Here is a 50960-nt window from a genome sequence, read left to right as displayed (position 1 = left end):
GAGAGCTTCGTGGCCCTGGCCCTGCCTCGCTCCCTGGAGCTGGTGGTCAGCCTCCTGGCCATCCTGAAGGCCGGCGCCGCCTACGTCCCCCTGGACGTGGACTACCCCAAGGACCGCCTGGCGTTCATGCTGGAGGACGCTGCGCCGGCCTGCATGATCAGCAACCGCGCCACCGCAGCGATCCTGCCTCCGGGCGTGCCCACGCTCAGCCTGGACGATACGTCGCTCACAGCCTCGCTGGCCGCCGCGCCCCTTGCCAACCCCACCGACCACGACCGCGTTCGGCCACTGCGTCCCGCCAACCCCGCGTACGTCATCTACACCTCGGGGTCTACCGGCAAGCCAAAGGGCGTGGTGATTTCACAGCAGAACGTCGTGCGGCTCCTCGGTGCGACGGAGCAATGGTTTGGATTCGGTCCGCAGGACGTATGGACCCTGTTCCATTCGCACGCCTTCGACTTCTCGGTCTGGGAGCTCTGGGGCGCTCTGCTTCGCGGCGGGCAGTTGATCGTCGTTCCGAGTTTGATCAGCCGTTCCCCCGCAGAGTTCTTGAGCCTGCTCGTGCGCAAGCAGGTGACCGTCCTCAATCAGACACCATCGGCATTCCATCAACTGGCGCAGGCCGAGCGGGAGCACCCGGAGCTGCAGGCCGGCCTGGCTTTGCGCTGCGTGATTTTCGGCGGCGAAGCGCTTGAACTCCGGCTCCTGAAGGACTGGTATGAGAGACACGGCGATGAAGCGCCGTCACTCATCAACATGTACGGCATCACAGAAACGACCGTTCATGTCACCTACGCCGCGTTGAGCAAGGCGCTCATGGGCAGCGACGCCAACAGTCTCATCGGCCGCGGCATTCCGGACCTGCGGACCTACGTTCTGGACGCGGCACTGCAGCCGGTGCCTGTAGGCGTGACGGGTGAGCTGTACATCGCGGGCGCGGGCCTGGCGCGCGGCTATCTGAACAGGCCCGCCCTGAGCGCCGAGCGCTTCGTGGCCAGCCCCTTCGGCCCACCGGGCAGCCGCATGTACCGCTCCGGCGACCTGGCGCGCTGGCGAACCGATGGCGTGCTCGACTTCCTCGGGCGCGCCGACCAGCAGGTCAAGATCCGGGGATTCCGCATCGAGCTCGGTGAAATCGAGGCCGCACTGTCTTGGCAGCCCGGCGTCGCTCAGACCGCCGTCATCGCGCGCGAGGACGCACCAGGAAACAAGCAACTGGTGGGCTACGTCGTGGCTGCCACCGGACAGAGCGTCGACACCGCAGCCCTGCGTCGTGCGCTGACCACCGATCTGCCCGACCACATGGTTCCCGCAGCCATCGTCGTGCTCGATGCCCTGCCCCTGACGCCCAACGGCAAGCTCGACCGCAAGGCCCTGCCCGCGCCCGACTTCACGCTCCGCAGCATTCGCGCCCCGCGCACTCCGCAGGAAGAAATCCTGGCCAACCTCTTCGCCGAGGTCCTGCGCCTGCCCCAGGTGGGCATCGACGACAACTTCTTCGACCTGGGCGGCCACTCGCTGCTGGTCACCAGGCTCGTGAGCCGCATCCGCTCCGCATTGGGCGTGGAGCTACCCATCCGCGTGCTGTTTGAAGCGCCCACGGTCGCACAGCTGGGCCACAGGCTCGTCGGTGCGCAGTCTGCCCGTGCGGTCCTGCAGCCGATGGCGAGGCCCGAACTTATTCCGGTGTCGCTTTCCCAACGACGGCTCTGGCTCCTGTACCAGATCGACGGCCCCACGCCCACCTACAACGTGGCCATGGCCTTGCGGCTGAAGGGGCGGGTTGACGATTCAGCGCTGGAACTGGCCTTGGGCGACCTGGTCGGCCGTCACGAAAGCCTGCGCACTGTCTTCAGGGACACGGACGACGCAACACCCTTGCAGCAGATTCTTGCGCCCGAAGGTGCGCATCTTGCGATGCAGGTAGAAACGGCGTCCGAAGCCACGCTGGCGCAACGACTCGCCGAGGCAACCGCGTACTGCTTCCAGCTGGGCAGCGAGATTCCGTTTCGCGCCTGGTTGTTCCACCTTGATGCGGATCAGCACGTGCTGTTGCTGCTGTGCCATCACATCGCCAGTGACGGATGGTCGCTCGCACCGCTGGCACGCGATTTGTCCCTGGCCTACGCCGCGCGTGGCCAGGGCCAGCCACCGGCATGGACACCTTTGCCGGTGCAGTACGCCGACTACACGCTCTGGCAGCACGAACTGCTGGGCAGCGAGCGCAATCCCGACAGCGTCATCACCAAGCAACTGCGCTACTGGCAACGCACGCTCGCCGGCCTGCCCGAGCAGTTGGAACTCCCTACCGACAGGCCGCGCCCCACGGTGTCCAGCCACCACGGCGAGAGCGTCGCGTTCCGGCTCGACGTGGGCCTGCATCAGGAGCTGCTGACCCTTGCACGCGAGGGGCAGGCCAGTCTGTTCATGGTGCTTCAGGCTGCACTGGCCACCTTGTTCACCCGCCTGGGCGCAGGCACCGACATCCCGCTGGGCAGCCCGATCGCTGGGCGCACGGATGAAGCGCTCGACGACCTGGTGGGCTTCTTCCTGAACACCCTGGTACTGCGCACCGATACCTCTGGCAACCCGAGCTTTCGCGAGTTGCTGGCACGCGTGCGCGAAACCAACCTGAGTGCCTACGCGCACCAGGACCTGCCGTTCGAGCGGCTGGTGGAGGTGCTCAACCCCGCGCGTTCCATGGCTCGCCATCCCTTGTTCCAGGTCTCGCTGGTGCTGCAGAACAATGCCCGCGCCAGCTTCGCCTTGCCGGGACTGGAGATCAGCGCACAACCCATCGGCCTGAACACCGCCAAATTCGACCTGTCGTTCGAGCTGTGGGAACAGCGTGCCAAGGACGGCTCGCCGCAAGGCATTTCGGGCCGGCTCGAATTCGCCACCGACCTGTTCGACCGCGCCACTGTCGAATTGCTCGGCGACCGGTTGGGGTACGTTCTTGCTGCCGTTGCACAGGACCCCGCCCAGCCCATCGGGCAGATCGGAATCCTGCAGCCCGGGGAGCGTGAGCAGATCCTCCAGGGATGGAACGACACCGCGCACCCCGTGCCCCTCGCCACCCTGCCCGCGCTCTTCGAGCAGCAAGCGGCACGTGCGCCGGACGCGATCGCACTCGTGTTCGACGACGCCTCGCTCAGCTACGGCGAGCTCAATACACGCGCCAATCGCCTCGCCCACCATCTGATCGCGCAAGGCGTGGGACCGGAGGGCTTCGTGGCGCTCGCACTGCCGCGCTCACCAGAAATGATTACGGCGATCCTGGCGATCCTCAAGGCTGGCGCCGCTTACCTGCCGCTGGACGTGGACTACCCCAAAGAGCGCCTGGCCTTCATGCTGGAAGACGCGGCGCCCGTCTGCACGATCACCGACATCGCCACCGCGCAATTGCTGCCGGCGGGCGTGCCCAGCCTGTGCCTCGACGACCCGTCCCTCGTGGCCGAGTTGGCCCGGTCATCCGGGCTCGACATCAGCGATGCCGGGCGCCGGGCGCCGCTCGCCATGCTCAACCCGGCCTACGTCATCTATACCTCGGGCTCCACCGGCAGGCCGAAGGGCGTGGTCACCACCCACGAAGATGTCGCCCATCTGGCGCTCAATTCTCGTTGGCAGGGGAGCGGCCCGGCCAGGGTCCTTCAGCACTCGACGCACACCTTCGACGCGTCCACCTTCGAGCTGTGGATGCCTCTCTTGAGTGGAGGGCAGGTCATCCTCGCGCCTGCGCGGGAGCTCGACATTCCCACGCTGCGAGACTTGATCGCCCATCAGCGCATCAACACCCTGTGGCTCACCGCAGGCCTGTTCCATCTCTTCGCCGAAGAAGATCCAAGCTGCTTCGAAGGATTGCAGCATCTGCTCGCGGGGGGCGATGTGTTGCTCCCCACGGCCGTCCGGCGGGTGCTTGCGCGTTGCCCGTCCCTCACGCTGACGAACGGCTACGGACCGACGGAGACGACCACCTTCGCCACGCTGCATTCCCTTCGCCATCCGCTCCAGGCAAATCGGGGCATCCCGATCGGCTCTGCGCTGGGTAACACCCAGCTCTACGTGCTGGACGCACAGCTGAACCCGGTCCCCGCGGGCGTACCGGGCGAGCTGTATATCGCAGGCACCGGGCTGGCGCGCGGCTATCTGAACAGAGCCGGCCTGAGCGCCGAGCGCTTCGTGGCCAACCCCTTCGGCGCGCCGGGCAGCCGCATGTACCGCAGCGGCGATCTCGCGCGATGGCGCACCAACGGGGTGCTCGACTTCCTTGGGCGCGCCGACCAGCAGGTCAAGATCCGTGGGTTCCGCATCGAGCTCGGCGACGTCGAGACGGCCCTGACGGGCTTGCCCGACATTGCCCAGGCCGTCGTCATCGCCCGTGAGGAGCAGCCCGGGCACAAGCAGCTCGTGGGCTATGTCGTGGCACAGGATGCCCAGCGCGTGGAGGCGCAGGCCGTGCGCCGCACACTGGCAGACCGATTGCCCGACTACATGGTGCCCGCGGCCATCGTGGTGCTGGACAGCCTGCCGCTCACACCCAACGGCAAGCTCGACCGCAAGGCACTTCCAGCGCCGGACTTCACATCCCGGAGCGTTCGAGCCCCTCGCACGCCACAGGAAGAGACTCTGGTGGCGCTTTTCGCGGAAGTCCTGCGCCTGCCCCAGGTGGGCATCGACGACAACTTCTTCGACCTGGGCGGCCACTCGCTGCTGGCCACCAAGCTCGTTGGCCGCATCCGCTCGGCACTGGGCATCGAGCTGGCCATCCGCACGCTGTTCGAGAGTCCCACCGTCGACCAGTTGAGCGAAAGCATCAACTCGAGCCGCCAGTCGAACTCCTTCGATGTGATGATTCCGCTGCGCCTGACCGGCCACCTGCCGCCGCTCTTCTGCATTCATCCGGCAGCCGGACTCAGTTGGGGGTTTTCGTCGCTCATCAAGCACCTGGGGAAAGACCGTCCGGTCTACGGACTTCAGGCACGCGGATTCACGGAATTCGATCGCATGCCAAAAACGATCGAGGAAATGGCGGCCGACTACCTCGACCAGATCATGAAGGTCCAACCGACGGGCCCCTACAACATATTGGGCTGGTCATTCGGCGGCTATGTGGCCTACGAGATCATTCACATCCTTTCGAAGAGGAAGGAAGCCAACAACAGGCTCATTCTTCTGGACACGTATCCGCCCACGGATCGCACGCACGTGCAGTCTTCGCCGGAAAAAAGAGCGAGGACCTACAACGAATACAGGAAATTCTTCGTGAACCAGGCAACCTATTCCAAGGACCAGGGAGAGGAATCGGTCGAAAAGATGTGGCAGGTCGTCAAGAACAACATCTCGATGTTCGACAGGTACAGGCCGCCGACGATCAACGAGAACCTCACCCTCTTTGTTGCCACCAAGACATTCCGCCTTCCCAACCCTGACGCATGGTCTCCCTACGTGAGCGGGCAAATAAACATCCACGAAATTCCATGCCCTCACGGAACAATGACAGCGCCGGAATCGATGGCTCAGATCGGCCGGATTCTGACCACGCATCTGGACTGAGTTCGGGCAGGCGACTTTCCAACAGCCAGGCACCATGAATCGCAGCGACCCCATCCCCTCGCTCTCCACCGCCGCGCGAGACAGGCAGCCCGTGCAGAGCAAGGGCTCCGAATGGCATGTGCTGCGCCGGCTTTTTCCGTACCTGTGGCACTACAAATGGCGTGTGGTGGCGGCGCTTACGCTGATGGTGGGTTCCAGGCTCGCCAACATCGGCGTCATCGTCGTTTTCAAGATACTCATCGACACCGTCACCCCCCACCTGAACAAGACGCAGAGCATGCTGGTGGTGCCGGTTGCCCTGCTCACGATCTACGGGGTGCTGCGGTTTTCGAGTTCGCTGTTCAACGAGTTGCGCGAACTGGTGTTCGCGAAGGCCACCGAGGGTGCAGCGCGCAGCATCGCGTTGGAGGTGTTCGAGCACCTGTATGCGCTATCGCTGCGCTTTCACCTCGAAAGGCGCACCGGCGGCATGACGCGCGACATAGAGCGCGGGACACGCGCGGTGCGCTCGCTGATCGCCATGTCGCTCTACAGCATCGTGCCCACCATCATCGAATTGGCCCTGGTGCTGGCCATCCTCGGCGTGAAGTTCGGCGTGCTCTTTCTGCTGATCGCGGCGATCTCGCTGGCGCTCTACATGGTCTTCACCAAGGTGGTGACCGATTGGCGCACGCAGTTTCGCAAGGTCATGAACGAGATCGACTCGAAGACGCACAGCCACGCGATCGATTCGCTGCTCAACTACGAGACGGTCAAGTATTTCAACAACGAAGCCCTTGAGGCGCGCCGCTACAAGGACGGGTTGGGGCAACTGAGCGAGGCGGCGCTGAAGAGCCAGATCTCCTTGAGCCTGCTCAATGCCGGGCAGCAGTTTCTCATTACCTTGGGCATGTCGCTCATTCTTTGGCGCGCGGCCGCGGGCGTGGTCGAGGGCCATCTGACGCTGGGCGACCTGGTGATGGTCAACGCCTTCATGATCCAGCTGTTCATTCCACTCAATCTGCTGGGCGCGGTCTACCGCGAGATCAAGCAGAGCCTGACCGATCTGGACCGGATGTTCGTGCTGCTCGGCACGAAGTGCGAGGTACTGGATGCCCCGGATGCGCATGCACTCTCGGGCAGCAACTCCGAGGTGCGTTTTGAGGACGTGAGCTTTGGGTACGACCCGAGTCATCCGCTTCTCAGGCACATGAGCTTTGAGATTCCCGCCGGCAAGACCGTGGCGGTGGTCGGTGCATCGGGCGCGGGCAAGTCGACACTGGCGCGGCTCCTGTACCGCTTCTACGATGTTCAGGAAGGCCGCATCACCATCGGTGGCGAAGACATCCGGCAGGTCACGCAGTCGAGCTTGCGGCAGGCCATCGGCATCGTGCCGCAAGACACCGTGCTGTTCAACGACACGGTGGCCTACAACATCGCCTACGGCCGCCCGGACGCCAGCCACGACGAGGTGGTGGCTGCAGCCACGGCGGCGCGCATCCACGACTTCATCATGGCCACGCCCAAGGGCTACGAAACCCCCGTGGGCGAGCGCGGCCTCAAATTGTCGGGGGGCGAAAAACAGCGCCTCGCCATCGCACGCACCTTGCTGAAGAACCCGCCGCTGCTGATCTTCGACGAGGCCACGTCGGCGCTGGACTCCGCCAACGAGCGCGCCATCCAGGCCGAACTGGCCAGCGCCTTGCGCGGCAGAACCACGCTCGTGATCGCACACAGGCTCTCGACTGTCGTGGACGCACACGAGATCCTCGTGATGAACGCAGGCAGCATCGTGGAGCGCGGCACCCATGCCCAGTTGCTTGCCAAAGGCGGGGACTATGCCCACATGTGGGCGCTGCAGAAAGAGGGGCGTGTACCCGCCGAAAAGGGCGAATAGACTGGCACGCTATGCAGCAAACGCCCTCTTCTTCCTCCTTCAGCAGCGGCTGGCTCGGTGGTGCGATCCGCCGCATCGAGGCCGACTACCAGCGCAGTGCCGACACGCACCTGATCCCGCTGCCGCTGTCCGCGCTCGCCGCGCAGGGCATCGACCTGTACCTGAAGGACGAATCGACGCACCCGACCGGCAGCCTCAAGCACCGGCTCGCGCGCTCGCTCTTTCTCTATGCGCTGTGCAATGGCTGGGTGCGCGAAGGCACGACCATCGTCGAGGCGTCCAGCGGCTCGACGGCCGTGAGCGAGGCCTACTTCGCGCGGCTGCTGGGCCTGCCCTTCATCGCGGTGATGCCGCGCACCACCTCGCCCGAGAAGATCGCGCAGATCGCCTTCTATGGCGCCAGTTGCCACTTCGTCGATCACGCGGCGCAGGTCTACGAAGAAGCGCGCGCGCTGGCCGAGCGCACCGGGGGCCACTACATGGACCAGTTCACGTATGCCGAGCGCGCGACCGACTGGCGCGGCAACAACAACATCGCCGAGAGCATGTTCCAGCAGATGGCGCGCGAGCGGCATCCCGTGCCGCGGTGGATCGTGGTGGGCGCCGGCACCGGCGGCACCAGCGCCACCATCGGGCGCTACCTGCGCTTTCGCGGTCACGACACGCAGGTGTGCGTGGCCGACCCCGAAGGCTCGGTGTTCTCGGCCTACCACCGCACGGGCGACGCCACGCTCACCGCCGCGGGCTCGCGCATCGAAGGCATCGGCCGTCCGCGCGTGGAACCCAGCTTCATCCGCACGCTGGTCGATCGCATGATCGAGGTGCCGAACCTCGACTCGGTGGCGGCGATGCATGCGCTGTCGGCACTGCTTGGGCGCAAGGTCGGCCCGTCGACCGGCACCAACTTCATCGGCATGCTCGCCGTGGCGCAGGAGATGCGCGCGGCGGGCCAGCAAGGCTCGATTCTTTCGCTGCTGTGCGATGCGGGCGAGCGCTACCTGCCGAGCTACCACGATGCGGCGTGGGTGCGAAACGCCTTCGGCGACATCGGCCCGGTGCAGCAGCGCATCGACGCGCTGGTTGCTGCCTGATGCCCGCATCTTTCACGCTGTCGCGGCGCGGCCTGCTGCTGGCCGCACTGTGCGCGGGGCCGGCGGCCTGGGCCTTGCCTGCGCGCACGCTGCAGTTTCCGCGCGACTTCGGCAGCCACCCCGATCTGCATACCGAGTGGTGGTACATCACCGGCCACGCGAAAACCTCGGCTGGACGCGAGTTCGGTTTTCAGGTCACCTTCTTCCGCTCACGCATCGAGGCCACGCAGAACATGCGCTCGGCCTTCGCGGCCAAGAACCTCGTGTTCGCGCATGCGGCCATCACCGACCTCGAAGGCCGCGTGCTGCTGCACGACCAGCGCATCGCACGCGCGGGCTTCGGCGTTGCGTCGGCGAGCGAGGCCGACACCGACGCGCGCATCCGCGACTGGTCGCTGGCGCGCAAGGACGGCAGCTATTCGGCGCACATCCCCGCTGGCGAATTCACGCTCGACCTGCGCTTCACGCCGACGCAACCGGTGCTGCTGCAAGGCAATGCCGGCCTCTCGCGCAAGGGGCCCGACGAAGCACAGGCCAGCTACTACTACAGCGAGCCGCAGCTCAAGGCGCAGGGCAAGCTGATGCTCAAGGGCCAGGCCTTCGAGGTCGACGGCGCGGCCTGGCTCGACCACGAATGGAGCGAGGCGTTGATGCACCCCGAGGCCGTGGGCTGGGACTGGATCGGCATGAACCTCGACGACGGCAGCGCCCTCACCGCCTTCCACCTGCGCCGCGCCGATGGCAGCGCGCTGTGGGGCGGCGGCTCGTTCCGCGCGCGTGACGGTGCGGCGCGCATCTTCAAGAACGACGAGGTGCGCTTCGAGGCCCTCAATGCGTGGACCAGTCCGCGCACGCAGGCGAAGTACCCGACGCAATGGCGCGTGCAAACGCCCTCGGGCAACTTCGAGGTGCGCGCCCTGCTCGACGACCAGGAACTCGACAGCCGCGGATCGACGGGCGGCGTGTACTGGGAGGGCCTCAGCGACCTGCTCGATGCGCAGGGCCGCCGCGTGGGGCGCGGTTACCTCGAAATGACCGGTTACGCCGCCCCCCTTCGCCTGTAACGGTTGTAGCGCAACGCAAGCCCCGACAACCGGCCACGGGCCGCGTGCGTTGGGAGTCGTGCATTGCATGACTTGAAAAAGAGAGGACCCCCATGACGATTCGAATCACCGCACTGGCACTGGCCGGCGCCTGTTCACTGCTGGCCGTTCCGATGGCCGCGAACGCGCAGGTCTCGGTCAACATCAACGTACCCGGCCTGGTCATGACGGCACCGCCGCCGCCACGCTACGAGCCCGCGCCGCCACCGCGCGGCGGCTTCGTCTGGGTGCCCGGCCGCTGGGCCTGGGACGGCCGCGCCTATGCATGGCAGCGAGGCAGCTGGCAGCCCGAGCGCGTGGGCTACGCCTACGCACCGGGCCGCTGGGTGGAAGACCGCGGCGGCTGGCGCTGGGCCGATGGCGACTGGCGCCGGCGCGAAGAGCGCCGCGAGCGCGAATGGAACGACGACCACCGCCGCCATTACCGTGGCGACGATCGCCGTGGACACGACCGCGACCGGGGCGACTTCTGCCCGCCCGGCCAGGCAAAAAAGGGCAACTGCTGACGGCAATGAAAAAGGGAGCCAGACGGCTCCCTTTTTTTGTGTCGGCCAGTCTGCCTACTTCGCGCGCCGCCGCTCGATGAACGCGATGATCTCGGGGCCGATCGATGAATGCCGAATCCGCTTTGCTGACGGCATCACGGCCATCGATCAGCAGGGAGGCAGGGGAAGACGCTCCGAGAACTCGATCCGGGTGGCGTCGTTGGACGGTTCTTCATCCACATAGCCGTTCGGAAGAGCGGCCGTTGCGCGTCCCAGTACATAGACATAGTCTCTGTTCGTTGACACGGGATTCAGGCAGCTTCCGGTCCGGAATGCCTGTGAAGCGCGCACCTCCACCGTACTGGCGGGAGCCAGCTCGTTGACCAGGCTGCAGCGCACGTCGAACAACAAGCCCTCGCCGGGGACACTGGGACCTGGCACCGGTTGACCCACATTCACGCCGGGGCATTTCAGGTTCTGGTCGATGGAAGTGATGGCGGCCTCCACATAGCCGTTGTACGTCCCCGCCTTGGTGCGGCCGTCAAAGTTCGTGTAGATCTGGATTCGCAGCTCGGTGCCGATCGGCAACGGCTTGGTGCCTGCATTGGTCAACTTCGCCGTGCCCAGTCCGAGGCTCGAGACCTGGGCGTCATACCCGGTGTATCCAGCTTGCGCATGCGACAAGGCCGCCGAAGCGGCCAGTGTGGATGCCAGGAAAACACGGACCATTGCCCGTGCCACTCCGACATCATGCAAGCGTGCGAACGTCTTCACTCTCATGATTGCACTCCCTTTGGTTGGTTGATTGGCTGGCCAAAACCAGCCGTCCAAATTCTAGTTCTGGCCCTGGATCGGGGAGCTCGAAACGAGGGTGATGCCGCCGCTGTCGGCACTCAAGAGGGCTGGCTGGACGCCCAAAAAAAAGGAGCCATGCGGCTCCTTTTTCTGCTTGATCGGGGTCTGTCTACTTCGCGCGCCGCCGCTCGATGAACGCGATGATCTCGCCCATGATCCCCTTGCGGAAGGCCAGCACGCAGATCACGAAGATCAGGCCCGTGACCATGGTCACCGACTCGCCCAGCGTGTTGAACCAATCGACCGTCGTGATGCGCGCGAGGAAGCTGCCGAGTTCGCCGATCTTGTTCTCCAGCAGCACCACCACAGCCGAGCCCACCAGCGGACCCGACAGCGTGCCGAGGCCGCCCACCAACGTCATCAGGATGACCTGGCCCGAAGCGGTCCAGTGCACGTCCGACAGCGTGGCAAAGCCCAGCACCAGCGTCTTGAGCGAACCGGCCAGGCCCGAGAGCGCGGCCGAGATCACGAAGGCCAGCAGCTTGAAGCGGTTCACGTCATAGCCCAGCGACAACGCGCGCGGCTCGTTCTCCTTGATGCCCTTGAGCACCTGGCCGAACGGCGAGTGGATGGTGCGCACGATCAGCAGGAAGGCGGCCACCACGATCACCAGCGCGACGTAGTACATCGTGAGGTCGCCCGACAGGTCGATCAGGCCGAAGAGCTTGCCGCGCGGCACGCCCTGCAGGCCGTCTTCGCCGCCGGTGAACTTGGCCTGCAGCGCGACGAAGAACATCATCTGCGCCAGCGCCAGCGTGATCATCGCGAAGTAGATGCCCTGGCGGCGGATGGCCAGCACGCCGAAGAGCCAGCCGAGCAATGCACCGGTGAGCGTGCCCGCGAGCAGCCCCAGCTCGGGCGTGAGGCCCCAGACCTTCATGGCATGCCCCGCCACGTAGGCCGAGCCGCCAAGAAAGGCCGCATGCCCGAAGGACAGCAGGCCGGTGAAGCCCAGCAGCAGGTTGAAGGCCGCGGCGAACAGCGCGAAGCACATGAGCTTCATCACGAACACCGGGTAGGCGCCGAAGAACGGCGCGACGATGAGCGCGAGCAGCAGCAGGCCGTAGACGACGGTGGAGATCTTTTTCATGTTCATGCCGTCCGCCTTATTTTTCTTTGCCGAACAGGCCGGCCGGACGGATGAGCAGCACGATGACCATGATCACGAACACGACGGTGGAAGAAGCCTCGGGATAGAAGACCTTGGTGAAGCCCTCGATCACGCCCAGGCCCAGGCCGGTGAGGATGGCGCCCATGATCGAGCCCATGCCGCCGATCACCACCACCGCGAACACCACGATGATGAGGTTCTGCCCCATCAGCGGCGACACCTGGATCACTGGTGCCGCCAGCACGCCGGCGAAGGCGGCGAGCGCGCAGCCGAAGGCATAGGTCAGCGTGATCATCAGCGGCACGTTGACGCCGAAGGCTTCCACCAGCCGCGGGTTTTCGGTGCCGGCGCGCAGATAGGCGCCCAGCCGCGTCTTCTCGATCACGTACCAGGTGGCGAAGCAGACCACGAGCGATGCGACGACCACCCAGGCCCGGTAGTTGGGCAGCACCATGAACCCCAGGTCGGTGGCGCTCGACAGCGCCTCGGGCGCGTCGTAGGCCAGGCCCGACACGCCATAGACCGAGCGGAACACGCCTTCGATCAGCAGCGTGAGGCCCAGCGTGAGCAGCAGGCCATAGAGGTGGTCGAGCTTGTAGATCCAGCGCAGCAGCAGCCGCTCGATCAGCACGCCGAAAAGGCCGATGACGATGGGCGCCGCCAGCAGCATCACCCAGTAGTTGATGCCGAAATATTCCATGGCCATCCAGGTGAGGATGGCGCCCATCATGAACAGCGCGCCGTGCGCGAAGTTGATGACGTTGAGCAGGCCGAAGATCACCGCGAGCCCGAGGCTCAGGATCGCGTAGAACGAGCCGTTGACCAGCCCCAGGAGGAGCTGGCTCAACAGGCCGGGTAGGGAAATGGTCATAAGCGTTTCAACGAACCCGGGCGCCGCGGCGACGCCCGCGGGAGATCATTTCCAGAGGGCGCACTTGCTCTCGGCCTTGGTCGTGAAGACTTCTTCACCCTTGAGCTTCTGGACCACCTTGTAGTAGTCCCAGGGCTGCTTCGATTCGGCCGGCGACTTGACCTGCACCAGGTACATGTCGTGCACGAAGCGGCCGTCGGCGCGCACGGTGCCCTTGGCGTAGAAGTCGTCGATGGGCGTCTTCTTGATGGTCTCCATGACCTTGTCGGCATCGACCGTCTTGGCGGCCTGCACGGCCTTCAGGTAGGTCATGGTGGCCGAGTAGTCGGCCGCCTGGATGTCGGTGGGCATGCGCTTGGTCTTCTCGAAGAAGCGCTTGCCGAAGGCGCGCGTCTTGTCGTCCAGGTTCCAGTCCCAGCTGGTGGTGAGCAGCAGGCCTTCGGTGTTCTTCAGGCCCAGGCTGTGCACGTCGGTCACGAACACCAGCAGGCCGACCATCTTCATGGTCTTGGTGATGCCGAATTCCTTGGCCGACTTGATGGCGTTCTGCGTGTCGCCGCCCGCATTGGCCAGAGCCAGCACCTGGGCCTTGGAGTTCTGTGCCTGCAGCAGGAAGGACGAGAAGTCGGAGGTGTTCAGCGGATGCTTCACGCTGCCCACCACGGTGCCGCCCTTTTCCTTCACGACGCGGCTGGCATCGGCTTCGAGCGCCTGGCCGAAGGCGTAGTCGGCCGTGAGAAAGTACCAGCTCTTGTCGCCACGCGCGATCACCGCGCTGCCCGTGCCCTTGGCCAGCGCCACGGTGTCGTAGGCGTAGTGCACGGTGTAGGGGCTGCACTGCTCATTGGTGAGCGCCGAGCTGCCCGCGCCGTTCACGATGAAGACGCGCTTTTTCTCTTGCGCCACCTTGGCCATGGCCAGGCCGGTGCTGGAGGTGGTGCCGCCGAACAGCATCGTCAGGCCCTGCGTGTCGATCCACTCGCGCGCCTTCGACGCCGCGATGTCGGCCTTGTTCTGGTGGTCGGCCTGCAGCAGCTCGATGGGCATGCCGTTGACCTTGCCGCCGAAGTCGTCGATGGCCATCTGGATGGCGATCGCACCGTTCTTGCCCTCCACGTCCGCGTAGAGGCTCGACATGTCGGTGATGAAACCGATCTTGACCTTCTCCTGGGCCTGCGCCGCGCCCGCCGCCATGAGGCAGGTGGCAACGAGGCAGGCGGAGGCGATGAGCGTGCGTTTCATGGAGTGATCCTCTTTTTTTGACTTCGATGGAAAGGTCTGCTGGCGCGGCTTCAGCCGTTTACTTCCAGAGCGCGCACTTGGTCTCGGCCTTGGTCGTGAAGACCTGGTCGCCCGGCAGCGTCTTGAGCACCTTCAGGTAGTCCCAGGGCTTCTTGGATTCGGCGGGCGACTTCACTTCGACCAGGTACATGTCGTGGATGAAGCTGCCGTCGGCGCGGATCTGGCCCTTGCCGTAGAAGTCGTCGATCTTCATGCTCTTGAGCTGCGCCATCACCTTGTCGGAGTCGGTGGTCTTGGCGGCGGCCACGGCCTTCAGGTAGGTCATGGTGGCCGAGTAGTCGGCGGCCTGCACGTCGGTCGGCATGCGCTTGGTCTTCTCGAAGAAGCGGTTGGCGAACTTGCGCGACTCGTCGTTCAGGTCCCAGTACCAGCTGGTGGTGTGCAGCAGGCCTTCGGTGTTCTTCAGGCCCAGGCTGTGGATATCGCTCAGGAAGACCAGCAGGCCGGCGGTCTTCATGGTCTTGTTGATGCCGAATTCCTTGGCGGCCTTGATCGAGTTGATGGTGTCGCCGCCGGCATTGGCCAGGCCCAGGATCTGCGCCTTGGAGTTCTGCGCCTGCAGCAGGAACGAGGAGAAGTCCGACGCGTTCAGCGGGTGGCGCACAGCGCCCACCACGGTGCCGCCCTTCTCCTTCACGACCTTGGTGGTGTCGGCTTCGAGCGCATGGCCGAAGGCGTAGTCGGCCGTCAGGAAGAACCAGCTCTTGCCACCGCGATCGACCACCGCGGCGCCCGTGCCCTTGGCCAGCGCCACGGTGTCGTAGGCATAGTGCACGGTGTAGGGGCTGCACTGCTCGTTGGTGAGCACCGAACTGCCGGCGCCGTTGTTGAAGTACACGCGCTTCTTTTCTTCCGCCACCTTGGCGGTGGCCAGCGCCACGCCCGAGTTGGTGCCGCCGAAGACCATCGTCACGCCAGCGGTGTCGATCCATTCGCGGGCCTTGGAGGCGGCGATGTCGGCCTTGTTCTGGTGGTCGGCCACCAGCAGCTCGATGGGTTGGCCCAGCGCCTTGCCGCCGAAGTCGTCGATGGCCATCTGGATGGCCGTGGCGCCGCCCTTGCCTTCCAGGTCGGCATACAGGCTCGACAGGTCGGTGACGAAGCCGATCTTCACTTTTTCCTGTGCCTGCGCGGCGCCTGCGCCCAATGCGAGGATGCCGATGGCGGTTGCGATGAGGCCGAGTTTCTTGTTCATGCTGTTGTCTCCTGAAGAAATCTTTGTGGGACGAAAGGAACGGGTCTTGTGGACTTGATGGGGTTCAAACGCCGAGCAGCTCGGTGAGCACCGGCATCTTGGCTTCGAGTTCGGCCGCGCCGAACTTCTCGACGATGCGGCCGTGCTCCATCACGTAGAAGCGATCGGCCAGCGGCGCCGCGAAGCGGAAGTTCTGCTCCACCATGACGATGGTGTAGCCCTTGGCGCGCAGCATGGTGATCATGCGGGCCAGCGCCTGCACGATGACGGGTGCGAGGCCTTCGGAAATCTCGTCGAGCAGCAGCAGCTTGGCGCCGGTGCGCAGGATGCGCGCCACGGCCAGCATCTGCTGCTCGCCGCCCGACAGGCGCGTGCCCTGGCTGTGGCGGCGCTCGGCCAGGTTGGGGAACATGGTGTAGATCTCTTCGACCGACATGCCCTGCCCCGCACCTTTCAGCTCGGGCGGCAGCATCAGGTTTTCTTCGCACGAGAGGCTGGCGAAGATGCCGCGCTCTTCGGGGCAATAGCCAATGCCCAGGTGCGCGATGCGGTGCGTCGGCAGGCTGATGGTTTCCTTGCCATTGACCTCGATGCTGCCCTTGCGCGCACCGGTCAGCCCCATGATGGCGCGCAGCGTGGTGGTGCGGCCCGCACCATTGCGGCCCAGCAGCGTGACGACCTCGCCCGGCTGCACGACCATGTCGACGCCGTGCAGCACATGCGATTCGCCGTACCAGGCTTGCAGGCCCTTGATTTCCAGTGCGGCGGTCATCAGTGGGCTCCCTGCAGCTGGCCGTCGGTGGTGCCCATGTAGGCCTCCATGACCTGCGGGTTCTTCGAGACCTCGGCGTACGGGCCTTCGGCCAGCACCGCGCCGCGCTGCAGCACCGTGATGGTGTCGGCGATGGTCGAGACCACGCTCATGTTGTGTTCGACCATCAAGATGGTGCGCCCCGCCGACACGCGCTTGATGAGTTCGGCCACGCGGTGCACGTCTTCGTGGCCCATGCCCTGCGTCGGTTCGTCCAGCAGCATCAGCTCGGGCTCCATGGCCAGCGTGGTCGCGATCTCGAGCGCGCGCTTGCGGCCATAGGGCAGGTTCACGGTCTGTTCGTCGGCGAGCTCTTCGAGGCCGACTTCAGCCAGCAACTCGCGTGCTCTGGCATCCAAGGGCTTGAGCGACTTCTCGCTCTTCCAGAAGTGGTACGAGGTGCCCAGCCGCCGCTGCAGGCCCAGCCGCACGTTCTCGAGCAGCGTGAGGTGCGGGAACACCGCCGAGATCTGGAACGAGCGGATGACGCCGCGCCGCGCGATCTGCGCGGGGCGCTCGCCCGTGATGTCCTGCCCATTGAAGAGGATCGTGCCGGTGGTCGGCTCGAGGAACTTCGTGAGCAGGTTGAAGCAGGTCGTCTTACCCGCACCGTTGGGACCGATGAGCGCGTGGATCGAACCACGCGCCACCGACAGGTTGACCTTGCTGACCGCGGTGAACCCTTTGAATTCCTTGGTGAGCTGGCGTGTTTCGAGAATGACGTCGCTCATCTCGCGAAGTCGCCCGGGTTCGGAAAAAAGAAGTCGGTCATGCGGTCCATCTTGGCGCGCCACCATGGAGCGCGGACCGATTGTTCGTGGGCGCCCTGCGCTTGCATACTGGGGCAAATGCCTATGCTGCACTGCAACCATTTCACGGTTCAGTCGCCTTCAGGCGGCGCGACTGTCGTCTCGACGACAAAGGGCAGGTTCGCGGCACCTTCGCGATGCAGCCAGGGCCACAACCACCACCGTCGGCTTGTTGCGCTTGCTGCGCCGACTTTCGTCCGGGAAATCACAGCACGCCGCCGCGCGAACGCCCACCTAAACTGCCGCCGGACCTTCCCACCAAAGCCGATGCACAGCCTCATGAACCGCCTGTTGTCGAACGCCATGTTCTTCGACGCTCACGCCGAAGCGCCCGCGGCCGACTGGACGCCATGACCGACTGGATGAACGACATCCCCCGTGCCATCGTGCAGGCGCAGCGCGCACTGCGCGCGAGCGTTCCCGATCTGCAATGGCGCTTTCTGCACGAGAACGAGTGGCTGCGCGACGAAGTGGCGCTGGTGCAAGCCGAGCAGGCGGCCGGCGGCGCGGTGCCCGAGATCGGCTATGCGGACATCGCGCAGGGCCGCGTGTCGGCGCGGCAGATCGAGCGCATTCGCCGGCGCGGCTGTGTGGTGGTGCGGGGCGTGTTCGATACCGCGCAGGTGCAGGCGTGGAACGAAGAGATCCATCACTACATCGACGACAACGGCTACTTCGAGTTGGCCCACGCGAAGGCCGGACTCGACAAGTACTTCAGCGCCCTGGCCTCGGGCCGGCCGCAGATCTTCGGGCTCTACTGGTCGCGCCCGCAGATGGAGGCACGCCAGGCCGAGACCATGGACCGCACGCGCGCCTTTCTCAACCGGCTGTGGACGTATGAGAAGAACGGCGTGCGCTTCTTCGACCCCGACCGGCAGGCGAACTACGCCGACCGCATCCGCCGGCGCGAGCCCGGCGATGCGACGCTGGGCCTGTCGCCGCACTCCGACGGCGGCTCGGTCGAGCGCTGGTGCGAGCCGAGCTTCAGGCCCGTGTACCGCGACGTCTTCGAAGGCGAGCTCGCACGCTTCGACCCTTTCGACGCCGAAGGCCGCATCGACACGCGCGAGATTCCCTCGCCCGCCGTGTGCTCGGCCTTTCGCACCTTCCAGGGCTGGACCGCGCTGTCGCGCCAGGGGCCGGGCGACGGCACGCTGCGGCTGGTGCCGGTGGCGCGCACCACGCCCTGGATGCTGCTGCGTGCCCTGCTGCCCGACGTGCCCGAAGGCAACCTCTGCGGTGCGCAGCCCGGCCGCGCACTCGGCGCCACGCCCGAATGGCACGCCACGCTGCGCGAGGGCCTGGTCTCGATTCCGCAGGTCGAGCCCGGCGACACCGTGTGGTGGCACCCCGACGTGATCCATGCGGTCGAAGACCATCACCGGGGCGGCGCGCACAGCAGCGTCATCTACATCGCCGCCGCGCCCTGGTGCAGGAGGAACCACGACTTCATGGCACGCCAGGCCCCTGCATTCCTGGCCGGCCGCAGCAGCCCCGATTTCGCGCCCGAAGACTACGAAGTGAACTTCAAGGGCCGCGCCCGACTCGACGATCTCACGACCCTTGGCAAGCGCCAGATGGGACTGTGTCCCTGGGATTGAAAGACACCGCCTTCCATGCCGAACTTCCGCTCTCCCGATTTCCTGACCGACCACATCCTGCACACGCTCGCGTTCTATGAACCACGCTGCCTCGACGCCTCGGGCGGCTTCTTCCATTTCTTCAAGGACGACGGCACGGTGTACGACAAGCGCACCCGCCATCTGGTGAGCAGCGCACGCTTCGTGTTCAACCATGCGATGGCCTACCGGCGCTTCGGCCGCCCGGAGCAGCTGGCGGCGGCGCGGCATGGCCTGGCCTTCCTGCAGCGCGCCCACGCGCAACCACAAGGCGGCTACGCCTGGCAGATCGACTGGCACGCGCAGCGCGCGACCGTGCAGGACGGCACGCAGCACTGCTATGGCCTGGCTTTCGTGCTGCTGGCGCATGCGCACGCGCTGATGGCCGGCATCGAAGAGGCGCACGCCGGCCTCGACCGCACCTGGCAGTTGATGGAGCAGCACTTCTGGGAGCCGAGGCACCAGCTCTACGCCGATGAAGCCACCGCCGACTGGCGCGTGAGCGCCTACCGCGGCCAGAACGCCAACATGCACGTGTGCGAGGCCATGATGGCCGCGTGGGAAGCCACGCAGCAAACCCGCTACCTCGACCGCGCGCTGACGCTGGCGGAAGCCGTCACGGGCCGGCAGGCCGCGCTGGCCGACGGGCTGGTGTGGGAACACTACCGCCAGGACTGGTCGGTCGACTGGGCCTACAACCGCGGCGACAAGACGAACATCTTCCGGCCCTGGGGTTTCCAGACCGGGCACCTGACCGAATGGGCCAAGCTGCTCCTGCAGCTCGAACGCCACCTGGCCACCGCAGACCGGCGGGCAGACTGGATCCTGCCGCGCGCCCGTCACTTCTTCGACACCGCCATGTTCCGCGGCTGGGACGCCGACAACGGCGGCCTGGTGTACGGCTTCGGACCCGATGGCGCGGTGTGCGATGCCGACAAGTACTTCTGGGTGCAGGCCGAGAGCTTCGCCGCCGCCGCCCTGCTCGCGGTGCGCACCGGAGAGGCGAGCTACTGGAACTGGTACGACAGCATCTGGGCCTACAGCTGGGCGCATTTCGTCGATCACCGGTATGGCGCCTGGTACCGCATCCTCACGCCGCAGAACCAGAAGATCAGCGACGAGAAGAGCCCGGCCGGCAAGACCGACTACCACACGATGGGCGCGTGCTACGACGTGCTGAAGGCGCTGGGCGACGCCGCGAGGTAGCGAGGCCACCGAGACAGCGGCCTTCACGATTCGCACAAATCTTGTGCGGCTGCGCATCTACACCGCGGCGCCGCCGGTTTGTACGCTTCGTGGCTTCTTTCACTCGCTCAGAGAAGCCGCATGAAGCACCCCAGCATCCGCGCCATCACCGGCGCACTGCCAACGACCCGCCTCGATCCCGCCACCACGGCGTTGGTCGCGATCGATTTCCAGAACGAATACTTCGACGGGCGCATGCCCATTCCCGATGGCCTGGCGGCACTGCGGCAGGCCCGGCGCCTGATCGACTGGGCCGACCGGCACGCGATGCCGGTGTTCCACGCGCAGCACCTGGCGCCGGCGGACAGTCCGATCTTTGCCGAGGGAAGCAAGGCCTTCGACATTCATGCCGAGCTGCGTCCTGCGCCTAGCCACGTCGTGCTGACGAAGGCAACGCCGAGTGCCTTCGCGGGCACACCGCTCGAAGCGGCGCTGCAGGCGCGAGGCATCAAGACGCTGGTCCTGACCGGGCTCATGACGCACATGTGCGTGTCGGCCACCGCCTTCGATGCGGCACCGCGCGGCTACCAGAGCCTCATCGTGAGCGATGCCTGCGCGACGCGCGACCTGGATCTGGACGACGGCGGCCTGCTGGGCCACCGCGAGCTGCATCGCGCGGCGCTGCGTGGCGTGTCGGACGTCGTGGCCGAAGTGCGCACCACGGACGACGTGCTGCGCCTGCTGGATGCCGGAGTCGAATCGGTGCCCGCCGCCGCGCTGAACTGATCGGCCAGCGCATTGCCGCAGGCAGCTCAGTCGTTGCCGTCTTGGCCGGATGACGACAGGTAGCGCGCGGCGGCGAAATCGACGAAGGCGCGCACCTTGGGCGACAGGTGCCTGTTCTGCGGATAGAGCGCGTAGAGCTTCAGCGGCTGCTGGCGAAAGTCCGGCAGCACGCGCACCAGCTCGCCCCGCGCGACATGCTCGCGCACGAGGAACACCGGAGACGCCGCGATTCCCGTGCCGGCAAGCGCGGCCGCACGCAGCACGATGCCGCTGTTGGCCTGCAATCGGCCGCCCACATCGACCGTGTGCACGCTGCCGTCTTCGGCGGTAAAGCTGGGTTGCCCGGCCTTGCCCGCCAGCGAATAGTTGAGGCATTCGTGCGCCGCCAGGTCAGCGGGTACCACAGGGGTTCCGTGCCGCTGAATATAGGCAGGCGCGGCCACCCACCATTCCTCGAAGCTGGCCAGCCGCTTGACGATCAGCGTCGAGTCCGAGAGCGAATAGGCCAGGCGCAGGCCCACGTCGAACCCCTCTTCGATCAGGTCGACGAAGCGGTCGTTGCAAACGAGGTCGACCTTGACCCGGGCATGCGCATCGAGAAAGTCGGGCAGCCATTGCGCCAGCTCTTCCAGGCCGAACGACATCGGCGCGTTGATGCGCAGCAGGCCCGTCGGCTCGACCTGGTGCTGCGCAACGAGCAGCGCCGCCGCTTCGACCTGGTCGAGGATCTGCCGGCTGTGCTCGTAGTAGGTCTGGCCGGCCTGCGTGAGCGCAAAGCGCCGCGTGGTGCGGTTGAGCAGTTGCACGCCCAGCGAGGCTTCGAGCTGCTTGACGTGGCGCGAGACGACCGTGTGCGAGACATCCATCGCCTCGGCCGCGGCCGTGAAGCCGCCGGCCTCCACGACCGCGCAAAAGGCCTTCATGGCGGCAAGTTGATCCATGTGCGGGGCTCTGGGCTCTTTGCTTCGAAAGAAACCCCCAGGGTTCTCGAAGAAGCCTGGGGGTTGCGATGGGTGACGGGAAAGCGCGTGGTGGTCAGTGCGCGCCGGCTGCGGCGTCGCCGCCCGCGCCGCCCTTTTGCGGCTTGGCCAGCCACACCAGCGGAATCAGCAGCAGGAACAGGATCGCCGAGGCATAGAAGATGTCGTTCGTGGCCAGCATGTAGGCCTGCTGGTCGACGATGCGATTCATCTGCCCTAGCACCTGGTCGGTGCTGAAGCCATTGCTGGCGAGCCCGGCCATGGCACTGGTGGCCGTGTTGTTGCCCTGGTTGATCGTCTCCGCAAGCTGCGAGTGGTGCAGCGTCGCGCGGTTGTCCCACAGCGTGGTCGTGAGCGACGTGCCCATGGCGCCGGCCGTGATCCGCAGGAAGTTCGACAGGCCCGAGGCGGCGGGGATGCGATCGGGCGTCAGGCCCGAGAGCGTCAGCGTCACCAGCGGGATGAAGAAGAACGCCATGGCAATGCCCTGGATCACGGTCGGGATGATGATCGTGCCGAAGTCGGCCTGGGTGTTGAAGTTCGAGCGCATCCACAGCACCAGCGCGAACACCAGGAACGAGAACGTGGCATAGCGGCGCGGATCGACCTTGCCCACCGTGAGCCCCACCACCGGCGACAGGAAGATCGCCAGCAGCCCCACGGGCGCCATGATCATCCCCGCCTGCGTGGCGGTGTAGCCCATCCATTGCTGCAGCCACAGCGGCAGCAGCACCACGTTGCCGAAGAACAGGCCGTAGGCCACGGCCGTTGCCACGGCGCCCGACCAGAAGTTGCGGCGCTTGAACAGCGACAGGTCGACCACCGGGTGCTTGTCGGTCAGCTCCCAGATCAGGAAGAACCCGAAGCCGACCACCGCCACCACGGCCATCGCGACGATCTGCGGCGAATGGAACCAGTCGAGCTCCTTGCCCTTGTCGAGCATCAGCTGCAGCGAGCCGACCCACAGCACCAGCAGCGCCAGGCCGATGGCGTCGATGGGCACCTTGTGCGTGACGCTCTCTCGCTTGTGATAGAGCGCCCACGTGATGGAGGCCGCGACGATGCCGACCGGGATGTTGATGTAGAAGATCCACGGCCACGAGATGTTGTCGGTGATCCAGCCGCCGAGCAGCGGCCCCATCACCGGCGCGACCAGCGTGGTCATGGACCACATCGCCATTGCCAGGCCGGCCTTGGCCTTCGGATAGCTCGACAGCAGCAGCGTCTGCGACAGCGGGATCATCGGCCCCGCGACGAAGCCCTGCAGCGCGCGGAACAGGATCAGCGTGGTCATGTTCGGCGCCAGGCCGCACAGCAGCGAGCTGATCATGAACAGGATCACGCTGGCCATGAACAGGCGGACCTGCCCGAAGCGCTGCGTCATGAAGCCGGTGAGCGGCACCGCGATGGCGTTGGCCACCGCGAAGCTGGTAATGACCCAGGTGCCTTGCGTGGTGCTCACGCCAAGGTCGCCCGAGATGGCGGGCAACGACACGTTCGCGATCGACGAATCGAGCACGTTCATGAAAGTTGCCGCGGACAGCGCAACCGTACCCCAGACGCGGGCGGCGCCTTCGAGCGGTGGATGCGCAACGTATGCAGGAGCGGCGGTGGCCATTGCGGTCGCGCGAGCTGTTGTGTTTGTGTGGCGGGGTTACCCGGTGCAGGCGCGGGCGATCAGCCCGGCTGCCCCGACACGGCCACCGACGCCGCACCAGGCGCGGCCGTCGGTGCGGCCGAGCCCTTCGACGGAGCCGACGGGCTCGACGGAGCGACGGCCGGCGCGCTGCGCCCGATGTTGGCCGCGACGATGCGCTCCACTTCGGCATCGGCGCCGCGGTCGAGCTGGCTGTACACCGCCGTCTGCGTCAGCGCGGTGGGGCGCGGCGCGTCGGCGAGCATCTTGCCGCTCTTGGACGAGATGTCGATCTCGGCGTCCATCGACAGGCCGATGCGCAGCGGGTTGGCCTTGAGCTGCTCGGGGTCGAGCGCGATGCGCACCGGCACGCGCTGCACCACCTTGATCCAGTTGCCGGTGGCGTTCTGCGCAGGCAGCAGCGCGAACGCACTGCCGGTGCCCACGCCCAGGCCCGCGACCTTGCCGGTGTACTCGACCTTCTTGCCGTACACGTCGGCCGTGAGCTTCACGGGCTGGTCGATGCGGATGTTGCGCAGCTGCACTTCCTTGAAGTTGGCGTCGACCCACAGCTGGTTGAGCGGCACGATCGACATCATCGGCGTGCCGGCGGCCACGCGCTGGCCGAGCTGCACGGTGCGCTTGGCGACGTAGCCGTCGACCGGTGCGGGCATGGCCACGCGCTGCGTGGCCAGGTAGGCCTCGCGCACCTTGGCGGCGGCAGCCAGCACGCTCGGGTGCTGGGCCACGCTGGTGCCTTCGGTCAGCGACTGGTTGCTGACCAGCGCTTCCTTCGCAGCGACCACGCCGGCCTGCGCCGCTGCGAGCGCGCTCTTGGCGGTGTCCAGCTGCGTCTCGGCGTGGTTGAGTTCTTCCTTCGACACGGCGCCGTTGCCCGACAGCGCGCGGCGGCGTTGCAGGTCGTCCTGTGCCTTGGCAATGTCGCTCTGCGCCTTCACGATGTCGGACTGGCGCAGCGTGACTTGCGCGGCCAGCGAGCCGTTGTTGGCGTACAGCGTGCGCACCTGGCGCACGGCCTGCGCGAGCGCGGCTTCGGCCTGCTCCAGCGCCACCTTGGCGTCGGCGGGGTCGAGCTGCACGAGCGGCTGGCCGGCCTTCACGAAGTCGGTGTCGTCGGCGCTGATGGCCATGACGGTGCCGCCGATCTGCGGCGTGATCTGGATGACGTTGCCCTGCACGTAGGCGTTGTCGGTGTCCTCGTAGTGGCTGGCGACCAGCCATTCATAGAGGCCCCAGCCGCCGCCGGCGACGATCACCACGGCCGCCAGCGCGGTCAGCGCGCGGCGGCGCTTGCCGTTGCCGGCAGGTGCTTCAGGTGCAACAGAGGCTGCGGAAGCAGCGGGCGTCGGAGTGTTGTTATCGCTCATGGTGAAGTTCTTTCCGAAGACGAGGAAGTCGGGTCAGTTCAATTCAGTTCGTTGCAACGGCGGGGGCCGATGCGGTGGCCGTGGCCGGAGGCTGCCAGCCGCCGCCCAGGGCGCGCGCCAGTGCCACCTGCGTGTCGAGCGCGCGCGCGGCGAGATCGACGGCCAGCCGGCGCTGTGCGAGCACGGCGGTTTCGGCCGTCAGCACGTTGAGGTAGTTGCCCAGGCCCGCGCGATAGCGCTGCACGGCAATGTCGTAGGCGCCTTCGGCGGCCGTTTGCGCGGCGCGCTGTTCGGCCTGCTGGCGGGTGATCGATTGCGCGCTCGTGACCTGGTCGGCCGCGTCGCGCACGGCGTCGAGCACCGTGGCGTTGTAGCTTTCGATGGCCACGTCGAGGTCGGCCGACTTGCCGCGCAGGTTGGCGCGCAGCTTGCCGCCTTCGAAGATCGGCAGGCTGATGGCCGGGCCCACGCCCCACTGCTCGCTGCCGGACTTGAGCAGCTTGCCGAAGCCCAGACTCTGGAAGCCGACAAAGGCCGTGAGGTTGACGTTCGGATAGAACAGCGTCTTGGCATTGGCCACGTCGCTCGTGGCCGCCTCGACACGCCAGCGCGCGGCGGCAATGTCGGCGCGGCGGCCGAGCAGGTCGGCGGGAATGTTGGCTTGCAGCGCCATCGGCTTGACGCCGGCCAGTACGGGCGGCTTCAGCGATTGGGACACGCTGGGCTGGCCCACGAGCGCGTCGAGCGCGTGCTGCTGCAGCGCGATCTGCTCGTTGAGCGCTTCGATCTGCTGGCGGGCTTCGGGCAGGCCGCCTTCGCTCTGGCGCAGTTCGAGGCGGGTGTCGAGGCCGGCGGACACGCGGTCGCGCACGAGCTTGAGGGTTTCGTCGCGCTGCGCCAGCGTGCGGCGGGCCACCGTGAGCTGGTCGTTCAGGCGCGCCCACTGGAAGTAGCTGCGCGCCACATTGCTCGCGAGCAGCACGCGCGCCGCGTCGGCATCGGCGGCGGCGGCGTTGGCCGAACCGATGGCCGCGTCGAGCGCGCTGCGGTTCTTGCCGAAGAAGTCGAGCTCCCAGCTCGCGCCGAGCTGCAGCAGCCCGATGTTCTGGATCGAGCCACCCAGCGGTGCGGGGTAGATGTAGTTGCTGTTGAACTTCTGGCGGTTCAGGTCCAGCTCGCCATTGACCTTCGGCTTGAGGGCCGAATCGGCGATGTCCGCCGAGGCTTGCGCGCGCACGAGGCGCGCACGTGCCACCTGCAGGTTCGGGTTGCCGGCAACGGCCTGGTCGATCAGCGTGTTGAGCTGCGCATCGCCGAAGGCGAGCCACCACTGGCTGTCGAGGCGCGACACCGTGGCGGCGGCCGGGTCCGCGGCGATGCCGAGCGACGAGGCGTCGCGCAGCTTGGCCTGCGAGCCGATGCCGGCCATGTCGGCACAGCCGGCCAGCGCGACCACCAGCAACGCAGCGGCCACGACGGGAGTGCGACGCAGCGCGCGCACGGCGAGGGAATCAGTCATTTTTATCTCCACGGGCCGCGAGGGCCTGCGCGTTGTCGAGGATGCGACGCAAGTAGCCCTTGAGCTGCACCCATTCTTCGGTGGTAAAGCCTGCAAGATGTTCGTTCTGCACACGGCTGAGCACGTACGGCACTTCCTTGGCGGCGGCACGGCCCTCGTCGGTGAGTTCGATGTTGACCACGCGGCGGTCTTCGAGCGACCGCACGCGACGGCACAGGCCCTTGGCTTCCAGGCGGTCGAGCAGGCGCGTCATGGCGCCGGTATCGAGCTCGCAGGCGCGGGCCAGTTCGGCCACGGTGGTCGCCGCGCCGATGTGCAATTTGTAGAGAGGCACCCATTGCGGGTAGGTCGGGCTGCCGGGCTCGCACATGCGGGTTTCCACCGACTGCCCCACCGCCGTCACGATGCGGCGCATCAGATACCCGATGCTTTCTTCTGCCCGATAGTTCTCGGCGCGGTAGAAGATGTGCGGGCGACGCTCCGCTTCGGCGGAGGCCGGCGGTGTTTCGGGAGTGTTGGCATCGCTCATGGCCGAAATATTAGTTGCCGCGGCAGTTATTGTCAAGGCTGCCTTTGTAGGGGCAAGGGCTCGCTAGAATTGGCCCATGGCTTCTACCCCACCGTCTTCCATGGCCAAGGGCTCGCCCCGGTCGCTGTCGGGCCTGAGCCCTTTTCTTCGCCCCTACCGTGTCCAGATCGTGCTGGCGGGCCTCTTTCTGGTGATGGCGGCGGTCACCACGCTGGTTTTTCCTATCGCCTTGCGCAGTCTGATTGACGGTGGCTTGATCAACCCCGACAAGGGCGCGCAGACCATGGCGCTGCGCGAGCACTTCGGCGCCCTCTTCGCGGTGGCCGTCGCGCTGGGCCTTTTCTCGGCAGCGCGCTTCTATACGGTGAGCTGGCTCGGCGAGCGCGTGACCGCCGACATCCGCAACGCGGTCTACGGCCACGTGCTGAAGCAGAGCCCGGCGTTCTTCGAGACGACCCAGACAGGCGAAGTGCTGTCGCGCCTGACGGCCGACACCACGCTGGTCCAGACGGTCGTCGGTTCTTCGCTGAGCATGGGGTTGCGCAACGCCGTGATGGGCGTCGGCGCGCTGGCGGTGCTGGTCTGGACCAATCCTTACGTGATGGTGCAGGTGCTGGGCATCCTCGTGCTGGTGGTGCTGCCGAGCATGTGGTTCGGCCGCCGCGTGCGCAAGCTGTCGCGCGCCAGCCAGGACCGCGTGGCGGACTCCAGCGCCATCGCTGCCGAAGTGCTGAATGCGATCCCGGTGGTGCAAAGCTACACGGCCGAAAGCCGCGAGGCGGCCCGCTTCGATGCGTCGACCGAGAACGCCTTTCGCACCGCCGTGCGCCGGACCAGGGCGCGGTCGGTGCTGGTGGCATTCATCATCATCGCCACATCGGCGGCCCTGCTCTGGGGCCTGTACCAGGGCACGCAGGCCGTGCTGCGCGGCGACATCACGGCCGGCCACCTGGGCCAGACCGTGGTCTACGTCGCGATTCTGGCCAGCGCCACAGCCGTGCTCGGCGAGGTCTACGGCGACCTGCTGCGCGCCGCCGGCGCGACCGAGCGCCTGATGGAACTGCTGCACGCACCCACGGCGATCTTCTCGCCCAAGACGCCGGCCGTCACGGCCATCCCCGCCGCGGGCAGTGCCATCCGGTTCGATGCCGTGACCTTCCACTACCCGTCGCGCCCCGGCACGCCGGCGCTGCGCGACTTCAGCCTGGACGTGGCTCCGGGCGAGACGGTGGCATTGGTGGGGTCGAGCGGTGCCGGCAAGAGCACCGTCTTCCAGTTGCTGCTGCGCTACTACGACCCGCAGTCGGGCCGCCTGCTGCTCGACGGCACGCCGCTCGCCTCCCTCGCCCTGGACGACCTGCGCACGCGCATCGGCCTTGTGCCGCAGGACGCGGTGATCTTCTCGACCAGCGCCTTCGAGAACATCCGCTACGGCCGCCCCGATGCGACAGCCGACGAAGTGCATGCCGCCGCCCGCGCCGCCTTCGCTCACGACTTCCTGCAGGCCCTGCCCGAGGGCTACGACACCTTCCTCGGCGAGCGCGGCGTGCGCCTGTCGGGCGGCCAACGCCAGCGCATTGCGATCGCACGCGCGATCCTGAAGAACCCGCCGCTGCTGTTGCTCGACGAAGCCACCAGCGCGCTCGATGCGGAAAGCGAACGCATGGTGCAAGCCGCACTTGAATCGGCAATGGAAGGCCGCACCACGGTTGTGATTGCGCACCGGCTGGCCACTGTGCAGAAGGCTGACCGCATCGTGGTGCTGGACCACGGCGGCATCGTCGAACAGGGGACGCATGCGGCGCTGGTCGCACAGGGTGGCGTGTACGCACGCCTCGCGGCGCTTCAGTTCACGGCCTGAACACCTTGCCTAGCCTGGACCGGAGGCCGGCCGAGCCGATTACTGCAGTGTTTCCTTGAGCGCCGCAGGAATCGGCAGCGGTATCACCGCAATGCCTTCATCGAGCAGCGCTTCGGTCTGCTCGGGCGTCGCTTGGCCACGAATGCCGCGCTCTTCAGTCTCGCCATAGTGCATCTTGCGAGCCTCGTCGGCGAAACGATCGCCGACGTCCTCGGTCTTTGCCATGACCTCACGCACGGCGCGCATCCAGCGGGCTTCGGGCGACAGAGGCGCAGGAACGTTCGAAGAAGACGTGGCAGATGGTGCTGCCGTGGCCGCCTCTTGCGGCGCCTTGGCATTGCCGAGATTGAGGCGCGGCGCGCTCAACAGCTTGACGACGGCGGTGTCGCCGCAGACCGGGCATTCGACCAGCCCGCCGGCCAATTGCGTCTCGAAGGCCTCGTTGGACGCAAACCAGCCCTCGAAGCCGTGGCCATGCGTACAGCGGAGATCGAGAACCTTCATGCGCGGATTATCCCGCGCCGCCTTGCGACGGCAGCGCTTGCCAGTCCAGAGCCCATGCGCCCGACAGAACGTTCTGCAGCCAGAGCGTGCAGGTCAGCGTCTTGGCATCGGTCACGGTGCCATCGCGGCACCAGCCGGCCAACTCGGCGGGCGTTGCCGTGAACACATCGAGAAACTCGCCGTGATCGAGCTGGCGCTCACCGAGCGTGAGCCCACGGGCAAAGTAGATGTGAATGATCTCGGTCGAGTACGCCACCGCCAGATGCATGGCGCCGGCATGGGCCCACTCGCGTGCGGTGTAGCCGGTTTCTTCGAGCAGTTCGCGCCGGCCGCAAACGAAGGGGTCTTCACCCGCATCCAGCTTGCCCGCCGGAAACTCGACCATCACATGCCCGACCGGGTAGCGAAACTGGCGCTCCAGCACCACGCGACCATCGTCGAGCATCGGAATCACCACCACGGCACCCGGGTGCACCACGTACTCGCGCGTGGCGCTGTGGCCATCGGGCAGGCGGATGGTGTCGCGCCGGGCCTCCAGGAACTTGCCCTTGAACAGCTCCTCGCGGCTCGTGAGCTCTTCCTTCAGATGCGAATCGGTGGTGTCGATGGGCGAAGAAGTCATGTCGGTCAGTGCCTGTGCTTCATCAAATAGCGCCAGGTGAACCCTGGAAAGGCCAGCACGATGAAGAGCGCGCCGGTCACCGCATAGAACTCCCAGCCCTGCGGTGCTATCTGCCCTGCCCTGCGCTCGAACAGCAGGCCGACGCCGCCGGCCAGAAAGTACAAGACCACCAGTTCGGCGAAGCGCACCGCGAGCGATTTCGGTCGGCTCGGCAACGGCACGGCGCCGAACAGGCGGTCGTTGAAGAACGGCAGGTTGGCGGCCACCAGGGCCACCAGCAACACAACCCAGACCGACGCGGTTTGCGACACCGGGTGCGCTGCGTCAGTGAGCCAGCGTGGCCACGATCGCGTCGTAGCAGAGCGTCATCAGGCCGCCGGGCACGATGCCCAGGATCAGGATGAGTGCACCGTTGATCGTGAGCACGGTGCGCACGTCACGCGGTGCCGACACGGTGGTGGCCGTGACGGGTGCGTCGAAGTACATCACCTTGACCACGCGCAGGTAGTAGAACGCGCCGATCAGCGACATCATCACGGCGAACACCGCCAGGCCGATGTAGATGGCCTGGCCCGAGGCGATCAGCGCCTGCAGCACGGCCAGCTTGGCGTAGAAGCCGACCAGCGGCGGCAGGCCAGCCAGCGAGAACATCGCGATGGCCATCACGCCAGCGTACAGCGGGCTGCGCTGGTTCAGGCCTGCGAGGTCGGTGATCTCTTCGCTCTCGAAGCCTTCGCGTGCCAGCAGCAGGATGATGCCGAAGCTGGCCAGCGTGGTCAGCACGTAGGTCACGATGTAGAACATCGAGGCGCTGTAGGCGTACTGCGCGTTGTAGGTGCCCTGGTGGTCCGAGCCGGCGACCAGACCGAGGAGCATGAAGCCCATCTGCGAGATCGTCGAATAGGCCAGCATCCGCTTCAGGTTGCTCTGCGCAATGGCGGCCAGGTTACCGACCAGCAGCGAAGCGATGGCGAGCACGGCCAGCATCTGCTGCCAGTCGATGGCCAGCGGCTGCAGGCCGTCGACCAGCAGGCGGATGATGATCGCGAAGGCGGCCAGTTCGGGCGCCGCGCCGATCAGCAGCGTGATCGCCGTCGGTGCGCCCTGGTAGACGTCGGGCACCCACATGTGGAAAGGCGCAGCCCCCACCTTGAATGCCAGGCCGGCCACGATGAACACCAGGCCGAACACCAGCACCTGGTGGTTCACCTTGCCGCTCGCGATGGTCTTGAACACTTCATTGACGTCGAGCGAACCGGTGGCGCCGTACATCATCGACAGGCCGTAGAGCAGGAAGCCGCTGGCCATCGCGCCGAGCACGAAGTACTTCATGGCGGCTTCGCTGGCGATCGCGTTGTCGCGACGCAGCGCGACCAGCGCGTAGCTCGATAGCGTGAGCAATTCGAGGCCCAGGTAGATCAGCAGGAAGTTGCTGCCCGAGATCATCACGAACATGCCCAGCAGCGCGAACATGCTCATCGTGAACATTTCGCCGCCGCGCAGCATGTCGCGGTCTGCCGCATAGGGACGGCCGTAGACCAGCGTGACCATCAGGGCCAGGGTGGCGAAGCACTTGAGCCAGTTGCCCATCGGGTCGCTGACGACCATGCCGCCGAAGCCGTAGATGGTCTTGGCGTCGAGGGCCTGCAGGCCCGACAGCACGGCGACCACGGCCAGCGTGAGCAGCGTCAGCACATAGGTGCGGGTACGGCGATGGCTCGTAGTGGACAGGTCGACCAGCGCAATGATGCAGGTCATGACCAGCAGCACGATTTCGGGGTAGATCGTGACCCAGCTGAGTTTGTCAATCATCTAGTTCTCTTCTTCAGCGTGGAATCAGGGCAGCTTCGAAATCGCCGTGTGGCGCAGGAGCCCGCTCACCGAAGCGTCCATCGCATCGGTGAAAGGCTTCGGATACAGGCCCATCCACAGCACGGCAATGGCGAGCAGCGACAGCATCAGGAATTCGCGGGCATTGATGTCCTTGAGTTCCTTGACGTGATCGTTGCCGACCGGGCCGAGGTACACGCGCTTGTACATCCAGAGGGTGTAGGCCGCGCCGAAGATCAGCGCGGTGGCAGCGCCAAGGCCGATCCAGAAGTTGGCCTTGACGGCACCCAGGATCACCATCCACTCGCCCACGAAACCAGCGGTGCCCGGCAGGCCGCAATTGGCCATGGCGAACAGCAGCGCGAACGCGGCGAACTTGGGCATGGTGTTGACCACACCGCCGTAGTCGGCGATCTGGCGCGAGTGCACGCGGTCATACAGCACGCCGATGCCCAGGAACATGGCGCCCGACACGAAGCCGTGGGCAATCATCTGCACGATGCCGCCGGACACGCCCAGCTCGTTGAAGATGAAGAAGCCGAGCGTCACGAAGCCCATGTGGGCCACCGACGAGTAAGCCACCAGCTTCTTCATGTCCTGCTGCACCAGCGCAACCAGGCCCACGTAGATCACGGCGATCAGCGACAGCGCGATCATGAGCCAGGCCCACTCATGCGACGCATCGGGGGCAATGGGCATCGAGAAACGCAGGAAGCCGTAGGCACCCAGCTTCAGCATGATCGCGGCCAGCACGGCGGAACCACCAGTGGGCGCCTCGACGTGCACGTCGGGCAGCCATGTGTGGACTGGCCACATCGGCACCTTAACGGCGAAGGCCGCAAAGAAGGCGAAGAACAGGAAGGTCTGCGCGGTCGAGCCCAGCGGCAGCTTGTGCCATGCCAGGATATCGAAGCTGCCGCCCGACTTGTTGTACAGGAAGATCAGCGCCACCAGCATCAGCAGCGAGCCGAGCAAGGTGTACAGGAAGAACTTGAACGCCGCGTAGATCTTGTTCGGGCCACCCCAGATACCGATGATCAGGTACATCGGGATCAGCGTGGCTTCGAAGAAGACGTAGAACAGCACGCCGTCAAGCGCGGCGAACACGCCGATCATGAAGCCCGACAGGATCAGGAACGCGCCCATGTACTGGTTCACGCGCTCGGTGATCACTTCCCAGGCGGAAATGACGACGATGACCGTGATGAACGAGGTCAGCAGCACCAGCCAGAGCGACAGGCCGTCGATCCCGAGGTGATAGTTGACGTTGAAACGCGAGATCCAGCTCGTCTTCTCGACGAACTGCATGGCGGCGGTACCGTTCTGGAAGCGCGTGAACAGCGGCACCGTGACCAGGAAGCTCACGATGGCACCGACGAGCGCGACCCAACGCACGCCCTTGGCATGCTCGTCGCGGCCAAACGCCAGCAGCACGGCGCCGAATGCGATCGGCACCCAGATGGCAAGGCTCAACAAACCCATTTTTCTTTTTCTCCAGCGTTCAGGCTCAGCGTTTGAACCAGACGAAGTACGTCATCAGGATGAAGATGCCGAGCAGCATCGCGAAGGCGTAGTGATAGATGTAGCCCGACTGCATCCAGCGCACCACACCCGAAATACGGCCGATCACTTTCCACGAACCGTTGACGACGGCACCGTCGATCAGTGCCTGGTCGCCGCCCTTCCAGAGGCCGGTACCCAGCGCACGCGTGGCGCGGGCGATGACGTTCTCGTTGAACCAGTCCATGTAGTACTTGTTCTCGAGCAGGCGGTAGATCGGTCCGCAGGCGCGCTTGATGGCGGCCGGCAGTGCCGGGTTCTTCATGTACATGTACCAGGACAGGACCACGCCAGCCAGCGCCAGCCAGAACGGTGCGGCCTGCAGGCCGTGGATGGCCATGGCCACCGGACCGTGGAAGGCTTCTTCGAGTTCCTTCATCGCGTGGTGCTTGCTGACGTCCACGAAGATCGCGTTCTTGAAGAACTCGCCGAACAGCATCGGCTCGATCGTCATGAAGCCAATCACCACCGAGGGGATCGCCAGCAGCACCAGCGGCAGCCAGACCACCATCGGCGACTCGTGCGGCTTGTGGTCGTGGTGACCATGGCCGTGATCGTCGCCATGGCCGTGGTCGTCATGGTGGGCGTCGGGGTTCTGGTCGTAGCGCTCTTCGCCATGGAAGACCAGGAAGTACATGCGGAACGAATAGAACGCCGTGATGAACACGCCGGCCAGCACCGCGTAGTACGCGAAGTTCGCGCCCCACAGGTGGCTTTCGTGGACCGCTTCGATGATGCTGTCCTTCGAGTAGAAGCCGGCGAAGAACGGCGTACCGATCAGCGCGAGCGAACCCAAGAGCGACGTGATCCAGGTGATCGGCATGTACTTGCGCACGCCACCCATCCAGCGGATGTCCTGGTTGTGGTGCATGCCGATGATGACCGAGCCCGCACCGAGGAACAGCAGCGCCTTGAAGAACGCGTGCGTCATCAGGTGGAACACCGCGACCGAGTAGGCCGAGGCACCGAGCGCCACCGTCATGTAGCCGAGCTGCGAGAGCGTCGAGTACGCGACCACGCGCTTGATGTCGTTCTGGATGATGCCCAGGAAGCCCATGAACAGCGCGGTGATGGCACCGATCACGAGGATGAAGCTCAGGGCCGTGTCGCTCAGCTCGAACAGCGGCGACATGCGCGCCACCATGAAGATGCCGGCCGTCACCATGGTTGCCGCGTGGATCAGCGCCGAAATGGGGGTCGGGCCTTCCATCGAGTCGGGCAGCCACACGTGCAGCGGGAACTGGGCGCTCTTGCCCATCGCGCCGATGAACAGGCAGATGCAGATCACCGTGATGAGCATCCACTCGGTGCCCGGGAAGGTGATGCCTGCCAGCGTGCCGGCCTTGGCGAAGGCTTCGGTGTAGTTCAGCGTGCCGGCATAAGCGGCGATGAGGCCGATGCCGAGGATGAAGCCGAAGTCGCCCACGCGGTTGACCAGGAAGGCCTTCATGTTCGCGAAGATCGCGGTCGGCTTGTTGAACCAGAAACCGATCAGCAGGTACGACACCAAGCCCACCGCTTCCCAGCCGAAGAACAGCTGGAGCATGTTGTTGCTCATGACGAGCATCAGCATCGAGAAGGTGAACAGCGAGATGTACGCGAAGAAGCGGTTGTAGCCGTCGTCTTCTTCCATGTAGCCGATGGTGTAGATGTGGACCATCAGCGACACGAAGGTCACGACGCACATCATCATGGCCGTGAGGCCGTCGACCATGAAGCCGACTTCCATCTTCAGGCCGCCCACGACCATCCACTCGTAGAGCGTGGCGTTGAAGCGGGCACCGTCGACCACCACGCTCTTGAGCGTCATGGCCGAGATGATGAAGGCGACCAGCACGCCCAGGATGGTCAGCGAATGCGTGACCTTGCGGCCGATGTGATTGCCGCCGAACTTCGTACCGAACAGGCCTGCGACGGCAGCGCCGACCAGGGGTGCCAGCGGCACGGCCAGCAAGGTGGATGCGGAAAGGGTTGCGCTCATGTTGCTGTCAACCCTTGAGCGAGTTGAGTTCGTCGACGTTGATGTTCGACTTGTTGCGGAACAGCAGCACCAGCAGCGCCAGCCCGATGGCCGACTCGGCCGCAGCCACCGTCAGGATGAAGAACACGAAGATCTGGCCGTGCATGTCACCCAGGAAATGCGAGAACGCCACGAAGTTCATGTTGACCGCGAGCAGCATCAGCTCGATGGCCATCAGCAGAACGATCAGGTTCTTGCGGTTCAGGAAGATGCCGATCACTGACAGCGCGAAAAGCATCGCGCCGAGCGAAAGAAAGTGTCCGAGCGTGAGCGTCATGCCTTGTTTTCCTTTGCCGCGTCCGCAGGTGCTGCTTCAACCACGGGTTCGGCCGCGCGCGTTGCCGGCATCTGCACGATGCGCACGCGGTCACGTGCCTTCACGCGAACCTGGTCGGCCGGATTGGTGTACTTGCTGTCCTTGCGCGTGCGCAGCGTCAGCGCAATGGCGGCCACGATGGCCACGAGCAGGATGACGGCGGCAATTTCGAGCGGATACAGATATTGCGAATACAGCAGCTTGCCGAGTTCGAGCGTGTTCGAGCTGTCCGCGGCCATCGCGCCGCTGGGTGCACGTGCTTCGCCGAGGCGGAAGCCGCCCATCAGCACGGCCGCCATTTCGAGCGCGATCAGTGCACCCACGCCTGCTGCCAACGGAAAGTGCTTCCAGAAGCCCTCTCGCAAGCTGTCGACGTTGATGTCCAGCATCATCACCACGAACAGAAACAGCACCATCACGGCACCGACATACACGAGCACGAGCGAGATCGCGAGGAACTCGGCGCGCAGCAGCAGCCAGATGGCCGATGCCTGGAAGAAGGCCAGAACCAGGTACAGCGCGGCGTACACAGGGTTGCGGGCGGTGATGACGCGGAAGGCTGCAAACAGCAGCACCACGGCAAACAGATAGAACAGACCGGTCTTGACGTCCATTGGAATTCGAGTTGGTACGGGTTTCGGGCTGAACCGGATCAGCGGTACTTGGCGTCGGCCGCCTTGTTCGCTGCAATTTCTTTTTCGTAGCGATCGCCCACGGCCAGGAGCATGTCCTTGGTGAAGTACAGGTCGCCCCGCTTTTCGCCGTGGTATTCGAAGATGTGCGTCTCGACGATCGAGTCGACCGGGCAGCTTTCTTCGCAGAAGCCGCAGAAGATGCACTTGGTCAGGTCGATGTCATAGCGCGAGGTACGACGCGAGCCGTCGTCGCGCACTTCGGATTCGATGGTGATGGCCAGCGCCGGGCAGACGGCTTCGCAGAGCTTGCAGGCAATGCAGCGCTCTTCGCCGTTTTCATAACGACGCAGTGCGTGCAGGCCGCGGAAACGCGGCGACAGCGGCGTCTTCTCTTCGGGGAACTGCACCGTGATCTTGCGGGCGAAGGCGTACTTGCCCGTGATCGCCAGGCCCTTGAACAGTTCGAACAGCATGAAGCTGCCGAGGAAGTCCTTCAGCGAGAACGGCGCGGACGGTGTTGCGGTGTGCGCAGCAGACATGATGTTGGCGCTTCCAGTTATTTCCAGATGTTGAACGGCGTCTGCATCCAGCCACCGACCACGACCAGCCACACGAGGGTGACGGGAATGAAGATCTTCCAGCCCAGACGCATGATCTGGTCATAGCGGAAGCGCGGGAACGTCGAGCGCACCCACAGGAACATGGTGACCACGCAGAAGGTCTTGGCACCCAGCCAGATCCAGCCCGGAATGAAGCTCAGGAACTCGAACGGTGGCAGCCAGCCGCCGAGGAACAACACGACGGTCAGGATCGAGACCAGCCACATGTTGGCGTACTCGGCCAGGAAGAACATCGCGAAGCTCATGCCCGAGTACTCGATCATGTGGCCGGCAACGATTTCGGATTCGCCTTCCACCACGTCGAACGGGTGGCGGTTGGTTTCGGCCAGGCCCGAGATGAAGTAGACGACGAAGATCGGCAGCAGCGGCAGCCAGTTCCACGACAGGAAGCCGACGCCCATGTTGGCGAACATGCCCTTGCCCTGAACGTTCACGATCTCGCTCATGTTCAGGCTGCCGGTGACCATCAGCACCACGACGAAGCAGAAGCCCATCGCGATTTCGTAGCTCACCATCTGTGCCGAAGCGCGCAGCGCGCCCAGAAAGGCGTACTTCGAGTTCGAGGCCCAGCCGGCGATGATCACGCCGTACACCTCGAGCGAGGTGATGGCCATCACGAACAACAGGCCGGCATTGATGTTGGCCAGCGCCACGTCGGGACCGAAGGGAATCACGGCCCATGCGGCCAGCGCCGGCATGATGGTCATGATCGGGCCCAGCAGGAACAGGCCCTTGTTGGCGACCGTCGGAAGAATGATTTCCTTGGTCATCAGCTTGAGCGCGTCGGCGATCGGCTGGAGCAGGCCCAGCGGTCCGATGCGGTTCGGGCCGATACGGATCTGCGTAAAGCCGATGGCCTTGCGCTCCCACAGCGTGAGGTACGCCACGGCCAGCATCAGCGGGATCACGACCACGATGATCTTGATCAGCGTCCAGATCACGGGCCAGACCACGGTGGTCCACCAACCTGCGGCGACCAGCCCCTGGCCGAAGCCATGAATTGCGTCGACGATCATGCCAATGCCTCCTCGGCACGGGCCGGTGCGACCGATGCATGGCGTGCATCGGCGGTCAGTTGCAGCGACGGGGCACGGCGCACGATCGAGTCGAGCTGGTAGATGCTCGCGACCACGGGTGCCGGCACAGCGCCGTTGGATGCGACGGCGTTCGCAGCGGTCGCGTTGTTCAATGCGTTGGCCGGAACGGCACCGCCCTCGCCCACTGTCTTGAGTACGTCAGCGGTCGATTCGAACGCGAAGCCGGGCAGGCCGAGCAGGTTGGCCAGCACGCGCAGCACCTTCCACGCCGGACGCGTTTCGCCTTGCGGCTTCACGACGGCATGAAAACCTTGCAGGCGGCCTTCGGCATTGATGAAGGTGCCGGGCGTTTCGGTGAATGGCGCGATGGGCAGCAACACGTCGCTGAATTCGAGGTTGGCCTTGAACGGACTCAGCGTGACGACCATCTGTGCATTGCCGATGACGTCGGCAGCGGCAGCGCCGACGGCCGAGTCGAACACCGGCTCGGTGTTCAGCAGCAGCACGGCCTTCAGGCCGGAGCCTGCGGCGAGCATGCGGCCGGCATCGAGGCCGCCGTTCTTCGGGAAGGCGCCAACGATCTGCGCACCCACGGTGTTGGCCGCTTCGGTCAGGTAGCCGACGCTGGCGCCGGTCTGCGCACCGATCCAGTTCGCAAGGGCCAGCAGGCTGCTGGCTTGTCCGTGATGGGCGGCGGCGTTGCCAAGCAGGATGGCCTTGCGTTCGCCGCTCAGCAGCGAGGCTGCGATGGCTTGTGCAGCGGCGTCGGGTGCATTCTTCGGGGCCAGCGGTGCGGTGGCACCGTTGGTCTGAGCGATGGCGGCAGCAACGGCAGCCAGCGCTTCGACCCACTGGTCGGCACCGACGATCGTCGATTGCGCCACGTCGATGGCCCAAGCATCGCGGGTGGCCATCAGGTTGGCCGAGGTGATCACCGACAGCGCGGCGCCTTTGCGCACGGCCTGGCGGATGCGCTGTGCGAACAGCGGATGTTCCTTGCGCAGGTTCGAACCGACGACCAGCGCGCGCTGCACTTGCGTGAGCGAGGCGATCGAGGTGCCGAGCCAGCGGACGCCTTCGAAGGCCGTAAATTCGGCGTTGCGCAGGCGGTAGTCGATGTTGTCGCTGCCGAGTTCACGCGTGAGCATGGCGGCCAGTTGCAGCTCTTCGAGCGTGCTGTGCGGGCTGACCAGCGTGCCGATGCTCTTGGCACCGTGGTCGGCCTTGATCTGCTTGAGGCCGTTGGCCACGTACTCGAGCGCCGTCTGCCAGTCGACCTGCTGCCATTGGCCGCCCTGCTTGAGCATGGGCTGCGTCAGGCGCTCGGTGCCGTTGAGCGCTTCGTACGAGAAGCGATCGCGGTCGGCGATCCAGCATTCATTGACGTCTTCGTTCTCGAGCGGCACCACGCGCATCACGCGGTTGTTCTTGACCTGGACGATCAGGTTGGCACCCGTCGAATCGTGCGGGCTCACCGACTTGCGACGCGACAGTTCCCAGGTGCGGGCGCTGTAGCGGAACGGCTTGCTCGTGAGCGCGCCGACCGGGCAGATGTCGATCATGTTGCCCGACAGTTCGGAGTCGACCGAATCGCCGAGGAAGGTTTCGATTTCGGAGTGCTCGCCGCGGTGCGACATGCCGAGCTCCATCACGCCGGCCACTTCCTGGCCGAAACGGACGCAGCGCGTGCAGTGGATGCAGCGGCTCATTTCTTCCATGCTGATCAGCGGGCCGACGTCCTTGTGGAAGACGACGCGCTTTTCTTCTTCGTAGCGCGAAGAAGAGCCGCCATAGCCCACGGCCAGGTCCTGCAGCTGGCATTCGCCGCCCTGGTCGCAGATCGGGCAATCCAGCGGGTGGTTGATCAGAAGGAACTCCATGACCGACTGCTGCGCCTTGATGGCCTTTTCGCTCTTGGTGCGAACGATCATGCCCTGCGTGACGGGCGTGGCGCAGGCCGGCATCGGCTTGGGCGCTTTTTCCACGTCGACCAGGCACATGCGGCAATTGGCCGCGATGCTGAGTTTCTTGTGATAGCAGAAGTGCGGGATGTACGTGCCCGCCTTGTCGGCCGCATGCATCACCATGCTGCCTTCGGTCACTTCGACCTTCTTGCCGTCGAGTTCGATTTCTATCATGAGTATGTTTCTTCTCGCGCTCAGTCCTTGACGGGCGCCGCCGGGACGTAGCCCGGAATCAGGGCCTCGAACTCGTGACGGAAGTGCTTGATCATGGCGCGCACGGGCATTGCGGCCGCATCGCCGAGCGCACAGATCGTGCGGCCCATGATGTCGCCGGCCACGGAATCCAGCAGTTGCAGGTCGCTGGGCTTGCCCTGCCCGTTGTGGATGCGGTCCACCACGCGGTAGAGCCAGCCCGTGCCTTCGCGGCAAGGCGTGCATTGGCCGCAGGACTCGTGCATGTAGAAGTACGAGAGGCGCTTGAGCGACTCGACCATCGAGCGGCTGTCGTCCATGACGATGACCGCGCCCGAGCCCAGCATCGAGCCGGCCTTGGCGATGGAGTCGTAGTCCATGGTGCAGGCCATCATGATGTCGGCCGGCAGCACTGGCGCCGACGAACCACCGGGGATCACGGCCTTCAGCTTGCGGCCCTTGCGGACACCGCCAGCCAGTTCGAGCAGCTTGGAAAACGGTGTGCCCATGGGCACTTCGTAGTTGCCGGGCAGCTCGACGTCACCGCTCACCGAATAGATCTTGGTGCCGCCGTTGTTCGGCTTGCCGCATTCGAGGTAGGCCGGGCCGCCATTGCGGATGATCCAGGGCACCGCCGCGAAGGTCTCGGTGTTGTTGATGGTGGTCGGCTTGCCGTACAGGCCGAAGCTCGCCGGGAACGGCGGCTTGAAGCGCGGCTGGCCCTTCTTGCCTTCGAGCGATTCGAGCAGCGCGGTTTCTTCGCCGCAGATATAGGCACCGAAGCCGTGGGCTGCGTGCAACTGGAAGTTGTACGTGCTGCCCATGATCTTGTCGCCGAGGTAGCCCGCGGCGCGCGCTTCTTCGAGGGCTTCCTCGAAGCGGTCGTAGCTCTGGAAGATCTCGCCGTGGATGTAGTTGTAGCCCACGCTGATGCCCATCGCATATGCGGCGATGGCCATGCCTTCGATCACGATGTGGGGATTGAACTGCAGGATGTCGCGGTCCTTGCAGGTACCCGGCTCGCCTTCGTCGGAGTTGCAGACGAGGTACTTCTGGCCCGGGAACTGGCGGGGCATGAAGCTCCACTTCAGGCCGGTCGGGAAACCCGCGCCGCCACGGCCGCGCAGGCCCGAAGCCTTGACTTCGGCGATCACCTGGTCGGGCGTGAGGCCCTCGGTGAGGATCTTGCGCAGCGCCTGGTAGCCGCCACGCGCTTCGTAGTCGGCCAGACGCCAGTTGGTGCCATTGAGGCCCGCATAGATCTGCGGCTCGATATGGCGGTCATGGAAGCAGGTCTGGACGCCGGTGGCCTGGAACTGCTGGAGCACTTGTTCGGGTGACATCACGAAGCCTCCCCCTTGGTGGCCGGCGCGGCAGTGCGCAGGCCGTCGATCAGCTGGTCGAGCTTCTCGTTGCTCATGAAGCTGCACATGGTGCGGTCGTTGACCAACATCACGGGCGAATCGGCGCAGGCGCCCAGGCATTCGCTCTGCTGCAGCGTGAACAGGCCATCGGCCGTGGTCTCGCCCATCTTGATGCCCAGCTTCTTCTCGAGGTGCACGAGCGCCGTGACACCGTCGCGCAGCTGGCAAGGCAGGTTGGTGCACACGTTGAGCTTGAACTTGCCCACCGGGTGCTGGTTGTACATGTTGTAGAAGGTCGTGACTTCATGCACGGCGATAGGCGCCATGCCGAGGTACTCGGCGATCTCGCGCTCGCGCTGCAGGCTCACGAAACCCTCGTCCTGCTGGACGATGGCAAGGCAGGCCATCACAGCCGACTGCTTGCCTGCTTCGGGGTATTTGGCCACCTCGCGCGCAAAGCGCTCGAGGATCGCAGGCTTCAAAGGGGAAGAAGGCGCCGAAGGCGCCGTGTCATGGTGGGTCGAGGAAGTCATTCGCTCTTTCTCACCTGTCGATCTCGCCGAACACGATGTCCATCGTGCCGATCACCGCGACAGCGTCGGCGATCATGTGACCGCGCGACATTTCGTCGAGGGCGGCGAGGTGCGGGAAACCAGGGGCGCGGATCTTCAGGCGGTACGGCTTGTTGGCGCCGTCGCTCACGAGATAGATGCCGAACTCGCCCTTCGGATGCTCGACGGCGGCATACGCCTCGCCTTCAGGCACGTGGAAGCCTTCGGTGAAGAGCTTGAAATGGTGGATCAGCTCCTCCATGTTCGCCTTCATCGATTCGCGCGCGGGCGCGGCGACCTTGTGGTTGTCGGTGATGACCGGGCCGGGGTTGGCACGCAGCCACGTCGAACACTGCTGGATGATCCGGTTGGCCTGGCGCATCTCTTCGACGCGCACGAGGTAGCGGTCATAGCAGTCGCCGGTCTTGCCGACCGGCACGTCGAACTTCATCTGGTCGTAGACGTCGTAGGGCTGCTTCTTGCGCAGGTCCCATTCGATGCCCGAGCCACGCAGCATCGGACCGGTGAAGCCGAGGTTGAGCGCGCGCTCAGGCGTGACCACGCCGATGCCCACGGTGCGCTGCTTCCAGATACGGTTGTCGGTGAGCAGCGTCTCGTACTCGTCGACCATCTTCGGGAAGCGCTTGCAGAAATCGTCGACGAAATCGAGCAGCGAACCCTGGCGGTTTTCGTTGAGACGCTCGATCGCCTTGGCGTTCTTGATCTTGCTGACCTTGTACTGCGGCATGGCGTCCGGCAGGTCGCGGTAGACACCGCCCGGACGGAAGTACGCCGCGTGCATGCGCGCGCCGGACACGGCTTCGTACATGTCGAACAGGTCTTCACGCTCGCGGAAGCAGTAGATGAGCATGTTCATCGCACCGCAGTCCAGACCGTGCGCACCGAGCCACAGCAGGTGGTTCAGCAGGCGGGTGATCTCGGCGAACATCACGCGGATGTACTGCGCGCGGATCGGCACTTCGAGGCCCATCATCCGCTCGATGGCGAGGCAATAGGCGTGCTCGTTGGACATCATCGACACGTAGTCGAGGCGGTCCATGTACGGCAGCGACTGGATGAAGGTACGCGACTCGGCGAGCTTCTCGGTCGCTCGGTGCAGCAGGCCGATGTGCGGGTCGGCACGCTGGATCACTTCGCCGTCCAGCTCGAGCACCAGGCGCAACACGCCGTGCGCGGCCGGATGCTGAGGGCCAAAGTTGAGGGTGTAGTTCTTGATTTCGGCCATATCAGTGCAAACCGCCGCCGTAGTTGTCTTCGCGGATCACGCGCGGCGTGATTTCTCGCGGCTCGATCGATACCGGCTGGTACACGACGCGCTTTTGCTCTTCGTCGTAACGCATTTCGACGTGACCCGACACCGGGAAATCCTTGCGGAACGGGTGGCCGATGAAGCCGTAGTCGGTCAGGATGCGGCGCAGGTCGTCGTGGCCATCGAACACGATGCCGTAGAGGTCGAAGGCTTCGCGTTCGAACCAGGTGGCGGCATTCCAGACGGGCTGGAGGGAGTCGACCACGGGCAGGTCTTCATTCGGCGCGAACACCTTCAGGCGCACGCGTTGATTGAGGCTCACCGACAGCAGGTGCGAGACGACGCCATAGCGCTCGCCTTGCCACTCGCCTTCGCGGTAGTCGGAATAGTCCATGCCGCAGAGGTCGATCAGCTGCTCGAAACGGCAACCGGGCGCGTCGCGCAGGATGGTTGCAGCCTCGATGTAGTCGGCCGCACCCACCACCACGGTCACTTCGCCGAGGGCGAGCGTGACGCTCTTGGCCTTGGCGCCGAGCGTCTCGGCGATGGTGGCGCGCAACACCTCCGGCGAAATTGCAAAGTCAGTCATCGTCGGCAATCTCTCAGGCACGGGCAATGGTGTTGGTGCGGCGAATCTTCTGCTGCAGCTGGATCACGCCATAGAGCAGCGCTTCGGCGGTGGGCGGGCAACCCGGCACATAGACGTCGACCGGCACGATGCGGTCGCAGCCGCGCACCACCGAATAGCTGTAGTGGTAGTAACCACCGCCATTCGCGCACGAACCCATCGACAGCACCCAGCGCGGCTCGGGCATCTGGTCATAGACCTTGCGCAGAGCGGGCGCCATCTTGTTGCACAGCGTGCCGGCCACGATCATCAGATCGGACTGACGCGGGCTGGGGCGGAACAGCATGCCGAAACGATCGATGTCGTAGCGGGCAGCGCCTGCGTGCATCATTTCCACCGCACAGCATGCGAGGCCGAAAGTCATCGGCCAGAGAGATCCGGTCTTCGCCCAGTTCACCACCGAGTCGTAGGTCGTGGTGACGAAGCCTTCTTTGAGAACGCCTTCAATGGCCATTGTGTAGCTTCCTTGTCATTCCCAGTCGAGCGCGCCTTTTTTCCACTCGTAGACGAAGCCCACGACGAGGATGGCGAGAAAGATCATCATGGCCCAGAAGCCGACAGCACCGATCTCCTTGAGCGCAATGGCCCACGGAAAGAGAAAGGCAATTTCGAGATCGAACAGGATGAAGAGAATTGCGACGAGGTAATAGCGCACGTCGAACTTCATGCGCGCATCCTCGAAGGCCTCGAAGCCACACTCGTAGGGAGCGTTCTTCGCAGCGTCGGGCCGATTGGGACCCAGGATGTATCCGATGACTTGGGGGGCGACGCCTACGCCGACCCCGACCAAAATGAACAAAAGGACGGGAAGGTAGGAATCGAGGTTCATCGAGAAATTTTTCACCGCTTGCCACCGGCAGAAGAACCTCTGAATGAGATTTTCTGCCGATGAGATTTGGTGCGGTCGGCGAGACTCGAACTCGCACAGCTTTCGCCACTACCCCCTCAAGATAGCGTGTCTACCAATTTCACCACGACCGCGGTTTTTGCTGCTCAGATGGCATGAGGTACCTGTTAAGGCATTTGGCTTTCTGAACAGCTTTAGAGTTTACCCTGAAATGAAGCCGTTTCTCGCTGGCGGCTGCACGAAAACTCTTTGATTATTTGTTGGGAATCTGACCCGCACCCGAAACAGGGGCTGCAGGAGCCGAAGCAGGGGAGCTCGGAGCTGCCGCACCGGGGATTTCACCAGCCGCACCAGTGGTGGGCGCAGCAGGCGTTGCGGGCGCACCCACGGCGGCGCGCTCGAGAAGGCTGCCACCACCCGCAGGCCGTGCATGGCTGAAGTAAGCCAGCAGCAGCGTGCATGCAAAGAACACAGCAGCGAGCACAGCCGTGGTGCGCGACAAAAAGTTCGCACTGCCACTGGCACCAAACAGGCTACCGGCACTGCCGCTGCCGAAGGCGGCGCCCATGTCGGCACCCTTGCCGTGCTGGATCAGGATCAGGCCGATCATTGCCAGGGCTGCCAGCATCTGCACGCCGACCAGAAGGTTGAGGACCACGTTCATTCGTTCTTACTCCTAATTGATAGCAGCCGTTGCGCGTTCAGCGCGCAGCGGCAGAAATGATCTGCAGAAAATCGGGGGCCTTGAGCGACGCGCCACCGATGAGGCCGCCGTCGATGTCGGCCTGCGCAAGCAGTTCCGCGGCATTGGCCGCGCTCATGCTTCCGCCGTAAAGAATGTTGATGCCAGCCGCATGCTCGCTCGCCGCATGGTGCAGCTGCGCGCGCAGCACGGCGTGCACTGCCTGCGCCTGCTCAGGCGTTGCCGTCTTGCCCGTGCCAATGGCCCAGACCGGCTCGTAAGCCACGACGATTTCGCTGATGCAGTGCCCATTGACATGGATCACCGCAGCCAGTTGGCGCTTGACGACCTCTTCGGTCTGCCCTGCCTCGCGTTGCGCCAGCGTTTCACCGACGCAGACGATCGGCGTGATGCCGTTGGCCAGTGCCGCAGCCGCCTTCGCAGCCACAACTTCATCGGTCTCGCCGTGATACTGCCGACGCTCGGAATGCCCGACGATGGCATAGCGCACGCCGAAATCCTTCAGCATCGCCGCCGACTGTTCGCCGGTGAACGCCCCTTGCGGATGCGCCGAAACATCCTGCGCACCGAGCGCCATCGCCGCAGAGCCCGCCAGCAGCGACTGCAGCTGGGCGAAGTAAGGCGCAGGCACGCACAAGGCGACATCGCAACCCGCCGGGCTGGCAGCCAGGCCTTGTTGCAAGGCTTTCACCAGCGTCTCGTTGGCGGCCAGGCCGCCATTCATCTTCCAGTTGCCGGCGATCAGTTTCTTCTTGGTTGTCATCGCGTTCTTCTTGTCACCATGTCAGCACGATCTTGCCGATGTGCTGGTTCGATTCCATCAGCGTGTGAGCCTGGGCTGCGCCACTCGGTTCACCCACTGCCGCAAAGGTGCTGTGAATCACAGGCTTGATCGCGCCGCTCTCCAGCAGCGGCCACACCTTCTCGCGCAGCGCCTTGGCAATGGCGCCCTTGAACGCCACCGGGCGCGGGCGCAACGTCGAGCCGGTGATCGTGAGCCGCCTGCGCAGCACGAGGCCCGCATTGATCTGGCTCTTCACACCGCCCTGCACTGCAATGATCACGAGCCGGCCATCTTCAGCCAGGCACTCGATCTCGCGCGCCACGTAGTCGCCGGCGACCATGTCGAGCACCACATCCACACCCTTGCCACCGGTGAGCCTCTTCGCCTCTTCAACGAAATCGGTCGTGCGGTAGTTGATGGCGTGATCGGCGCCGAGCTTCTTGCAGGCTTCGCACTTGTCGTCGCTGCCTGCCGTGACGATCACAGTGGCACCGAGCGCCTTGGCGATCTGGATCGCCGTGACGCCGATGCCGCTCGATCCACCCTGGATCAGCAGCGTCTCGCCCTTTTGCAGGCGGCCGCGCTCGAACACATTGCTCCAGACGGTGAAGAAGGTCTCGGGCAGCGAAGCCGCATCGACATCGCTCCAACCCTTGGGCACCGGCAGGCACTGCGCCACAGGCGCCACGCACAGCTCGGCATATCCGCCACCCGCAATCAGCGCACAGACGCGATCACCGACCTTGAAACCCGCCTCGGCCAATGCCGCAGCATCGCCCGACACGATCTCGCCGGCCACTTCGAGGCCCGGCAGATCGGATGCGCCGGGCGGCACCGGATAGTTGCCCATCCGCTGCAGCACGTCGGGACGATTGACGCCACTCGCCGCAACGCGGATCAGCAGCTCGCCCGCACCCGCAACCGGATCGGGACGCTCTGCGACGCGCAGCACCTCGGGGGCGCCGAACGAAGTGATTTCAATGGCTTTCATGGTCTTTCGGCCTCCAACGCCCGCATGTGGGGCGAAGCTAGCTGTTCAAAAGATAGCAACGGCAGGGAAAACCTGCCGCTGCGCCCTTCTTACTCCTGAGGCTCGCGCGGGGCCTGCTGCTGCTCGCCGGCCGGAGCCTGCGGTTGCTCATTGCGCGGCTGTTGCTGCTGGTCGTTGAAGCGCGGTGCGCGCTCGCCACGATCGCCACGATCGCCACGGTCCGAACGCTCACGGCGGTCGCCGCCACGGTCACCGCGATCGCCGCGGTCTTCACGCGGCGGGCGCTCGCTGTATTCCATGCCGGCGGGACGCTCGGTCAGAGCCTTCATGGACAGCTTGACGCGGCCCTTTTCGTCGGTTTCCAGAACCTTGACCTTCACGATCTGGCCTTCGCTCAGATAGTCGGTCACCTTCTCGACGCGTTCGTGCGCGATCTGGCTGATGTGCAGCAGGCCGTCCTTGCCGGGCAGCAGGTTGATGAGCGCACCGAAGTCCAGGATCTTGGTGACCGGGCCTTCGTAGACCTTGCCGATTTCAACTTCGGCGGTGATCTGCTCGATGCGCTTCTTGGCCAGTTCGGCCTTTTCCGGATCGGTCGAGGCGATGGTGATGGTGCCGTCTTCGTCGATGTTGATCGTCGTGCCGGTTTCTTCCTGCAGGCCACGGATGACCGAGCCGCCCTTGCCGATCACGTCGCGGATCTTCTCGGGGTTGATCTTCAGCGTGGTCAGGCGCGGCGCGAAGCTGGAGACTTCGGCCTTGGCCTCGCCCATCGCTTCCTGCATCTTGCCCAGGATGTGCATGCGCGCTTCCTTGGCTTGTGCCAATGCGACCTGCATGATTTCCTTGGTGATGCCCTGGATCTTGATGTCCATCTGCAGCGCGGTGATGCCGTTGGTCGTGCCGGCCACCTTGAAGTCCATGTCGCCCAGGTGATCTTCGTCGCCCAGGATGTCGGTCAGCACGGCGAAGCGGTTGTCTTCCTTGATCAGGCCCATGGCGATACCCGCCACGTGCGCCTTCATGGGCACGCCGGCGTCCATCATCGAGAGGCAGCCGCCGCAGACCGAAGCCATCGACGACGAACCGTTCGACTCGGTGATTTCCGAAACCACGCGCACGGTGTACGGGAACTCTTCCTTCGACGGCAACACGGCGACGAGCGCACGCTTGGCCAGGCGGCCGTGGCCGATTTCGCGGCGCTTGGTCGAGCCCATGCGGCCCACTTCGCCGGTAGCAAAGGGAGGCATGTTGTAGTGGAACAGGAAGCGGTCTTCGTACTCGCCTGCCAGCGCGTCGATGCGCTGCGCGTCGCGCTCGGTGCCGAGCGTGGTGATGACCAGCGCTTGCGTTTCGCCGCGCGTGAACAGGGCCGAACCGTGGGTGCGGGGCAGCACCGAGTTGCGGATCTCGATGGGGCGCACGGTGCGCGTGTCGCGGCCGTCGATGCGGGGTTCACCCGACAGGATCTGGCTGCGCACGATCTTCGATTCGATGGCGAACAGCAGGTCGTTGACCTTGCCTGCATCGAAAGGCTCGCCGCTTTCCTTCAGCGTGTTCATCACGCTGGCATTGGCTTCGCGCAGGGCCTGCGTACGGGCTTGCTTGCTGCGGATTTGATAAACGGCGCGCAGCTTTTCTTCGGCCAGGCCCTTGACCTTGGCAACGAAGGCTTCGTCTTCGGCGGGCGCTTGCCAGTCCCACACCGGCTTGCCGGCGTCACGCACGAGTTCGTGGATCGCGTTGATCGCGACGTTGGCTTGCTCATGGCCGAACACCACACCACCCAGCATGATTTCTTCGCTGAGTTGCAGGGCTTCGGACTCGACCATCAGCACGGCGGCTTGCGTGCCGGCGACGACGAGGTCCATCTGCGAATCCTTGCGGGCGGTCTGGCCCGGATTCAGCACGTACTGGCCGTTGATGTAGCCCACGCGGGCGGCACCGATCGGGCCGTTGAAGGGCACGCCGGAGATCGAGAGCGCGGCGCTCACGCCGATCATGGCGGCGATGTCGGCGTCGACTTCGGGGTTGAGCGACACGGTGTGGATGACCACGTGCACTTCGTTCAGGAAGCCTTCAGGGAACAGCGGGCGGATCGGACGGTCGATCAGGCGGCTGGTCAGCGTTTCGTGTTCGCTGGGCTTGGCTTCGCGCTTGAAGAAGCTGCCGGGAATCTTGCCTGCAGCGTAGGTCTTCTCGATGTAGTCGACGGTCAGCGGGAAGAAGTCCTGGCCCGGCTTGGCGGTCTTGGAGGCGACCACGGTCGCCAGGATCACGGTGCCGTCGATGTCGACGAGCACGGCGCCGCTGGCCTGGCGTGCGATTTCGCCCGTTTCCATGACGACAGTCTTGTCGCCCCATTGGAAGGACTTGGTGACTTTGTTGAAGAGGCTCATGTTTGCTCCTGTTTTAGTAGCAGGCCACACAGGACCCGCAAAGGACGGAGGCTTCTCAGAACACGATGCCATTCCAGTGAAGCTCGGGACGAACTTCATTGGAATGACACAGCTTCGCTCTGTTTTGGCACTCCGAAAGTGGATCGCGAAGTAAAAAACGCCTGAGCTAGCGGACTAACCCAGGCGTTTTTTCATGCGATTCGGTTTACTTGCGCAGACCCAGCTTGGCGATCAGCGCGGTGTAACGGTCGGCGTTCTTGGACTTGAGGTAGTCGAGAAGCTTGCGACGGCGGCTCACCATGCGCAGCAGGCCGCGACGACCATGGTGGTCCTTGGCGTGCGTCTTGAAGTGGGGGGTGAGTTCGTTGATACGGGCGGTCAGCAGTGCGACTTGCACTTCGGGGCTGCCAGTGTCGTTGGCGGCGCGGGCATTGTCTTTGACGACTTCGGCCTTGATGGAGGCTGCGATCATGTTGAATTTCCTTGTTCCGGGATGTTTGACTTGCGGTAAGCGCTGGAACTGCCCTCACCGTGCGCCTTGCGGCATGCAAAGCCTCGGGATTATAGCCCGAGCTGGGCTTGCCCCCAGGCTACGCGCACTTCGTGTCGCTTCTCCTCCCCTGCCGGGGGCAACACCAGCGGCCCGGCAGAGCCGGTTCCGCGGTGTTTCACGAAGGGGCCGCGACTTCGTCGGGCCGCGCGCCGGGTCTTCCGTCGAGGGACGCCAGGGCCACCGCGCCCAGCACGCAGGCGGCTCCGCCCACCTGCGCCATGTTGATACTTTCACCCAGCCAAAGGGCCGCCAGTATCAGCGCGGAAACCGGCAGGATCGCCGTGAAGAGCGCGGCTTCCGCCCCCTTCAATCGAGCCGATCCGGCAAACCAGAGCACAAAACCCAGCACCGTCGGCACCAGCGCGTAGTAGGCGACGCCGGCCAGGGCGGCCGTCGGCAACGGCTGCTCCCAGGCGCGCTCGAACAGCGCCGGAATCAGCGACAGCAGGAGCCCGAAAGCCGTCATCAACGTCGACACCGCCAGCGGCCGCACCGGCACCCGCAGGCGCTTGTTGAGCAGGATGAACATCGCTTCGCAGACGACCGCGCCCAGTACCAGCAGATTGCCGACCATTGCAGCAGGGGATTTTGAGTCCCCCGCCGAACCCTCCCCTGGCCAGCTGATCGCCAGCACCCCTGCCGTCGCCAGCAGGATGCTGCCCACCAGATACCGCCCCGGCCGCTCGCGCAAGGCCAGCACCGCCACCAGCGCAGCAACCGCCGGCAGCGTGCCTGCCACCACACCCGCGCTCGCGGCTGGCGCCCATCGGACGCCCAGGATCAGCAGCACCGTGTAGCCGACGCTGCCCAGCCCGGCCTGGCACAGGAGCAGCACGAGGTCGCGCCGGTCCGGGCGAGGCCACGAGGTACGGGTCAGCCGCAGCAGCAGGAGAAACACCGGCAGCGCCATCGCGAACCGCAGCGCCGTCGCCGTGAACGGCGGCAAGCCGCCGGCGATCACCTTGCTGGCGACCACGGTGCTGCCCACCGTGACCATCGCCAGGG

At 65.1% G+C, this 50960-nt stretch carries 44 protein-coding genes and 1 tRNA gene (1 of these 45 cut by a window edge); 9 read left to right on the top strand and 36 right to left on the bottom strand.

The features are described from left to right. The first annotated feature begins 9 nt into the window (after positions 1–9). The 5 genes from BLQ28_RS12170 (at position 10) to BLQ28_RS12150 (ending at position 10129) form a co-directional block, all read left to right on the top strand. Complete coding sequence (locus tag BLQ28_RS12170) at positions 10–5553, top strand: amino acid adenylation domain-containing protein (RefSeq protein ID WP_093239332.1); 5544 nt, start codon at positions 10–12, stop codon at positions 5551–5553. Between the two features lie 34 nt (positions 5554–5587). Beyond that, a complete protein-coding gene (locus BLQ28_RS12165; protein WP_093239330.1) occupies positions 5588–7429 on the top strand; it encodes an ABCB family ABC transporter ATP-binding protein/permease in 1842 nt (613 codons plus the stop codon). A gap of 11 nt (positions 7430–7440) precedes the next feature. Next, positions 7441–8520: a PLP-dependent cysteine synthase family protein gene (locus BLQ28_RS12160; RefSeq protein WP_093239329.1), complete on the top strand. Its 1080-nt coding sequence runs from the start codon at positions 7441–7443 to the stop codon at positions 8518–8520. Then, a complete protein-coding gene (locus tag BLQ28_RS12155) occupies positions 8520–9584 on the top strand; it encodes a lipocalin-like domain-containing protein (RefSeq protein WP_176801073.1) in 1065 nt (354 codons plus the stop codon). Before BLQ28_RS12160 ends, BLQ28_RS12155 begins: the two co-directional genes overlap by 1 nt. Before the next feature lie 92 nt (positions 9585–9676). Continuing rightward, positions 9677–10129 carry a YXWGXW repeat-containing protein gene (locus BLQ28_RS12150; protein WP_093239327.1) on the top strand — a complete coding sequence of 151 codons (453 nt, stop codon included), beginning with the start codon at positions 9677–9679 and terminating at the stop codon, positions 10127–10129. A gap of 147 nt (positions 10130–10276) precedes the next feature. Here the strand turns inward: BLQ28_RS12150 and BLQ28_RS12145 are convergent, their stop codons facing one another. From BLQ28_RS12145 to BLQ28_RS12115, 7 genes are all read right to left on the bottom strand, one after another. Beyond that, on the bottom strand, positions 10277–10888 hold the full coding sequence (locus BLQ28_RS12145; RefSeq protein WP_143012475.1) for a hypothetical protein: 612 nt from the start codon (positions 10886–10888) through the stop codon (positions 10277–10279). Between the two features lie 184 nt (positions 10889–11072). Further along, positions 11073–12059 (bottom strand): branched-chain amino acid ABC transporter permease, encoded by a 987-nt coding sequence (locus tag BLQ28_RS12140; RefSeq protein WP_176801072.1) that lies wholly within the window; start codon positions 12057–12059, stop codon positions 11073–11075. A gap of 10 nt (positions 12060–12069) precedes the next feature. Continuing rightward, positions 12070–12945: a branched-chain amino acid ABC transporter permease gene (locus tag BLQ28_RS12135; protein WP_093239324.1), complete on the bottom strand. Its 876-nt coding sequence runs from the start codon at positions 12943–12945 to the stop codon at positions 12070–12072. 45 nt (positions 12946–12990) lie between these two features. Continuing rightward, positions 12991–14139 (bottom strand): ABC transporter substrate-binding protein, encoded by a 1149-nt coding sequence (locus BLQ28_RS12130; protein ID WP_256327269.1) that lies wholly within the window; start codon positions 14137–14139, stop codon positions 12991–12993. 106 nt (positions 14140–14245) lie between these two features. Continuing rightward, positions 14246–15442 (bottom strand): ABC transporter substrate-binding protein, encoded by a 1197-nt coding sequence (locus BLQ28_RS12125; RefSeq protein ID WP_093239321.1) that lies wholly within the window; start codon positions 15440–15442, stop codon positions 14246–14248. Positions 15443–15506: 64 nt separating this feature from the next. Next, positions 15507–16214 (bottom strand): ABC transporter ATP-binding protein, encoded by a 708-nt coding sequence (locus tag BLQ28_RS12120; RefSeq protein WP_093239319.1) that lies wholly within the window; start codon positions 16212–16214, stop codon positions 15507–15509. Beyond that, positions 16214–16984 (bottom strand): ABC transporter ATP-binding protein, encoded by a 771-nt coding sequence (locus BLQ28_RS12115; RefSeq protein WP_093239318.1) that lies wholly within the window; start codon positions 16982–16984, stop codon positions 16214–16216. The genes BLQ28_RS12120 and BLQ28_RS12115 overlap by 1 nt, the downstream gene beginning before the upstream one ends. Before the next feature lie 428 nt (positions 16985–17412). On the opposite strand from BLQ28_RS12115, the gene BLQ28_RS12110 reads away from it, so the two are divergent. The 3 genes from BLQ28_RS12110 to BLQ28_RS12100 all read left to right on the top strand — a co-directional run bounded on the left by BLQ28_RS12110 (position 17413) and on the right by BLQ28_RS12100 (position 20652). After that, entirely contained in the window at positions 17413–18663 is a 1251-nt protein-coding gene (locus tag BLQ28_RS12110; protein ID WP_093239316.1) for a YbiU family protein, read from the top strand. 15 nt (positions 18664–18678) lie between these two features. Then, positions 18679–19887: an AGE family epimerase/isomerase gene (locus tag BLQ28_RS12105; protein ID WP_093239315.1), complete on the top strand. Its 1209-nt coding sequence runs from the start codon at positions 18679–18681 to the stop codon at positions 19885–19887. A gap of 120 nt (positions 19888–20007) precedes the next feature. Then, positions 20008–20652, top strand: a complete 645-nt coding sequence (locus BLQ28_RS12100) for a cysteine hydrolase family protein (protein WP_093239313.1) — start codon at positions 20008–20010, stop codon at positions 20650–20652. Positions 20653–20678: 26 nt separating this feature from the next. On the opposite strand, the gene BLQ28_RS12095 is transcribed toward BLQ28_RS12100, so the two are convergent. The 5 genes from BLQ28_RS12095 to BLQ28_RS12075 all read right to left on the bottom strand — a co-directional run bounded on the left by BLQ28_RS12095 (position 20679) and on the right by BLQ28_RS12075 (position 26704). Then, on the bottom strand, positions 20679–21593 hold the full coding sequence (locus tag BLQ28_RS12095; RefSeq protein ID WP_093239312.1) for a LysR family transcriptional regulator: 915 nt from the start codon (positions 21591–21593) through the stop codon (positions 20679–20681). A 94-nt stretch (positions 21594–21687) separates the two neighbouring features. Next, positions 21688–23250 carry a DHA2 family efflux MFS transporter permease subunit gene (locus BLQ28_RS12090; protein ID WP_093239310.1) on the bottom strand — a complete coding sequence of 521 codons (1563 nt, stop codon included), beginning with the start codon at positions 23248–23250 and terminating at the stop codon, positions 21688–21690. Positions 23251–23309: 59 nt separating this feature from the next. Then, entirely contained in the window at positions 23310–24656 is a 1347-nt protein-coding gene (locus BLQ28_RS12085; RefSeq protein ID WP_093239309.1) for an HlyD/EmrA/EmrK family protein, read from the bottom strand. Positions 24657–24699: 43 nt separating this feature from the next. Next, complete coding sequence (locus BLQ28_RS12080) at positions 24700–26175, bottom strand: efflux transporter outer membrane subunit (protein ID WP_093239307.1); 1476 nt, start codon at positions 26173–26175, stop codon at positions 24700–24702. Then, positions 26168–26704 carry a MarR family winged helix-turn-helix transcriptional regulator gene (locus BLQ28_RS12075; RefSeq protein ID WP_093239306.1) on the bottom strand — a complete coding sequence of 179 codons (537 nt, stop codon included), beginning with the start codon at positions 26702–26704 and terminating at the stop codon, positions 26168–26170. Before BLQ28_RS12075 ends, BLQ28_RS12080 begins: the two co-directional genes overlap by 8 nt. Positions 26705–26780: 76 nt before the next feature. Here BLQ28_RS12075 and BLQ28_RS12070 point away from each other — a divergent pair, with 76 nt between their 5' ends. Then, positions 26781–28565, top strand: coding sequence for an ABC transporter transmembrane domain-containing protein (locus BLQ28_RS12070; RefSeq protein ID WP_093239304.1), 1785 nt, complete (start codon positions 26781–26783; stop codon positions 28563–28565). Positions 28566–28604: 39 nt separating this feature from the next. Here BLQ28_RS12070 and BLQ28_RS12065 read toward each other — a convergent pair whose 3' ends face one another. The 24 genes from BLQ28_RS12065 to BLQ28_RS11950 form a co-directional block, all read right to left on the bottom strand. Continuing rightward, positions 28605–29069, bottom strand: a complete 465-nt coding sequence (locus BLQ28_RS12065; protein WP_093239303.1) for a DUF1178 family protein — start codon at positions 29067–29069, stop codon at positions 28605–28607. A gap of 7 nt (positions 29070–29076) precedes the next feature. Beyond that, positions 29077–29691: an NUDIX domain-containing protein gene (locus BLQ28_RS12060; RefSeq protein ID WP_176801071.1), complete on the bottom strand. Its 615-nt coding sequence runs from the start codon at positions 29689–29691 to the stop codon at positions 29077–29079. Positions 29692–29696: 5 nt separating this feature from the next. Next, positions 29697–30002 carry a DUF2818 family protein gene (locus BLQ28_RS12055; RefSeq protein WP_093239300.1) on the bottom strand — a complete coding sequence of 102 codons (306 nt, stop codon included), beginning with the start codon at positions 30000–30002 and terminating at the stop codon, positions 29697–29699. 13 nt (positions 30003–30015) lie between these two features. After that, positions 30016–31503, bottom strand: coding sequence for an NADH-quinone oxidoreductase subunit NuoN (nuoN, locus tag BLQ28_RS12050; protein WP_093239298.1), 1488 nt, complete (start codon positions 31501–31503; stop codon positions 30016–30018). Positions 31504–31527: 24 nt separating this feature from the next. After that, on the bottom strand, positions 31528–33003 hold the full coding sequence (locus BLQ28_RS12045) for an NADH-quinone oxidoreductase subunit M (protein WP_093239297.1): 1476 nt from the start codon (positions 33001–33003) through the stop codon (positions 31528–31530). A gap of 25 nt (positions 33004–33028) precedes the next feature. Then, positions 33029–35062, bottom strand: a complete 2034-nt coding sequence (gene nuoL / locus BLQ28_RS12040) for an NADH-quinone oxidoreductase subunit L (RefSeq protein ID WP_093239295.1) — start codon at positions 35060–35062, stop codon at positions 33029–33031. A gap of 7 nt (positions 35063–35069) precedes the next feature. Beyond that, positions 35070–35378, bottom strand: coding sequence for an NADH-quinone oxidoreductase subunit NuoK (gene nuoK / locus BLQ28_RS12035; protein ID WP_019653383.1), 309 nt, complete (start codon positions 35376–35378; stop codon positions 35070–35072). Further along, positions 35375–36031, bottom strand: a complete 657-nt coding sequence (locus BLQ28_RS12030) for an NADH-quinone oxidoreductase subunit J (protein WP_093239294.1) — start codon at positions 36029–36031, stop codon at positions 35375–35377. The genes nuoK and BLQ28_RS12030 overlap by 4 nt, the downstream gene beginning before the upstream one ends. A gap of 38 nt (positions 36032–36069) precedes the next feature. Continuing rightward, complete coding sequence (nuoI, locus tag BLQ28_RS12025; RefSeq protein ID WP_093239292.1) at positions 36070–36591, bottom strand: NADH-quinone oxidoreductase subunit NuoI; 522 nt, start codon at positions 36589–36591, stop codon at positions 36070–36072. Positions 36592–36608: 17 nt separating this feature from the next. Continuing rightward, positions 36609–37688, bottom strand: coding sequence for an NADH-quinone oxidoreductase subunit NuoH (nuoH, locus tag BLQ28_RS12020; RefSeq protein ID WP_371126624.1), 1080 nt, complete (start codon positions 37686–37688; stop codon positions 36609–36611). After that, positions 37685–39847, bottom strand: coding sequence for an NADH-quinone oxidoreductase subunit NuoG (gene nuoG, locus BLQ28_RS12015; RefSeq protein WP_093239291.1), 2163 nt, complete (start codon positions 39845–39847; stop codon positions 37685–37687). Before nuoG ends, nuoH begins: the two co-directional genes overlap by 4 nt. Before the next feature lie 20 nt (positions 39848–39867). After that, on the bottom strand, positions 39868–41208 hold the full coding sequence (gene nuoF / locus BLQ28_RS12010) for an NADH-quinone oxidoreductase subunit NuoF (RefSeq protein ID WP_093239289.1): 1341 nt from the start codon (positions 41206–41208) through the stop codon (positions 39868–39870). After that, complete coding sequence (gene nuoE / locus BLQ28_RS12005) at positions 41208–41762, bottom strand: NADH-quinone oxidoreductase subunit NuoE family protein (protein WP_176801070.1); 555 nt, start codon at positions 41760–41762, stop codon at positions 41208–41210. The genes nuoF and nuoE overlap by 1 nt, the downstream gene beginning before the upstream one ends. 10 nt (positions 41763–41772) lie before the next feature. Then, on the bottom strand, positions 41773–43026 hold the full coding sequence (locus BLQ28_RS12000; RefSeq protein WP_093239286.1) for an NADH-quinone oxidoreductase subunit D: 1254 nt from the start codon (positions 43024–43026) through the stop codon (positions 41773–41775). Position 43027: 1 nt separating this feature from the next. Continuing rightward, positions 43028–43639 carry an NADH-quinone oxidoreductase subunit C gene (locus BLQ28_RS11995; RefSeq protein ID WP_093239284.1) on the bottom strand — a complete coding sequence of 204 codons (612 nt, stop codon included), beginning with the start codon at positions 43637–43639 and terminating at the stop codon, positions 43028–43030. A gap of 13 nt (positions 43640–43652) precedes the next feature. Beyond that, positions 43653–44132, bottom strand: coding sequence for a NuoB/complex I 20 kDa subunit family protein (locus tag BLQ28_RS11990; protein ID WP_007837763.1), 480 nt, complete (start codon positions 44130–44132; stop codon positions 43653–43655). A 15-nt stretch (positions 44133–44147) separates the two neighbouring features. Next, positions 44148–44507: an NADH-quinone oxidoreductase subunit A gene (locus BLQ28_RS11985; RefSeq protein WP_055805154.1), complete on the bottom strand. Its 360-nt coding sequence runs from the start codon at positions 44505–44507 to the stop codon at positions 44148–44150. A gap of 67 nt (positions 44508–44574) precedes the next feature. Next, a tRNA-Leu gene (locus BLQ28_RS11980) sits at positions 44575–44659 on the bottom strand. 119 nt (positions 44660–44778) lie between these two features. Beyond that, complete coding sequence (secG, locus tag BLQ28_RS11975) at positions 44779–45189, bottom strand: preprotein translocase subunit SecG (RefSeq protein ID WP_093239283.1); 411 nt, start codon at positions 45187–45189, stop codon at positions 44779–44781. Between the two features lie 37 nt (positions 45190–45226). Further along, positions 45227–45991 (bottom strand): triose-phosphate isomerase, encoded by a 765-nt coding sequence (gene tpiA / locus BLQ28_RS11970; protein ID WP_093239281.1) that lies wholly within the window; start codon positions 45989–45991, stop codon positions 45227–45229. A 13-nt stretch (positions 45992–46004) separates the two neighbouring features. Continuing rightward, complete coding sequence (locus BLQ28_RS11965; RefSeq protein ID WP_093239280.1) at positions 46005–47003, bottom strand: NAD(P)H-quinone oxidoreductase; 999 nt, start codon at positions 47001–47003, stop codon at positions 46005–46007. A gap of 89 nt (positions 47004–47092) precedes the next feature. Beyond that, the gene (gene pnp / locus BLQ28_RS11960) at positions 47093–49402 is read right to left on the bottom strand and encodes a polyribonucleotide nucleotidyltransferase (RefSeq protein WP_093239279.1); all 2310 of its coding nucleotides are present in this window, start codon (positions 49400–49402) and stop codon (positions 47093–47095) included. A 205-nt stretch (positions 49403–49607) separates the two neighbouring features. After that, positions 49608–49874: a 30S ribosomal protein S15 gene (rpsO, locus tag BLQ28_RS11955; protein ID WP_093239278.1), complete on the bottom strand. Its 267-nt coding sequence runs from the start codon at positions 49872–49874 to the stop codon at positions 49608–49610. 196 nt (positions 49875–50070) lie between these two features. Continuing rightward, positions 50071–50960, bottom strand: the 3' portion of a protein-coding gene (locus BLQ28_RS11950) for a DMT family transporter (protein ID WP_093239276.1). Its footprint extends 34 nt past the window's final position; the window shows 890 of its 924 coding nt (coding positions 35–924); the start codon falls outside the window, past its right edge; it ends in the stop codon at positions 50071–50073.

It is taken from the genome of Variovorax sp. EL159 (assembly GCF_900100965.1).
Taxonomy (GTDB): Bacteria; Pseudomonadota; Gammaproteobacteria; order Burkholderiales; family Burkholderiaceae_C; genus Variovorax.
Note: the sequence above shows the minus strand (reverse complement) of the source record. Positions and strands in the feature narration are given on the sequence as shown.

Coding starts and splice junctions, on each gene's coding strand:
- BLQ28_RS12165 (WP_093239330.1), top strand. CDS start 5,588: ATGAATCGCAGCGACCCCATCCCCTCGCTCTCCACCGCCGCGCGAGAC.
- BLQ28_RS12160 (WP_093239329.1), top strand. CDS start 7,441: ATGCAGCAAACGCCCTCTTCTTCCTCCTTCAGCAGCGGCTGGCTCGGT.
- BLQ28_RS12155 (WP_176801073.1), top strand. CDS start 8,520: ATGCCCGCATCTTTCACGCTGTCGCGGCGCGGCCTGCTGCTGGCCGCA.
- BLQ28_RS12150 (WP_093239327.1), top strand. CDS start 9,677: ATGACGATTCGAATCACCGCACTGGCACTGGCCGGCGCCTGTTCACTG.
- BLQ28_RS12145 (WP_143012475.1), bottom strand. CDS start 10,888: ATGAGAGTGAAGACGTTCGCACGCTTGCATGATGTCGGAGTGGCACGG.
- BLQ28_RS12140 (WP_176801072.1), bottom strand. CDS start 12,059: ATGAACATGAAAAAGATCTCCACCGTCGTCTACGGCCTGCTGCTGCTC.
- BLQ28_RS12135 (WP_093239324.1), bottom strand. CDS start 12,945: ATGACCATTTCCCTACCCGGCCTGTTGAGCCAGCTCCTCCTGGGGCTG.
- BLQ28_RS12130 (WP_256327269.1), bottom strand. CDS start 14,139: ATGGCGGCGGGCGCGGCGCAGGCCCAGGAGAAGGTCAAGATCGGTTTC.
- BLQ28_RS12125 (WP_093239321.1), bottom strand. CDS start 15,442: ATGAACAAGAAACTCGGCCTCATCGCAACCGCCATCGGCATCCTCGCA.
- BLQ28_RS12120 (WP_093239319.1), bottom strand. CDS start 16,214: ATGACCGCCGCACTGGAAATCAAGGGCCTGCAAGCCTGGTACGGCGAA.
- BLQ28_RS12115 (WP_093239318.1), bottom strand. CDS start 16,984: ATGAGCGACGTCATTCTCGAAACACGCCAGCTCACCAAGGAATTCAAA.
- BLQ28_RS12110 (WP_093239316.1), top strand. CDS start 17,413: ATGACCGACTGGATGAACGACATCCCCCGTGCCATCGTGCAGGCGCAG.
- BLQ28_RS12105 (WP_093239315.1), top strand. CDS start 18,679: ATGCCGAACTTCCGCTCTCCCGATTTCCTGACCGACCACATCCTGCAC.
- BLQ28_RS12100 (WP_093239313.1), top strand. CDS start 20,008: ATGAAGCACCCCAGCATCCGCGCCATCACCGGCGCACTGCCAACGACC.
- BLQ28_RS12095 (WP_093239312.1), bottom strand. CDS start 21,593: ATGGATCAACTTGCCGCCATGAAGGCCTTTTGCGCGGTCGTGGAGGCC.
- BLQ28_RS12090 (WP_093239310.1), bottom strand. CDS start 23,250: ATGGCCACCGCCGCTCCTGCATACGTTGCGCATCCACCGCTCGAAGGC.
- BLQ28_RS12085 (WP_093239309.1), bottom strand. CDS start 24,656: ATGAGCGATAACAACACTCCGACGCCCGCTGCTTCCGCAGCCTCTGTT.
- BLQ28_RS12080 (WP_093239307.1), bottom strand. CDS start 26,175: ATGACTGATTCCCTCGCCGTGCGCGCGCTGCGTCGCACTCCCGTCGTG.
- BLQ28_RS12075 (WP_093239306.1), bottom strand. CDS start 26,704: ATGAGCGATGCCAACACTCCCGAAACACCGCCGGCCTCCGCCGAAGCG.
- BLQ28_RS12070 (WP_093239304.1), top strand. CDS start 26,781: ATGGCTTCTACCCCACCGTCTTCCATGGCCAAGGGCTCGCCCCGGTCG.
- BLQ28_RS12065 (WP_093239303.1), bottom strand. CDS start 29,069: ATGAAGGTTCTCGATCTCCGCTGTACGCATGGCCACGGCTTCGAGGGC.
- BLQ28_RS12060 (WP_176801071.1), bottom strand. CDS start 29,691: ATGACTTCTTCGCCCATCGACACCACCGATTCGCATCTGAAGGAAGAG.
- nuoN (WP_093239298.1), bottom strand. CDS start 31,503: ATGATTGACAAACTCAGCTGGGTCACGATCTACCCCGAAATCGTGCTG.
- BLQ28_RS12045 (WP_093239297.1), bottom strand. CDS start 33,003: ATGGGTTTGTTGAGCCTTGCCATCTGGGTGCCGATCGCATTCGGCGCC.
- nuoL (WP_093239295.1), bottom strand. CDS start 35,062: ATGAGCGCAACCCTTTCCGCATCCACCTTGCTGGCCGTGCCGCTGGCA.
- nuoK (WP_019653383.1), bottom strand. CDS start 35,378: ATGACGCTCACGCTCGGACACTTTCTTTCGCTCGGCGCGATGCTTTTC.
- BLQ28_RS12030 (WP_093239294.1), bottom strand. CDS start 36,031: ATGGACGTCAAGACCGGTCTGTTCTATCTGTTTGCCGTGGTGCTGCTG.
- nuoI (WP_093239292.1), bottom strand. CDS start 36,591: ATGTCTGCTGCGCACACCGCAACACCGTCCGCGCCGTTCTCGCTGAAG.
- nuoH (WP_371126624.1), bottom strand. CDS start 37,688: ATGATCGTCGACGCAATTCATGGCTTCGGCCAGGGGCTGGTCGCCGCA.
- nuoG (WP_093239291.1), bottom strand. CDS start 39,847: ATGATAGAAATCGAACTCGACGGCAAGAAGGTCGAAGTGACCGAAGGC.
- nuoF (WP_093239289.1), bottom strand. CDS start 41,208: ATGTCACCCGAACAAGTGCTCCAGCAGTTCCAGGCCACCGGCGTCCAG.
- nuoE (WP_176801070.1), bottom strand. CDS start 41,762: ATGACTTCCTCGACCCACCATGACACGGCGCCTTCGGCGCCTTCTTCC.
- BLQ28_RS12000 (WP_093239286.1), bottom strand. CDS start 43,026: ATGGCCGAAATCAAGAACTACACCCTCAACTTTGGCCCTCAGCATCCG.
- BLQ28_RS11995 (WP_093239284.1), bottom strand. CDS start 43,639: ATGACTGACTTTGCAATTTCGCCGGAGGTGTTGCGCGCCACCATCGCC.
- BLQ28_RS11990 (WP_007837763.1), bottom strand. CDS start 44,132: ATGGCCATTGAAGGCGTTCTCAAAGAAGGCTTCGTCACCACGACCTAC.
- BLQ28_RS11985 (WP_055805154.1), bottom strand. CDS start 44,507: ATGAACCTCGATTCCTACCTTCCCGTCCTTTTGTTCATTTTGGTCGGG.
- secG (WP_093239283.1), bottom strand. CDS start 45,189: ATGAACGTGGTCCTCAACCTTCTGGTCGGCGTGCAGATGCTGGCAGCC.
- tpiA (WP_093239281.1), bottom strand. CDS start 45,991: ATGACAACCAAGAAGAAACTGATCGCCGGCAACTGGAAGATGAATGGC.
- BLQ28_RS11965 (WP_093239280.1), bottom strand. CDS start 47,003: ATGAAAGCCATTGAAATCACTTCGTTCGGCGCCCCCGAGGTGCTGCGC.
- pnp (WP_093239279.1), bottom strand. CDS start 49,402: ATGAGCCTCTTCAACAAAGTCACCAAGTCCTTCCAATGGGGCGACAAG.
- rpsO (WP_093239278.1), bottom strand. CDS start 49,874: ATGATCGCAGCCTCCATCAAGGCCGAAGTCGTCAAAGACAATGCCCGC.